Consider the following 57,055-nt stretch of genomic DNA (forward strand, 5'->3'; position numbering starts at 1 on the left):
TCTAAAAATAGTTACCCGCACCTGCCATTTGCTCAACGTTCCGGTGGAACGGGACGGCGGACTGGAAATTGCTCGGCGAGCACGCGGCACTCCACGAATCGCCAACAATCTGGTTAATTTCGTTCGCGACTACGCGGAAGAAAAGGGTAACGGCACCATCACCAAAGCGAGCGCTCAAGCTGCTCTCGAATTACTCGAGATCGACGCCCTCGGCCTAGACGAAATGGACAAGCGGATCCTGCGAGTCATGGCCACCACTTACAAGGGGCGGCCCGTCGGACTAGCGACTTTAGCGGTAGCGGTCGGCGAAGAAAGCCACACGCTGGAAGAGGTTCACGAGCCTTTTCTGATTCAAAGCGGACTGGTCCAACGCACCGCCCAAGGCCGAATCATCACCCCCGACGGCCTCGCCGCCATCGGCCTTGAAGCCGCCACCAGCTGAGACTCTGCCCAGCAAAAAGCCCGTTCCCCTGTCTAGGGAAACGGGCTATAAAATGTAATTTTTAAACCGATACGTTACGCGAGAGCTGCCTTGATGCGCGCCATCGCTTCTTCGATCTTTGCCCGGGAGTTGAAGGCGCTGATACGGATGTGACCTTCACCACAAGTCCCGAAGCCGGCCCCTGGGGTACAAACCACGCCTGCTTCATTCAGAAGTAGGTCAAAGAAATCCCAGCTTGGACGCTTCGCGTTGATCCAAATGTAAGGGGAGTCTTCGCCTCCGACACAGTCGAATCCGAGCTCACGCATCGACTTGAGCACGATCTTAGCATTGTCCAAATAGAAGTCGGTTAGAGCCTTAACTTGAGTCGCGCCCTCTTCCGAGTACACCGCTTCGGCTGCCTTCTGAACAGGATAAGAAACGCCGTTGAACTTGGTGCAATGGCGACGGTTCCAGAGTGCATGCACGCTGTGCTCCTTGCCGGAAGCGTCTTGAGCCTTCAAGGCCTTAGGAACGACTGTGTAAGCGCAACGGGTACCGGTGAATCCTGCGTTCTTTGAGAAGCTGCGGAATTCGATCGCCACGTCGCGAGCTCCTTCGATCTCGTAGATGCTCTGCGGAAGTGATTCGTCGCGGATGAATGCGACGTAAGCCGCATCGTAAAGGATGATTGCTTCGCACTCGCGAGCGTAATCGACCCAAGCCTTCAACTGTTCCCGAGTCGCGGTTGCGCCTGTCGGATTGTTTGGGAAGCAAAGATAGATGAGGTCTACCTTTTCATCAGGGATCGAAGGCACGTATCCATTTTCTGGAGTTGAGTCTAGATAAACAAAACCTTCGTAACGTCCATCGACATTGTTGCCAGTGCGGCCCGCCATGACGTTGGTGTCCACGTAAACAGGGTAGACTGGATCCGGTACCGCAATCTTGATTTCGCTGCCAAAGATTTCCTGGATGTTACCACTGTCGCACTTGGCACCGTCGCTCACGAAAATCTCGCTCGCATCCACATCTGCTCCGCGGGCTTGGTAATCGTTTTTGGCGATCGCTTCCCGCAAGAAAGCATAGCCTTGTTCAGGACCGTAACCGTGGAATGCCTCCCGTGTGCCTTGGTCATCAATGGCTTTGTGGAATGCTTTCTGACAAGCTTCCGGGAGAGGCTCAGTCACGTCGCCAATACCGAGGCGGATGATTGGCTTTTCAGGATTCGCCTCCTGATAGGCAGACACGCGCTTAGCGATGTCGGAGAAGAGATAGGAAGCTTTGAGCTTCAGGTAATTTTCGTTGATGCGGATCATGATTGGAAAAGTAGAGGCGCCATCACAATGAAGCCTCCAAACTAGTCAACAAAGGAGCGTTTCTAGACTTCGCTGGGAGTGGAAGAGCTGCTAGCGACGCTCGATCATTTCTTCGATCGGGAAACGTACTTTCGGCAGCGTGCCATACTTGTCCCCTTCCCCACGGTAACCGAGTGGACAAGCAACCACAGTCGCATAGCCGGTCCCTTCCAAACCGAGAATCTTGTCGTAAGCATCCGGCTGGATTCCTTCCATCGGGCAAGCGTCGACTCCCAAAAGAGCTGCCACCATCATCAATTGCCCCAGGGCGATGTAGACTTGGTTTCTTGCCCAGCCGTCAACGATCTTGGACTCGCTGGCCCGATCAATGAAGCCGCCGGCGATCTGCTCGTACCCGGCAAGACTCTCCACAGTCGATCCGCGAACCTCGGCCGTACGCCTGATAAAGTCTCCCACATCCTCACGGCTGTATCCGACCTTTGCCGTGAAGACAACCAGATGCGAACAATCGCGAACCTGCTCTTGATTCCATGAAGCTGGCGTCAATTGGCTTTTGAGCTCCGGGTCTTCGACCACGAGGAATTTCCAGGGTTGCAAGCCGAAGGAAGAAGGAGTCAGCACGAGGCTTTCCTCGATGGCCTTCATCGTCTCCGCCGGGATCTTGCCGGCCGGGTCGAAGACTTTAGTGGCGTAGCGCCAGTTCAATTGTTCTAGGAGGTCTTTTGCTTCAATCGTTGCCATCTTGGTCTAATGCTAAAGTTGATGCTCTCAATGAACGCTGAGCCATCGCCGCTGACTGCGGAGAGGAAAGCCCAGCGGTATTACTTTTCGTCTTCCAAAGGCATGGAAGGTACATCGATCTCTTCGTCTTCCGTGGCGATGTAGTGACACCCGTGGCTCGTTGGGTTCAGGGTAGCCGCGTGGACCACAAGCTGAGCCGCCTTCACCGCGTTACGAAGCTCGACCAAAGAACGAGTCAGCCGTGCTCCCGCGTAGAAACTGCTAATCTCCTCGTCAAGTTGACCGAGAATCCTGCGAGCTCTCTTCAAGCGACGAGGCGAACGAATGAGGCCGACATAATTCCACATTGTGTCTTTGATGAGATGCATGTCTTGGCGAATGAGTACTTCATCCGCTGCGCGCGACGGGCTGATCCATTCTTTGACATCGGGTAGATGGAAGGATTCCTCACCAATATCCCGAGCATCCGCCTGAGCAGTCAGTTTGGCGGAAACGAGGCATTCGAGCAAGGAGGTGCTGGCGAGGCGGTTGGCCCCATGCAGTCCCGTGCAAGCGGTCTCTCCGATCGCATTGAGATTGAGAACCGAAGAACGACCAGCCATATCGGTGTAAACACCTCCGCAGGTATAATGCGCCGCCGGAGCAACCGGGATGGGCTCTGTCCCAATGTCTACTCCGCAAGCAAGAGCCCTCTCGTAAATCGAAGGAAAGCGATCACGAATAAACTCCGGCTTCTTGCTGGATAGATCGATGTACACACAGTTTTCGCCAGAGGCGATTAGCTCCCGATGAATGGCTCGCGCTACGATGTCACGCGGAGCAAGCGACTTCATAGGATGCTGCGTATCCATAAAAGCACTCCCATTTCCGTCCACGAGAACGCCGCCTTCGCCACGTACCGCTTCCGAAACGAGAAACAGCGGGCAGTTCTTTTTCAGGAAAACCGTAGGGTGAAATTGGACATACTCCAAGTCGATGATACGAGCTCCAACTCTCATGGCCATGGCAACGCCATGCCCCACTACTCCGGGTTGGTTTGTCGTATTGCGGAAAACTTGGCCAAGACCACCTGTCGCGAGAATCGTCTTTTTAGCGATGATTGCTTTCACCTCGCCGCTTAACGTATCCAAAACATAAGCGCCAACACAGGTGATGGGCTTGTATTTATCGATTGGATGCACCGAATTGTGCGAAAGGGTGAGCAAGTCTACCGCGACATGGTTTTCGAGAATATTTAGCTTATCAAGGCCGCGAACATAATCGTGGAAGCTGTTAAGGATTGCCCGGCCGGTGACGTCTTTTGCAAAGATGATACGCTTGTCGCTGTGCCCCCCTTCGCGAGTGAATTGCAATTCCCCCTTCTCTCCTCGGTCGAATGGTACGTGCAACTGATCCAGCAAGAGGTCCTGCACGGCAGCTTGTCCTTCAACGACCAAAGAATGCACCGCTTCCGGGTTCGCCGTGTTGTCAGAGGCGACCATAATGTCCTTCTCCAACTGCTCCGGGTGATAAGAGGTATCAAAAATGATACCGCCTTGCGCCCACTTGCTATTCGCTCCCGTCGACAACTCATCCGCGCAGATCATCGTAACCGACAATCCTTGCGAAACAGCATGGTGCGCGTAAGCGCTTCCGGCGAGCCCAGCGCCGATGACGAGACAATCAGTTCGAATCGTTTCCACTCAGGTACTTACCCAAAAATTAAAGAGGAGCTAGCAACCCTTGCCCGGCGCATGAGCGGTCCCTTCCGCAATCTCAAACATGCGATCAATTGAGCCGAGAGCTTTTAAGCGAAGCTCCTCATCGAGCTCAATGATTTGCTCTGGCCTAGGTTCGAGCAATACGTCGCGTATCTTCTCCAGAGAATTCATCTTCATGTACGGACAAAGCTTACACCCGGAGATAAAGCGTTTCTCAGGGGCTTCGACTTCAATTCGTTCCACCAGTCCGCACTCGGTTAACATCATGAAATACGGAGCTTGCGTGGCCTTCACGTATTGCATCATTCCGCCAGTGCTGCCCACGTAGTCGCTGCGCTCCGTGATGTTCAAAGTACACTCCGGATGCGAAACGACCTTGAGTCCGGGGAATTTGGAACGGGCCTCTGCAATTGTCTCCGGATCAAAATTGTCGTGTACGATGCAAGTGCCATCGGAAGAAACGATCTCCTTTTCGATACCCATCTTCTTCATCTCCACCCGAATATTCTCGGCCATGAGACGATCCGGCACAAATAGGACCTGCTTCTGCGGAAGCGAAGCGACGATCTTATAGACGTTGCTTGAGGTCACGCATACATCGCACTCGGCCTTAACTTCCGCGGTGCTGTTTATGTAGCAAACAACAGCAGCCTCAGGATAAAGTTTTTTCAACTCGCGCAGCTGCTCGCCAGTCAACGAGTCCGCTAAAGAACATCCCGATGCTCGATCGGGTACGACAACCTGAGCTTGAGGCGAGAGGATTTTGGCCGTCTCCGCCATGAAGACCACACCCGAAAATACAATGGTTTCCGCTGCCGCCTCTTTCGCTTTGAGGCTAAGCATATAGGAATCTCCAGAATAGTCAGCCACACCGTAGATGATTTCCGGCTCGACATACGAATGGGCAAGCAGGACCGCGCCCTTCTCTTTTTTGAGCTCGTTGATCTCAAGGGTCAGCGGAGCGATTTCTCGGCAAGCGTCCAAATTCCAAGAACGACTGGCTTCGCACTCCACGTGCATAAGCTTGGCGAGGAGACGCTCTGCCTCCGCTTCGACTTGGTCTTCCGAATAGTTTCTTTTGTCTGCTGAGCTAACCATGATCAAAACTCGGTGGGAGTTAAAACCACTAAACTTGATCGTTTACCCGCAGAAAGGGAAGCATTTGCTGCAAATCGCCCTCTCACTGGATTCGAACGCAAAAAAACGCTCCCGGCTAAGGAAACGTTTTTTTAAAGGAGTGGTACCCAGGGAGGGATTGATTCGCTGCGCTCAGGGCTACGCCCCGAACCTCCGGTTCGCCCATCTCCGCTTCGCTCCGTCGAACCCGAGGGTTCAAGTCCCTCGCTACCGCCGAACGCAAAAAAACGCTCCCCGGTATGGAAACGTTTTTTTTAAAGGAGTGGTACCCAGGGAGGGACTCGAACCCTCACTTCCGAAGAAAGCGGATTTTGAATCCGCCGCGTCTACCAATTCCGCCACCTGGGCATCTTTCGATGAAACTGCCGCCAAAAAACTAGCTGCAAGTGAGATCGGCTGTTGTGCCACGAGCGTGAATCGATGCAAGCCCAATTTGGAGAGACATCGAGGAAGCGCGCTTTTTTGATTCGGTCTCCATGGAATCGACAGGAAGTCACCCGAAACTCGGCGAGTGATTCAAGCTTCAGCCAACCGAAATCCCTTATCCGAAAAAATACTGAGATACTTTTGAACGGCTAACCCAAAACACCGTCTACCCAAGAGGACATATAAGGGTTTGTTCAATTTAGTATCTAGTTTGTAGTTTGATAAGTCGAAAGGGGCCCCGCAGAAGCGGGGCCCCTTTTCGTTGCCCGCCTCCAAGGCAGCAATTCAGGCGATTCCAGAAAAATTAGAAATCGGCCCAATTTCTTTTGAACGTTTCGCCAACCAACGCGCCTATCCCAGGCATAGGTAGTTTTGAATTTTTAGTATCTAGTTTGTAGTTTGATAAGTCGAAAGGGGCTCCGCAGAAGCGGGGCCCCTTTTCGTTGCCCGCCTCCAAGGCAACAATTCAGGCAATTCCGAAAAATTAGAATTCGGCCCAATTTCTTTTGAACGTTTCGCCCACCAACGCGCCTATCCAAAACATAGGTAGTTTTGAATTTTTAGTATCTAGTTTGTAGTTTGATAAGTCGAAAGGGGCTCCGCAGAAGCGGGGCCCCTTTTCGTTGCCGCTTCCAAGGCAGCAATTCAGGCAATTCCGAAAAAATAGAATTCGGCCCAATTTCTTTTGAACGTTTCGCCCACCAGCGCGCCTATCCAAAGCATAGGTAGTTTTAAATTTTAGTATCTAGTTTGTAGTTTGATAAGTCGAAAGGGGCTCCGCAAAGGCGGGGCCCTTTTTCGTTTTCGGTTCAATCCTCAACTAGCTCCCTCATGCGACAAATTTGCTGATAGAGAGCAAAATCTTTTGAACGTTTCACCGACCAACGCGCCTATCCAAAGCATAGGTAGTTTTAAATTTTTAGTATCTGGTTTGTAGTTTGATAAGTTATTAAGGGCTCCGCTAAGGCGGGGCCCTTTTCTGTTTGATATCGCGACTGCCAATCGGCTTTGCTCTCAAACATGTCAGACTTTCGCTGCTACTGCGATAACCTCCCCCTTGCAGAAGGAGATCAAATCGAGCTCAGTCCCGAAGAATCCAACCACCTGATCGCCGCTAACCGAGCCCGCGTGGGAGATCTTGTCAGGGCCTTCGATGGACAAGGGATTGAAGCGGATTGCCGAGTCGAGATAGCCAACAAACGCAGGGCAATCCTAAGCCTTTCCGCGCGTTACCAAATCAAGCGACCTCCCTACGAAATCGCCCTCGCCCAAGCCCTTCTCAAGGGAAAGCTACTCGATAACATCATCCGCAAAGCGACCGAGATCGGAGCTCAAAGAATTTTCCCGGTAGCCACCGAACGCACAGAATCGAAAATCGGCTCCGAGAAGGCAGACTCTAAAAACGCAAAATGGACCAACGCCACCCTGGAAGGAGCCAAACAAAGTGGAAATCCTTTCCTAGCCGAAATTGAATCCGTCCTCCCCTTCAAGGACTTGTTGAAAGCGGCCGAACCCTACGACCTGAAACTCATCGCCTCACTCGAGACGGATGCGATGTCACTTAAAAAACACCTCGAAACATTCCAGCCGAAACGGGATGGCGAGCGACCTCGCTCCGCGATTTGGCTAATCGGTCCCGAGGGCGATTTCTCACCTCAAGAATACGAAGCTGCCAGAAATGCAGGTTTCCTTCCCACCACTCTCGGACCCCATGTGATGCGCAGCGAAACCGCCGCAGCCCACGCTCTCAGCATCACGCTCTACGAACTGAGCTGAGTAAGTGGATAGGGATATTGAGCTCGATGAGGAGCTCGCCTACCAAGTCATTAATCCACCCGCGAAGGTGAATCCTGCTCCCACCGAGCAGAAGATAATCTTGTCGCCATCTTCGAAAATACCTTCTTCCGCTGCCCAGCCTAGGGCCATGGAAACCGATGCGGCCGAAGTATTTCCGTACTTGTTGATGGTGACCACGAACTTCTCGTAGGGAATTCCCACCCGCTTGCTTACGGCACGAAGGATACGAGCATTGGCTTGGTGGGGAACAATCCAAGATACGTCCTCTGGAGTCAGCCCATGCCGCTCCAACGCGCTTTCGATGATGTTCGAAAACGACAGTACGGCCCTCTTGAATACAACTCCGCCATCCATGGTCAGATAGAAAGAATCCAAATCTTCTCCGGGCTTCGGAATCGGGCAGAGAGCCCCGCCTCCCACACGGGAAATAGCATCCGTGAATCGAGCGTCGCCACTTAGTTCCAAACGATGGAGGCGATGACCGCCCTCACCACTCGTCAAAATCGCCGCTCCAGCGCCGTCGCCAAAAAGGAAAGCAGTCTCGTGATCCTTTGGATTGGTGATGCGAGAGAGGATTTCCGCGGTAACGACCAAGATGTTTTTCGCGGTCCCGCCATAAATCAAGCTACGCCCTACTTCCAAAGCGTATAGCCAACCTGAACAGGCAGCATTCAAGTCAAAGGCCAGAGCCTGCTCGATACCCAGCTCCTTGGCCAATATGCTCGCGGCTCCAGGGACCGGCTGGTCGGGCAACAAGGTTGCTACCACTACTGCATCGATATCGGAGACCTCGAGTCCCGCCATCTCCAGAGCTTTGCGGGTCGCGGAACTCGCTAGGCTCGTGGCGGACTCTCCTTCGGAAATTACATAACGCTGCTGGATACCGGTGACCTTGACGATCTCCTCCTCGGTCTTGCCCGGGAATTGCTTCAGAATCTCGGCGTTGGAACGGACGTTTTTCGGTACCGCGTATCCGATTCCCGCAACGCACGCCGTTTGCTTCGATCCCGATCCAGCCGGAGCATCCACCGCTGCCGGAGTCTCAACTACAGCTGGCTGAGCTTCGCTAACCGAATCTACGTAACGTTCCAAATCGTCACCAGTCACTCTTCCCCCGGGACCCGTTCCCAAAATATCGGTGATCGATTCCGGATTTAGACCGCGCTCCACGGCGAGTTTCTTCGCTCTCGGTGTCCAGCGAACTCCATTGGCCTTGGCAACTGCTGGAGCGGTAGCCACGACTGGTTCCATGCCCAGCTCGGGAGCCAAGGGCTCGACCACTTCGACTTCGGGCTTCGGCTTAGCAGCTTGAGGCTCTGCGTCCCCATCCACTTTCAAATGACTTACGGCCGTATCGCTGGTTTCGATCCGGACGAAAGGATGCCCAACTTCCAAGATATCCCCCGCTCTGCAATGGATTTTCTTGATCGTCCCATCACAAGGGGATTCGAAATCGAAGACCGACTTGTCGCTCTCCAATTCCGCTAGCTTCTCGCCTTTGGCGATTTCCTGCCCTGCTTCGACTTCTAGGTCGATCAAGGTCATTTCGTTAACCGTTGCTCCCATAGAAGGGATCGGTACATCGATTTGAAAGCTCATGGCTTAGGGCGAAAAAAATTCAGATTGGGAGTGTTGGGACCTAGCACCGATTAACGGTTCTCAGCCCGATTGATTGCAGCTTCCACGAAAGCTTTGAAAAGCGGGTGCGCCTTATTTGGCTTGGAGAGGAACTCTGGGTGAGATTGTACGGCGAGAAACCAAGGATGTTCCTTAAGTTCCACCATCTCAACTAGATTTCTCTTGGGGTTTACTCCACTGACAACCAGTCCGGCCTCTTCAAGTTGGCCGACGAACTCGTTGTTGACCTCGTAGCGATGGCGATGGCGTTCCCGAACACTTTCCTCCCCGTAGGCATCAAAAGCGTGAGTGCCCTTCTTTACGCGGCATTCGTAAGATCCGAGCCGCATGGACCCGCCCTTATCTACCACCTGCTTCTGCTCTTCCATCAATGTGATGACTGGGCTCGCGGTCTTCGGGTCGAATTCCAAACTGTTCGCATCGCTCAGCCCCAGAACGTTTCGAGCATACTCGATCACCGCAATCTGCAAACCAAGGCAAAGGCCGAAATAAGGAATTCCCTTTTCGCGAGCGTAGCGCACAGCTTCGATTTTCCCTTCCGTACCTCGATCGCCAAATCCGCCTGGAACCAAAATGCCGTGAAGCGATTTTAGAGTCTCGCGACCTTCGCGGGTTTCGAGCGATTCGGCATCGATTCGCTTGATGGTAACCGCTGCATCGTTCGCAATCCCGGCGTGGGTGATCGATTCGTAAACCGATTTGTAAGCGTCTTGCAGCTCGATGTACTTGCCTACGACTCCGATGGTTACCCGCTTGGAAGGAGACTTAATGCGACGAACGATATCAGTCCAAATGCTCTCCTTCGGCTGAGGAGCATCGAGCCGAAGAAAATCGACTACGAGATCGTCCAGATGTTCGCGGCGGAGCATGACGGGCAATTCGTAAATCGAATCGTCTACGTCGATCTCCTCGATAACAGCCTTCACCGGCACGTTACAGAAAAGGCTCATTTTCTCGCGTAGTTCGGCGTCGATCGGATGCTCGGTACGGCAAACTAGGATGTCTGGCTGGATACCGATTTCACGCATCTTCGCCACGCTCTGCTGGGTTGGCTTGGTCTTGAGCTCTCCCGCTGCTGCCAAAAACGGGAGCAAGGTACAATGGATGAAAAGAACATTGTCGCGCCCCGCCTCGAGAGCGAATTGACGCATAGCCTCCAAGAAAGGAAGCCCTTCGATATCGCCCACGGTGCCGCCAATTTCGGTTATCAAGATATCGACATCCTCGCTGGCCGCCTGGATGCGTTGCTTAATCTCGTTGGTCACGTGAGGGATGACCTGCACCGTCTTGCCCAAGTACTCGCCTCGGCGTTCCTTCTGGATGACCGACTCGTAAATCTGGCCAGAGGTGAGGTTGTTGAATTGGCTCAGCTTTCCGGAAGTGAAGCGCTCGTAGTGGCCGAGGTCCAAATCGGTCTCCGCTCCGTCATCCAAGACGTATACTTCGCCGTGTTGGAACGGGTTCATCGTTCCCGGATCGACATTAAGGTAAGGGTCGAATTTCTGAATTCTTACCGTGCAGCCGCGCTCCTCGAGCAGGGCGCCCAGAGATGCGGCCGTCAAGCCCTTGCCCAAGGACGAAACGACTCCGCCCGTCACGAAAATATACTTCTTTGCCTTACTGTTTTCCACGTTGGCTGCCATGAGAATTAGATAAAATTGAGGAGGTCAAACTACAACGCGCTATGGAGATAAAATGATCCAACCCGCGAAGAGCACGATAGCTAGCAGGGCGGCGGTCACCAAAATAGCCATGCTGGCTCGGATAACCTTCCACAAGATCCAGCCCAGTCCGAGACCCACAATAACTAGACAAGTTGTGACTAGCCACTTGGGGTAGACCTCATAGAGGGCTTGGATTTCATCTATTAGCTGCGCCATGGGGGTCGACTCTAGGTTAGCCCTATCTCACGCATCAACTCCCAATTCCACCGCTTTGCATTTTTGCCTAAAAGCTGGCGTTAAATACCGTGCAAGCGCCTTGCGAGTTAAGACGTTGCCAAGCGGCGAGCTTCACTCCACAACCCCACTTCGATGGCAAAAAAATACAATGTGTACGGGATGGGCAACGCGCTCGTCGACATCGTGACCGAAGTCGATGACGGCTTTTTCGCAGCAAACGAAATTGAAAAAGGCTTAATGACCTTGGTCGACGAAACGCGTCAGACCGCCTTACTCACTGCCATCGATCTTGAAAACGCGGATAAGCAATGCGGCGGCTCTGCAGCCAATACAGTTATCGGAGCTGCCCAGTTCGGGGCTCGATCCTTTTATAGCTGCAAAGTGGCCAACGACGAGTTGGGAAGATTTTACCTTACCGATCTAATCGCCAACGGAGCCGATACCAATCTTAAGGAAGACGCCTTGCCCGAAGGAATCACTGGAAAGTGCCTCGTCATGACCACCGCAGATGCCGAGCGTACCATGAATACCTTCCTGGGAGTCACCGCCGACTACTCGGAAAACGAAATCGACGAAGCGGCACTCGCCGATTCGGAATACCTTTACATCGAGGGGTATCTGATCACCTCGACAAACGGGGTCGCAGCCATGAAAGCAGCTAAAGCCTTCGCCGAAGAATCGGGGGTAAAGGTCGCCCTCACATTCTCGGATCCTGCCATGGTCAAATACTTCGGCGAGCCGATGAAAGAAGTTGTTGGCGACGGCGTGGACCTTCTCTTCTGCAACGAAGAGGAAGCGATGCTATTCACCGGCACCGAGAGCATACCCGAAGCGGTTGAAGCCTTGAAAACATCCGCCAAAAACTTCGCCCTCACCCTAGGCCCGAAAGGCGCTCTCGTCTGGGACGGCGCTGCGCTCATCGAAATCGCTCCCGTTCCCACCAAAGCGGTGGATACGAACGGAGCGGGCGATTTGTTTGCGGGAGCCTTCCTGTACGGAATCACCAGTGGCCTCAGCCACCAAGAGGCGGGAGATTTGGCAAGCCGAGCCTCCTCCGCCGTCGTCGGAAAATTCGGACCGCGGTTAAGCATGGAGCAGGCAAAGGCCTTGATCTAGCTCTTGCTATTCAGGACCGCGAAGCCAACTGACTTCCAGTTACATGAAAACCGTCGCCGTCATAGGAGCAGGTGCAGCCGGCTACTTCGCAGCGATCAACGTGGCGGAGGGCGATCCTTCAGCCAAGGTGGACCTCTACGAGTCTACTCGCCGGACCCTGACCAAAGTTTCCATATCAGGCGGCGGGCGCTGCAATGCGACCCATCATTGCTTCGACCCTCGTGAACTCGTTACCTTTTACCCGCGAGGGGGCAAAGAGCTGCGAGGCCCCTTTCATCAATGGCAGCCTCAAGACACCATCTCTTGGTTTGCGTCTAGAGGAGTGGAGCTAAAGACAGAGGCAGACGGTCGCATGTTTCCGGTGACGGACAATTCGCAAACCATCATCGACTGCTTGACGAAATCCGCCGAAACCGCCGGTGTCACCCTTCATCTCAAGTCGGGAGTTACCGACCTGACCGACCTCGACGATGGTGGGTTCGAGCTAACGATCGGAGACGGTCAAAAAGTGCAGGCCGATCACGTCTTGATCGCCACCGGCGGCGGACAGAAAAACGTAGGACACACACTCGCAGCAAACCTAGGCCATACCATCACCGACCTAGCCCCCTCGCTTTTCACCTTCCACATCGAGCATCCCCTCCTCGCAGACCTGCAAGGCCTCTCGCTACCGGCGGTACAAGTCAGTCATAGACCTTCCAAACTCAGCCAGACCGGACCCATCGTTTTTACCCATTGGGGACTTAGCGGACCCGGGATGCTAAAACTCTCCGCCTGGGGAGCCCGCGTATTCAGCAAGCTAGACTACCGTTGCGAGCTTAGCCTGAATTGGACCGGCGGGACGAAACCGGAAGAGATCCGTCAGCTTCTGGAGAATACAAAACGAAGCGAAGCCCGAAAATCGATGATCAGCTTGAATCCTTTCGATTTTCCACGGCGATTCTGGGAACGACTGCTAGAATACGTTGCCATCCCCAGCGATTGCCAGTGGGCCCAGTTATCTAAAAAAGGTCTCCATCAACTGGTGGAAACGATATCGAACACCACTCTGCAGACTCACGGCAAAAGCATGAACAAGGACGAATTCGTTACCTGCGGCGGGATAAAGCTAAAGGAAGTCGATTTCAAAACCATGCAAAGCCGACTCGTCACTAACCTACACTTCGCGGGAGAGGTGCTTGATATCGACGGAGTCACCGGCGGCTTCAATTTCCAAGCAGCCTGGACCACCGCGAAAATCGCCGCAGAGGCAATTTCAAAAAAATAGGAACGTTCTGTGTTTTCACGAGTCCCCCCGCCCAGCTAGTTCCTTCTTTTCAATTGATTTAGCCATTCTTACCCACATTTTAAAAGCTTATGAAAAACCCAACCACGATCCTAACTCTTGCTCTCACAGGAATCCTCGCCCTTTCCGGCTGTTCTAAAAAAGACGAAGTCACTGAGGCAGACGTCCAAGCCGCAGCCGCCGAAGTGAAGGCTTCCGCAGCAGCCGCACAAGCCGAGTCAGAAAAGAAAATGGAGGACAAGCTCGCCGCTGGCCTCGCTTCCATCAAGGAAGAGTCCGATAACAAACTGGCTGCCGCCCAAGAGCAGATGGACAGCAAGCTCGCCGAGGAAAAGGCAGCCATGGAAGAAAAGATGGCTGATGAAAAAGCTGAGATGGAAGCCAAACTCGAAGAAGAGAAAGCCGCCCTTAAAGCTGAAATGGAAGAAAAGCTAGCCGCTGAAACTGAAAGCCTCAAAAAGCAGTTCGCTTCCAATGCTTCCGCTCTGCAAAGCCAGTACGACTCTCTCAAGTCCAAGTACGACAGCATCAAGGATAGCCTTCCAGAAGACGTCGTATCAGCCGTTTCCGCCAAGCTCCCAGAATTGTCCAGCAGCATTGGAAATCTGCAGAGCCTGGCATCGAAGTTCAGCCCCTCGACTCTCGAGCAAATCGAAGAATTCAAGACCAAGTATCAGAGCGAGCTTACCACCGCAAAGAGCCTAGCGGACGAAATCCTCAAGCTAGTTGGTAAAGGTTCCGTAGAGAGCCTGCTTCCTAAGCTCTAAACGATCCAGCTGGTTCAAAGCACTTTATTCGCGAAGGCCGCCTGACTAGGCGGCCTTCTTCTTTTTTGCTGAGACAGATCAAAGACTTATCTCCGCGAGCATTGCCAATTCAGACAGGACTCTTACTATCTTTTAAAACCTAGAATCGAAAAGCCGATTGATTCGTCCACCCACTGCTCAGAGGCTACCGGCTTCTTAAGTGCCCATTCCATCTAAGACACTATCATCCCTCCAAGATTGAAATACAACGACAGCAGCATGACTCCATTTGAAGAACTAACAGAAAAGCAAAAACGTATCCAATCTTTGGAGTCCATATCTAGCCTCCTCGGTTGGGATGAGCAAACGCTGCTACCAGAAGATAGCGCCGACCAGCGGCAGGACCAAAACGCGACCATGGCCTCCATCATCCATGAGGCAAAGACAGACCTGCAAATCGGGGCCATTCTGGATCAAATGGAGAAAGAACCCCGAGACGAGAAGACTTACCCGATCCTCAGAGACGCCCGTATCGAATTCGACCGCGCCACGAAACTTCCAGCGAGCTGGGTAGAAAAGCATGCCCGTCTCTGCTCCGAGGCCTATCATGCCTGGGCCGCTGCCAGAAAGAACAACGACTTCCCATCCTACGCCCCCTACCTGCAGCGTCATCTCGATTTGGCTTTGGAAGCTTCCGACCTACTCGGCTGGAGCGAAAAACCTTACGACCTGCAAATCGACTTCTACGATCCTGGGGTCGATTCAGCCACCATTGACAACCTTTTCTCGGAGCTAAAAACCGAGCTCGTACCTGTTCTCGACCAAATCCTAGGTTCCTCGGTTCAAGCTCGTACAGACATCTTCAAAGGCTTCTCTGTCGACAAGCAAAAGGCTTTCCTAGAGGATGTTACCTCGTCATTAGGTTTCAACTACAAGCGAGGGCGGATCGACATCTCCCTGCATCCATTTTGCAGTGGCAACGGAGCGGACACGCGAATGACCACTCGATTCCACGAAGACAACCCTCTGGATTCCTTGTTTTCATCTATCCACGAAACTGGCCATGGTCTCTACGAGCAAGGACTACCGCTCCACTCTTTGCACAACGCTCTAGGCAAAGCGGCCGGCATGGGAGCCCACGAGTCTCAGAGCCGCCTCTGGGAAAACCAAGTCTCGCGCTCCCGAGCGTTCTGGGAACATTACGAACCCAAGTTCAGAGAAGCCTTCCCAAGCCAGCTCGATGGGATCTCCTCCGATGAGCTTTACCTCGCAATCAATTCCGTATCACGGAATCCAATACGGGTAGACTCCGACGAGGTCACCTACAATCTCCACATCATCATCCGATTCGAAATAGAGAAGCGACTGTTCGCTGGAGAATTGAAAATCGAAGAGCTGCCTGATTTCTGGAACGCCCAATACAAGGAACTCCTAGGAATAGAGCCCCGCAACGATGCGGAAGGCGTGCTACAAGACGTACACTGGTCCGGCGGCTCTTTCGGTTATTTCCCAAGCTACTGCCTAGGAAATATGCTAGCTGCTCAGCTTTGGTACACTGCCTTGGACCAACTGCCGAACTTGCAAGACGACTTCTCTCGAGGGGACTTTTCGCGTCTGCTTACCTGGCTCCGTGAAAACGTGCACAAACACGGGGCTCGGTATCACCTGCTCGAACTAAGCAAGCAAGCGACCGGTCAAGCCCTCTCTCCCAAGTCGCTTATCCGCTACTTGCAAGACCGCTACCTGCCTCTCTACCAAAAGTAGGCCAAAGCAATTCAAGAACTGCCGAAAGTTAGGCGAACTGAACTGCGAGAGCGGTTCAACGCTTAACTTCGCGACCAATGGCGCCGATTGGCAGGGGGTGACCACCAGCAGCCTGACCGCCAAGCAAAATACGCCGTTCTACCGCACTCCCTTCTTCCGAAATCTGCGGCCTTGGATTCCCATCCTTATCGCCTGCTGCTTCCTTTCCGCCTATTCCGCGCGTCAAAAAGGATTCGTCGCTCCAATGATAGAGCTAAGCTTCCGCGACAAGGTTGACCACTTCTGCGTGTATGGACTCCTAGGTCTGTTGGTTCTGCGGGCGCTTCCCGCCCGTATCCAAGGAACCAAACGCTGGCTGTTCGCCTTTCTTCTCGTAAGCTGCTTCGGGCTTTGGGATGAATTCCTACAACACTTTAATCCGTCTCGCACCGGGGACCCGCTAGACTGGCTGGCCGACTCCCTCGGAGCCTTAACGGCCATAGTACTCTACTCTGCGATTCCACCCTTGCGAGCTCTCGCAAATTGGCGGCCTTTTCAGAAATCATCCGAACTGGGTGTTTAAACAGGCGGACTCGCTCGCGTAAGCCGGACACAAAAATACCCGCGGCGCTCAAGACGCCACGGGCTTAAAAAGATTAGGGTAAGCTAATCGAAGGATTAGTGGTTAGGGAGAGCCTTTTCAGCTTCTTCCTTGAGCTTTGCAGCATCCTTCTCAGCAGACTTAGCTGCATCTTCCATTTGGCCAGCAGCATCGTCGAGTGCCTTTTCTTCTTCTGACTTTTGGCTGCAGCCAGAAAGAGTCAGTCCGAAGACAACGGCGAAAATAGATAGGAAGGAAACAAGTAATTTGGAATTTTTCATAAGGTTGCAGGTATGTATCAGAAATTCATCTGTAGCAAGGCCTTAAAAGCGATATCGCCCCCCGGTTGGGTAAAAGCCTCGTGACAAAAGCGTGGGTAGCGCGCAGGGTCACCTTTTCGAATTTCGAAAAAATTCCTATGACAGTAGCAGAAACAGATATTCCGAGCCTAGTACAGGACATCGCCTTCCGAGCCAGAAAATCATCACTGATTTTGGCCAACGTAGATAGCGATCGAAAGAACAAAGCCATCCTTCGGTTGGCAGAGCTCATCGAAGCAAACGTTCCAGCCCTGCAAGAAGAAAACCAGAAAGACCTCGATGCTGGCGAAACAGCCGGCCTCAGCTCTTCCATGCTAAACCGCCTCCAGCTTAACGAGAAGCGGATATCCTCGATGGTAGAAGGAGCCCGTCAGGTGGCGGCTCTCCCTGATCCAGTGGGAGAATCTCTCGACACTTACAATCATCCGCAGGGCTTCACCATCGAAAAAGTCCGCGTGCCCATCGGCGTGATCGGCATCATTTACGAATCCCGCCCAAACGTCACCGTCGACTGCGCTATCCTTTGCCTGAAGTCTGGAAACGCCAGCATCCTTCGTGGAGGCAAGGAAGCCTTCCATACCAATACCGCGTTAGCGAAACTGGTATCGCAAGCCCTCGACGAAACCGGCCTTCCAGCCGATGCGGTGCAGTTCATTCCCACCACGGATCGGGCCGCTCTGAATACCTTGCTCAAACTCAACGAGCAAATCCAGTGCATCATTCCTCGCGGCGGAGAAGGCCTTATTCGATTTGTATCCGAAAACTCCACTATACCGGTGATCAAGCACTACGACGGCATTTGCACTGTGTTCGTAGACAAGGCGGCAGACATAGCCATGGCTGAAAGCATCGTGGTTAATGCAAAGACCCAATACCCTTCCGTGTGCAACGCGGCGGAAAACCTGCTCGTACACCGAGAAGTATTGGAGTTTCACCTACCGCAGATCGCTAGAGGGCTGGCTGCGAAGGGTGTCACGCTGAAAGCCGACCCTGAAGCGGCCGAGGTACTCGAATCCGCAGGAATCGATTGCGAAGTAGCTACCGAGGAAGATTGGTCAACCGAGTACCTCGATCTCACCATTTCCATCAAGGTGGTTGATTCTGTCGAGGAAGCCATGGGGTTCATCAACAAATACGGCAGCTCCCACAGTGAAGCGATCGTCACCGCAGACAAAGATACTGCGGAGGCCTTCCTCAACGGTGTGGACTCTTCCACCGTCTACTGGAATGTCAGCACCCGCTTTACGGACGGTTTCGAGTTCGGTCTTGGCGCGGAAATCGGCATCTCCACCGACCGCCTGCACGCCCGTGGTCCCATGGGGCTACGCGAGCTTTGCAGCTACAAGTACAAGGTAGTCGGCGAAGGACAAATCCGCGGCTAAGTAGTGGCCAAAAAAAATGCGGCCCGCTTAAGCGAAACCGCATGAAGTTTTTCTCGAGGGGACTGATTTATTCAGCCCCCTTTTTTTGCTTGGGAAACTATTCGGATTGTAGCGAAAGCATAGCCGCAGCGAACTGCTCTCCGAGATCCATGAAGCCTTCAGAGTCGTAATGCCATTTGTCGGAATAGCCATAGGTATCAGTCGAGGTGACCAAGGCAGCCATCGGATCGCTCTCGCAGTAGGCCGCTTGCTGGGCGCGGATCACGTTTCCAAATTCCCAAACTCGACCGCTTTCCGACTGTCCGGAGTCGGAAATCCGACCGATCACGACCGGAAGGTCGTCCACTCGCAGGGCGGCACGGAAAAGTGACACGATTTCAGCCAGATTCTCTTCGTAACGATAAGAAGCATCCAAACGATGTCCGTCACTCTCCCCTTGCATCCAGACAATTCCAGCAGGAATGAGTCGGTCCGTCTCTCCGTCGCCGTCGATATCCGCAGCGGAAAACGCGTTGCGAATGGTCTGCAGACAATGGTCGTACTGATTGACGCCCAAATTCGACACGCTCCAGTTTCCGGACTTTTCTCCAAATGAATAGTCGAGCGTCGTGCCACCGCGTGCGTACTTGATAATCGCTACCGGGGTATCCGAGGCCTCTGCCTGTAGTTTCTTGGCGAAACCTAATTCCGGACCAAATCTTTCTCCCAATACGTTTGCCTGTCCATCGGAGGAGAACCCTGTCCCGTGCCCCGCTTCTAGCGGAGCCCAAAGTCCCCGCCCATCTCGAGCTTCGCCATCCTCACCTATATTTCCGTGGAAAATGTAAGCTCCGTTGCCAAAATCCGCGTACTCGGGCGGGAGCTCATTCACATAGCCATAGCCTTCCATATTCGACTGGCCAGCCAGTAGATAGACTTGAAAATCCTTGGATTGAGAGGTCGTAACGGCCGCTAATGCCAATAGAGTTGATACAAGAGAACGTCTCATAACCAAGCGTTTAGGTTAGCCAAGAAATGTAGGCAAACGCGAAAAAGCGGTCACATCGCAACTTATTGAGGAGCACAAAAAAACCGCGGCACACACAGGCATGCTCGCGGTTGGAAAGTTTGGGATGCTCGAAAGAACTAGGCGCGGCCCTGATAGCTCTTGTCTTCAGGGCGGATCTTGATGATTTCGCCTTCTTTGATGAAGATCGGAGTCTTCACTTCGATACCGGTTTCGAGCACGACAGTCTTCTGAACGTTTCCGGAAGTATCGCCACGTACCGCTTCAGGAGCTTCGACGACCTTCATCTCGATAGAGGAAGGAAGCTCAATTCCGAGAGGGTTGCCATCCACATAGAACACTTCGTAAGTCTTGCCCTCGATAAGGAAGTCCTTCGTTTCACCAACGATGTCCGAGTGAATTTCTAGAGTTTCGTAGGTGTCCAAATCCATGAACGCGTAGACGCCTTGGTTCTCGTAGGAGAACTCGAGCTCCTTGATCTCCTTGTGGAGAACTTCGTAGGAGTCGCCCACATTGGTGCGGTTGTGAATCGTCTTACCAGTCTTCAGATTCTTGAGCTGCATCTGGCAAAGAGCAGACATGTTTGGGGGAGCGACAATCTTACACTCGATCACCAAGCAAGGTTGCTTCTCGTATTCGATGACGTTGCCGCGGGAGATTTTATTTACCTTGGTGGCCATAAGAGGAGAAACGAGTAGCGCTGAAACCGAGTTTGTCGAGTCTGTTTGGACTTAGGTCACATCGAGCCCTCGCTCGTCTACCAGACGACCGACCAAAGGGCCTTCAGATAACGGCTCTCGGGACAATTCGACATCACCGGATGATCCGCCCCTGCCCCAGTCCGCTCGATGATCTGCAGCCGTCTGCCCGCCCGATGGGCCGAACGAATCGCCATCGCCTCGAATTCTTCCGCAGACAGTTGTCCAGAACAGGAATAGGTGGCCATTAGCCCACCTGGTTTCACCAGCGTGCAGGCGAGCTGATTCAAATCCTCGTACTTCTTCATTCCTTCCGCCTGCTGTTCCTTGCTGAAAACGAGCTTAGGCGGATCGAGGTTTACCAAATCCCATTGGCGACCATTTCGCTGCATTTGTCGCATGAAGGAAAAGGCATCGCAGTGCGTCCAGTTGACGCGGGCTTGTCCATTCAAATTGGCATTACGTTTAGCTTGGGCGATCGCTTTCTCGTCTAAATCTACCGCAGTCACGTTCGTGGCTCCGCCCCGAACCGCGTTGAGCGCAAAGCCTCCGGTGTAACAGCAAACATCAAGCACGTCTTTGCCATCCGCCAGATCACCGAAACGTTTGCGGTTGTCGCGCTGGTCGCAAAAGAAACCGGTCTTGTGGCCATCCCGGAAATCAGCCTCGTAGCGAATCCCATGCTCTTCAAACTTGGCGAATCGAACGTCATCCGAGAGCTGCGCATCGATTTCGATCCCTTCCAAGTCGGCGATCTTGGGATCAACCTCCACAATCGCCTGCTCTGCCCCGAGCTTTTCCTTCAAGTAAGGAAGCCATTCCGGCAAACGCTGATAAATCCCGTAGCTGTGCACCTGAATACTGAGAACCGTCCCTAAACGATCCACCACTAGACCGCTCAACCCGTCCCCATCGGAGTGGGCAACCCGATAGGCTTCGGAAACAGAGTCGAGTTTCAAGGCATCCCGACGCAGGGAAATGGCCCGATCTAGCAGTGTCAAAAAATCGGCTTCACCAAAGGACTCTTCCCCATGCTGGTACATTCGCAGGGGTACTCGAGCCCGCCCGTTGTAGAGGCCCGATCCGAAAACCTGCCCCTTTCGGTCGTAAACCGTGACAATGTCTCCCGCAACCGCGCTGGGAGAGGTTTTCCCCAGCATCGATTTGTAAATGGTGGGATGAAAAGTGAAGGTTTTGATCTCCACCCAGGGAGATCGCCTCTTAGCAAGTGGAACGCTTTCTCGATCTCTTCTATTCATAGCGAATCAAAATGTAATCGGGACCAAAAATGCGGAGACTAGTCCCCTTTCGTTTCCTGCAGGAACTGTTGGCGAGTAATATCATGGAGCGTCACAACGCCAATAACGCGCCCATTGTCCAAACGGCTTACCACAGGTAGAGCAATCCACTCTGTGTTCACGAATTGCTTCGCCGCGTCCTTGATCTTGGTATCCGGATAAACCTTCGGGAAAGTGTCAGAAATGAAGATATCCTGCACCTGCTTCTTGGGCGATTGCTCGCTTACAATCCTTACTCCCTTGCGGTGCACTAGACCGACGTAGTGCATTTCTCTGTCAACGACTGGATACACCTTGAAGCCTTCATTCCTTATCGTCTCCCAAGCTTCGCCCAAAGGCATTTCTGCGTTAAGGGTATGCACCGTGTTGGTCATGATCGAGCTCACCGGCATGCTCTGCCATCCTTGGCTAGGACGAAGGATCGGGAACTTGCGAAGGTTCACGCCATCTTGCAGGAGCAGGGCTTCATAGATGGGTACTTGGCGCAACTTGCCCGCGATCGCGTAAGCGCTGAGGTTGGCCAGCATAATCGGTAGGATCAGATTATAGTCCCCTGTTAATTCGAAGATAATGAGGATCGAAGTAACTGGAGCGCGAATGACTCCCGCAAAAAGAGCTCCCATCCCTACCAAGGCGAGCATGTGAGGCAGCTCTCCGGTATTACCCACCACCATCTCAGCGAGGGTCCCGATCGTACCGCCCAGCATGGCTCCGATAAAAAGCACCGGAGCGAAAATCCCTCCCGAGCCTCCGCTCGCGTAGGAGAAAATGGTCGCCGCAAACTTGCCAATGAAAAGGGCCAGCAATCCACCCAAAGCGAGACTGCCAGCCAAGGCAGAGGACAAATCGTCATAGCCGATTCCAAATACCCCCATGTGGCCGAGGTTCGTGTAGACGATCGCGCCGGTACAGCCGGTTAGCAATCCACCCACCCCTGGCATCATCCAGTCAAAGGGTCCGCGAACGAGTTTCACACGCTCCCGAGCCCGCAGCATACCTTCCACAAACAAGTGGGAAACGAAGCCAGCAATTACTCCCAAAACAACGCTCATCAACAAGCTGAGCAATGAAAGGTGATCGGAGTGGGCTGGAACGGTGAAAACCGAAGCAGTTCCCAAGATCGAGCGCTCGATGACCGCCGCGATCACCGCCACCATGACGATACCCGCGAAGGCCTTATGCTTCAAGTCACCCATGATCTCCTCGATGGCGAAGACGATGGCCGCCAGCGGGGTGTTGAATGCTGCCGCGATACCTCCCGCGCAACCGAGCGGAATAAGAGCCATGATCTGACGCGGAGCTAAGCCGAACCAACGTCCAACCCATGAGGCAATGGCGGCCGCGATATGCACCGTAGGGCCCTCACGTCCCAAACTCGCTCCCGAGCCAATTGAAGCCGTACCTAGCACAAATTTGCCCATAGCAGCCCTGAACCGAATCCGGCCAAACTTCAGAAAGTAGGAAGCCTTGACTTGAGGTATACCACTCCCCGCCGCCTCGGGGGCCCAATACTTGATCAGAAACCCGACAAACAAACCGCCAAACGTAGGCAACAAGATGAGAGCCGCCACTCCCCACCAGCCGGGGATCTCGCTCATGCGATGTATCCAGTTTAGCTCAGCCCAATGGATCGACTTGTGAAACGCCACAGCGCTACCGCCGCTGGTGAGTCCGATTAAAATAGCCAAAAGATTGAAGCGACTTTTCTGGCTCAACGCCAAACGCCCCATCAAATCGGCGAACCACCTACGGGAAACGCGATAAAAGGATCGATCACTACGTGACATGATCTGCCAAAGGGAAGCAAAGCCCGCCAGCAAAACAACCTAAAACCTTCCCCAATATGGAATTGTTGGCCGGACAGTCCCATATCTTCTGTTGCAATAAAAATGGAAACCCGCTCAAATAATCGCTTTCCTTACAGCGACAGGCGCTGCAAAAGAACCGTAGACATCCAGCGCCAATCCCACACACAACCATGAAGCAAATCACCCGGATCGCACTTGCCTGCCTAGGATTCGTCCTTCTCGCCGCTACGACTCAAGCAGCGCCGAAACGCGAGAAGCTCGTCGAAAACATCGTAAACGGAGAGTACGTGCTCGAAGAAATTATGGCCAATCCTGAGACCGCCATCCCAGCGGATATTCTCAAGGACGCCAAAGGCATTATCTTCACCCTGAACTACCGCGGTGGTTTCATGGTGGGAGGACACGCCGGAAACGGAATTCTCATCGCCAAAAACCCAATCACCGACGAATGGGGAGTGCCTGCCTTCGTCCGCACCGGGGGAGCAAACATAGGGCTCCAACTCGGCGTGAAGGAATTCGACGCTGTTTACGTCATCATGGACCTCGACACCGTCCGCAAGGCATACACAGGCCGCTTCGATTTTGGAGCAGACGCCGCCGCCGTGGCCGGCCCACTGGAGAGTTCTCGCGAAGCCCGCCAAAACGTTGACTTCAAAAACGCCAAGATTCTCGTCTACTCCAACAAGAAGGGTCTGTACGCTGGGGTCTCAGTCAGTGCCGGTTGGGTCGCTCCTAACAACAAGGGGACGAAGTTTTTCTACGATACGGACTACAACATGCCAGAAATCGTAATGAGCGATTGGTTCGAACTTCCCGTGGAAGCTAAGGCCCTACTACAACGCCTGAATTTCTACACCGACGGCGGCCGATAAAAAGCCCCAAACTTTCAATACGCCCATCTTCGGATGGGCTTTTTTGTATCCAGGGATCGAGAGCGAGTCCCTAATCTGCTCTCACCAGTCTCACGGAACCGAGGGCAAGACAAAGAGCCATTCCCGGCCAGATTACAAAAGAGGGATCGTTCAGAAGTAGCTTCTGTCCTTCTCTCAACAATGTCCCGAGCTCGGACCAATTTGGGTCGCCTGCCAAACCGAGATACGTCAAAGCACTGAGCTCCAGTAAGGAAAAGGCGAATACAAGCTTCCAAAGGCCAAGTAGCTGTGGCCAGAGGTTGGGCCAAATCGTAAAGTTGAACCGATGCCAAGCGCCTCCACCGATTGCCTTGCTGGCCTCCACGTAGGCTGTCGATTTCAACTCGCTCCAAAGCACGCGTAGTTGCCGAAAAGCAAAAGGCACTCCGGCTACGCTGATGGCCGTCGTCAAAGCCCATGGCCCACGCTCCATAAAGGTTACGATCAACAAGCCCACGAAGATGGCCGGCATGGCGATTCCGAAGGATACCACAGAACGAACCGCACTCCCGATAACTCTTCCGCCCTTCTCTTCTAAGCCAAGCAAAAGAGCAGAAACGACAATCGATACAAAACTGCCTAAAAAGGCGAAAAGAATAGAGTTGCCCGATCCACGCCAGATGCGGCTTAGATAATCTTGGCCTAAACGATCTACACCGAGCCAATGCTCCCAACTTGGACCACTGGCCCGCAAAGTGAAAAATTCCTGACCGTACGGATCGTAAGGCGTCCAAAATAGACCCGCCAGAAGAACGGCAAAAAGACCGAGCACAAGACGATTTAAGACTTTGCCACTCACGCCTGGCCTCCATTTCGCTTGGGGTCTAAACGCAACACGATCAGGTCGGAAATAAAGGCTACCATGATCACCACCAAGACCAAGAAGGTAAGGAGATTCTGAGCCACAAACACGTCCCGAGCCAAAATAGCATTAACCAAATAGCGACCTATTCCAGGCCATGAAAAAACGGTTTCGGTCAAAAAGGCTCCTCCCAGCAACATGCCAAAAGTTGTGCCGATAACAGTGATAGTCGGCCCCGCTGATACACGCAGCAAATGCTTCCAGAGGATTCTGGCATCACTGTAGCCTCTCGATCGAAGGGCCACTATAAAGGCCTGTAGCTCCGGCTCACCCAATCTCCCTAGAGTAACTGAGGCGACGCTGGCTGCTGGTAAAACGGAGAGGCAGAGGGCAGGCAGTATCAAATGCCACAGAGAGAGTCCAAAGGACCTGAAATCCCCATCCAAAATCGAGTCGAGCAATAGAGACCCCGAAATGCGGGGTGGCTGTAGGCTCGCCATGTCAAATCGTCCTCCCATCGGAAACCAATCCAGCCAAAGAGAGCCAACAACAAGCAGCAATATGCCTACCCAAAAAATGGGTACAACCAATCCGATCGACCCGATACCTTCGGCAACACGAGCAAGCCAAGGCCTGCCCACCGAGGCATACAGAGCAACAAGGAGCCCAAAACCCGATCCTATAGCCATAGCGGCGATGCTAAGCTCAATCGTAGCCGGCATGAACAACGCAAAATCATCCGTAGTGGATCGTCCACTACTCAAACTCTTCCCCCAGTCTCCAGAGAGGAAACGCTTTTGCGAGAGAAGGAAACGTTCGGGCCAAGCGAGATCCAGGCCTAGCCTTTCCCGTTCGATCGCGACCCGTTCCGGGTCGACCGTTTTGCCAAAACGTAGCGCGATTGGATCGCCGGGTATGGCATTGATCGCTGCGAAGATCGCCAAACTGGCAAGCAGGTACAAGCAGATGAAAAACGGGACTCTCCGCAGCAAGATAGCCATAGCAAAGGGGCTGGATCGTCGCCTACCGCCTACTGTTTCAAACTGAGTTCGCTCAGCCTCAAGTCTCCGATTTTCTGTAACTTAAAGCCCTCGTAGTCCGAGCTCAGCACCACGATATTATCACCATGACAAAGCGGCAGCAGTGGGATGTCTCGCATCCAAAGATCCAATACTTCTCCATAAAGCTCTTCCCTTTTTTTAGAATCCACAGTTTTGCGGGCTGTGAGAAGGAGTCGGTCCATTTCGTCGTTTCGATAAAAACTGTAGTTCGTAGCAGTCCCCTTCTCCGCTGCCCAGCTTCCAAAGAATACACTCAAGAAATTGTCGGTATCTCCATTATCCCCGACCCATCCGATCATTCCTATTTCGAACTCTCCGTTTCGCAGGAGATCAAGCTGTGTCTTGAAATCCACCGAAACCACTTTAGTTGGCACTCCTATGGCCTCAAACTGACCTTTGATAAAAGTCGCCGCTGTAACGGGATCCGGAAGATAAGGTCTCGGGGCATTCATGACGAGAATCTCCAATGGCTTGTCTACGAAAAGCTCCTTGAAGGGACCGATCAACTCTCGAGCCCGATCAGGATCATACGGGATTCCGGATCCATTCTCTGGATACCCAAGAAACCCCTCTGGCAAGGGGAATTTTGCAGGCCGACCCGCTCCTTCCAAGGCCACTGCAGCGAAGCTCTCCCGATCGACTGCTAAAGAGAGCGCCTCCCTAACTTCGGGTATGGAGACTCGGGACGAATCTTGATTATAAGCTAAATAGCCCACATTGAGTCCTCCTTCCTCATAAACCGTGAGATTTGGGTCCTCTCGCAAGGAGGCAACCTCAGTTGGCTGCAGTCCATCCATGCCCTGCACTGCGCCGGATTTCAGCTGCAAAAGCCGAGTCGTATTATCAGGGACGACCTTGAGGATCAATCGCTCGAATGCTGGAGCCTCTCCCCAGTAATTCGGATTTCGTTCCATGACGATAGCCTCGTTTGGACGCCATTCCACCAAGCGATATGGACCCGTTCCTACTGGATGGCGCTGCATTTGAGATCCATAGGTTTCAAAAGCCTTGGGGCTAATCAACCAAGCCGGGAATATCGCCAGAGAGCGAAGCATCGACGCGTTTGGCTGCGAAAGCGTGATCCTTAGATCCATCGGTCCAGCGGCTTCAACCGAGGCCACATCCTGGTAGAGATAGTTCCAATAGGAAAAGGCCGCCTCAGGCAAATGGGCGGGGTGGGAACTATCCATCTGACGAAGAAACGAAAAGGCAGCGGCCTCCGCATCCAGAGGAGTGCCATCGTGAAACGTAACGCCTGGTCGAATCTTGAAGTCATAGATCAGACCGTCTTCAGATATCGAATACGATTCAGCCAAAAACGGTTCGACCTCCAAGGTTCCGCTCTTGAACCGAACTAGGCCTTCGAACATCTGAGTCAGCGTGTTCACCGATTCTCCATCGTCGATATCAGCGGGATCCAGCTTTTGGGCATCGCTACCGCGAGCAAAGATGAAGACCTTTGCCGACGACTGGCTAGAATCCGATTTCGATCCGCAACCGACGAACAATAGAGATAGACAGGCAAGGCACAGTGCCAGAAGACTCTTTAACATGGACCGTATCCAATCGACTCCCTACGCGAGCGCAACCTTCTTGCCGTCCAACGGCCCGAAAGGTGCTGCAAAAATTATAGATCATGAAACTGAAACTCTACACCGTCGATGCGTTTGCATCAGTTCCCTTCACCGGCAACCCGGCCGCCATTTGCGTATTGGACCAATGGTTGGACGATTCTCTCATGCAAAGCATAGCTGCCCAGAACAACTTGGCAGAGACCGCCTTCCTCGTAGCAAAAGGGACGGCTAGCTACGATATACGTTGGTTTACACCTCTGACAGAAGTGCCCCTCTGTGGCCACGCGACCCTGGCTAGCGCCTTCGTGCTCAAAAATTGCCTAAATGAACAAGCCGAGGTGATTAATTTCGATTGCGCGAGCGGTCCGCTCAAAGTTGAAGTAAGCGATCAGCTCCTGACTCTTGATTTCCCCAGCAAAGCGGCCTCGGCAACAAAAATACCCGACTGGGTCTCAAATGGCTTAGGGGCAATCCCAATCGAATTCTATCAGTCCCACTATTCGATGGCCGTTTTTCCGAGCGAGGAAATCGTCGCCGCGATCGAACCCGATTTCGCCTACCTCTCCAAGATTTCCGACTCCACGATCATCATCACGGCTCCGGGAAAAGGCCACGACTTCGTCTCACGATTCTTTGCCCCAGCTTTTGGCGTTGATGAAGATCCAGTCACTGGCTCAGCCCATTGCATTCTAATACCTTTTTGGGCTAAACGGTTGAAAAAAAGCGAGTTACACGCGAAGCAAATCAGTCTAAGAGGGGGGGAGCTCTATTGCAAAGACCAAGGCGACCGAGTGAAAATCGGTGGTACCGCCCGCCTTTACTCCGAAGCGACCATTCACGTTTAGCTAGGCGTTCGGCAGGTCTAGAAAAACTAAAACGCCAGGCCCCGAAAGACCTGGCGTCGTTATATTCTGTTTAAAAGCTAATTAGTCGAATTCTCAGCTGAGACCCTTGCGTCGGTGCTTCGCAGCCGAGGAGCCGACTAGTACGGCGATTCCACAGCAGGCATAGGCGGTCACCAGAGCGATCGACGGGTTGCTGTTGAGCCAGAGCACTATTTCATTCATTGGATTTGTAGGTTGAAGGAATTACTAACTTCAACCCACTTAAAGCATATCCAATGCCAGCGAACCTAGCGCTCTGGAAGAAACAAACAGCCTACTTGTGCAAGCTTGGGTCAGCCCCAATGCAACCAACAAGATGTTCGCGGTATTCGGGAGAACGGAATGTTTCCAAACGTCTCTCGATAGCAGCTTTCATCTTATCAGCTTGAATACGTTGCGCCATTCCGACGTTGCGTTCGTGTGAGAGGAATTTGTCAAGGTAAGCAGCGTGGCGTTCCCAAAGGCCGATATCCACTTTTTGCTTAGCATCGAGACGTGCCTTGTACCAGTCACTTTCGATCATAGCTTCGTAAGTGAAGAGCTTTCTGAACGCTTCGTCCTGGTAGCCCATTCCTTCGTATTCGCCGTAAGCCATCACATGCAGCAAGGCCTTGAGCGGAGGACACGCCGCATCGATAGAACCGTCCGCGAAGTAGTTGAGAGCAACACTACGCTGAGTCTCTACGATGTTCTTAATGCCATCCACATAGGCTTCCATCGATTGCTGTTCCGGACGAAGCACCGCTTCTGGAAATACCGAACCAGGGTTTGAGAAAACGCGACCGCCGATCGACTGAACGAATTCTTTGGTGATGCGATATCCGAGACGGCTGGCTTCGATCTTTTCCCCTTCGAATTCGAAATCCTCACATGCTTCCAGGAAGCCCTTCTTCTTGAGGTAGCTGGACTTCCGTTCTTCTGGACGCATACGGCTCCAGAGCTCAGGAACCAACAAGCTGATGTCGTGATCTACTCGGAAGTTTGGACCCACACAGCCTGCGGAGGAGATGAAACACTCGTAGCCCGTCACGATGAACGAAACGAGAGCGTTATTCATATCCACGATTGGCAGAAGCGCATTGAATGGGCCCTTGGTGAGAGCTCCTTCCGAACCTGCGCCTGTCGTCGATGGAGACTTACCGGTCAAACTCGCAATGAAGTCCATGAACGCCTCTGGTAGTTCTTGGAAGTGAACAGGGCCAAAGGGAGCCAAGGCGCGAACGCCATCGCTTGGAGGGTTGTTGCGGCGACCTGGGAGTACGCAATTCACTGGGAAGTGAACCGTATCCTCTTTCTCAAGACGACGATACAAACGAGCTCCAACTTCGGCTACATATACGCTTTGTTCATCTTCCAGATCCAAGCGGTTTTGCAGGTAGCGTGGGTTCTTCGTAAATTTACCATCGACCAAACGTGGGTGCGACGAATCGATTGCGTAGTCGGGCTTTGTCTCACCATTAAACTCGGTTAAAACGCGCTGCATCGGCTCTGTGAATTGACCAAAACGAATAGCGTCCTTGGCTAGCTCGCGAGTCGTTTCACGGTCAAGCGGCTCGTAGTTCGAGAAGAACATGTTATCCCGTGAGAAGTCGCTCTCCGTGGTCTTGTCGTAGCCCCGGTGGATCGCTTCGTCCGGACGTTGGAACAAACGGTATTCGCAGTTTACGATAAACTTCAACGAAGAGTATCCCACTGCGCCCTTATCCAAGCCCTTCAGCAAGTTCGCTGGAACAACCACAGTGGAAGAGATATCATCTTCCGTCTGGATTTTAGACGCAGGATAGAAGTCCTTACGCAAACTGAATACACGCCAAGAACCATCTTCCTCGAAGCCAACACGCAAGTACTGGGATATCAGCTTTTGATCACGATACTTCAACTCGTTACCAGGAGCGCCATTCACGATATCGACAGTGAAACGGTCACGCCAATTCTGCGCCCAGTTTTCCTTGTAGAAACGTTTAACAACCAGAACGATATCGATCACGTAACCAGGAATGCTCTGCAGCCAAGCATTGTACTCGTCTGTGTATCGCTTCGATGGCGACAAGAGCTGGATGACCGACCCCAGCGAACGCTTCATGCTCAAGAGCGGGCGGTCGTCGGTGTCCTCAGGATTTTTGAAGCGAGTGCTGTAGTCCTTGCCAACGATTTCTTCAACTTGGTCGAAGTCCTTCTTCACATCGGCAGTGAATACTGGACCCGCCACAATCGCGTCGGTCAGAAGCTTGGAAATTTCCGATTTACCACCACCTGATACAGTACAAGGCTTATGGCAGTAGGTGCCCACCGCTGCGGTACCCAGCAAGCGCCAACGACGTCCCGCCATCGGCTGTTTCATTTCCACCTTATATCCGCCTGGAAGGATGTAGGTGCAACCTGGTTGAAGCTGAAGCTGACGCTCCTCACCACTCGCCTTCCAAATGATTCGCTGGTCCACGAGACGGAAAATCGAGCGCTCTGGAACGTAGAAGATATTTGGATACTTTTTGTCAATTGCGTATCCCTCAGGCTTCACATCGATGGAGTCACCCAAACGGGCAACAACTTCGTCGAAAACGTGCTCTTCGTAGTTCTTGGACTTCTGAAGCTGAAACTCCTCGCCCAAATCGTAACTGGCAAACGCGAGAGCTCCACCAGCGTGCTCTTCCTCAACGTTACCCAGCAGGTTAGACGCATAAGAAATTTGGGTCTTAACCTCCTTCTTGCAGTAACCGAAGTAGTTGTCCGCAATGAGCGTTACCACAACGCCTCTGCTGTCGCGAGAAGTTAGCTTGAAGGCTCCGCCATCGTTGTAGAGCTCATCCTCAGATTCCCAGCACATGCCGTCTCGCTTTTGACGCTCGGTTGCTTCCGAAATGTGAGGCAGGCCAAGATCCTTCTTTTTCGCCTTGGTCATGTGTGGAGCTAAGATCACGCAACCAGTGTGGCCGGACCAGTGCTTCACATCTAGGCCTGAATCGTTCTCAGCCAGGAATGGATCGCCGGCGTTTCCAAAAATCGACTCTACAAAGTCGAGGTTGCTTGTCATGTTACCTGGAGCGAAGAAGCGAACTTCCATGCGCTTTTCTTCGGTCACACCGGGAACCTCTGGCTGGACGATCGGACGCAACAAGAGAGAAACAAAGGTACGCGCCTTTTCTTCCTGATTCGCTGTAAACGCGAGCTCAAGCAAGCTTTCAGGTGGGTTCAATGCCACCTCGAGAAGCTTGGCGAAAGTCTTCAGAGGCACTTGCTTTTTGTCAAATGGGACTGGCAGACCACCTTCGGCCACATGGAATACACCCTGTGTAGTTCTACGGTCACTACGTGGATTGTGACAAACGCCCTGCTTAACTCTGAAGCTGCTGATAATATCAGACTCGAAGCGGTCCGAATCTGGCGGCATGGACAAAGCGCGAGCCATACCGTGGCGCTCAAGCACTAGGTTGTTCGATGGCAACCAAACACGATCTTCTACATCCAATTCGCTAAAGAGAGACTCCAAGTAGTCTTGGATACGCTGATCGGCAGGACAGAGATAATCCTTCAAGAGCCTGTTCTTTTCCTCTACGCTTCGCAGCAGGGAATCACCGAGTTCCAAAATTGGAAAGTCCTTTGCGTCTCCGCAAATGGGCAACCCGCGAGAACGCAACTTTAAGTTCAAGTACTCGACTTGATTCTTGGCGTCGAAAACGTTTTCGCCGGTGGTCGGATCGAATCCGATTTGTGTTTTGAGATCAATACTATGCGTATCCATTTTATTTTTCTTTTCGGGTTAGCCAGCAAATTTTAGACGGCTGGCAGATTCGTTTAGACAAAATTCTAAGCTAGAAGGCTCGGCATTTTAGGCACCGCATCTAGCAATTTCCGGGTGTATTCAGTTTTTGGTTCGTTGTAGATTTCTTCCGCAGTTCCCTTCTCCACAATCTGGCCAGCTTGCATAACCACGACCTCGTGGCTCATATGCTCGACCACTGCCAAGTCATGGGCAATGAAGAGGTAGGTGATTCCGTACTCGTCCTGTAAGTCTTGCAGCAGATTCGCAATCTGCGCCTGTACACTTACATCGAGAGCACTTACACACTCATCACAAATAATGAATTCCGGACGCGAACTGAGAGCTCGGGCTATACAGATTCGTTGCCTTTGCCCACCACTAAACTGGTGCGGGTAGCGGGACATTGCATCCGCGGGCAAACCAACCTTAACCAACAGAGAAGCCACCTTTTCCTCTCGCTCTGAGCGACTCAACTCGGGCTCGTGTACAATTAACGGCTCGGCTACGATGGCTCCGACATTCAATCGTGGGTTCAGCGAAGCGTATGGATCTTGGAAGATGGTTTGGATCCGCTTCCGGAATGGCAAAAAGCTCTTTTCGCTGAGGCTGGAAATTTCGGTGCCATCGTAAATAATCCTACCCGATTCCGAGGGTGTCAGTTTGAGGATCGCCTTTCCGATCGTACTCTTGCCACTTCCACTCTCTCCGACCAGACCGACTGTTTGGCCGCGCTTGACGGAAAACGAAGCTCCTTTCACGGCTTGGAAGGAACTCGGTTTAGTGAAGATCCCACCCGTGCTAGTAGGATAGCTAACGCAAAGGTCAGCTACATCCAAAAGGGCTTGCTCCGAACTAGGCATCCGCTGCGATCTCCTTTTTTCCGATTTCCGAGTAATCAACCACAGGTAAACGTCGCTGCTTTACCCCAAGCTGGGGAATGCACCGAATCAGAGCGCTCGTGTATTCGTGCTTCGGCGATGCGAGAACCTGCTTGGTCTCTCCCTGCTCGACGATTTCCCCTCGGTACATAACCGCGACCTTGTCGGCAAAACCGTCTACGATTCCAAAATTGTGGGTGATCAAAATGATCGCCATGTTCTCCTTTTCTCGAAGTTCACGGAGCAGCTCTATTATCTGCGCTTCGATCGTCACATCCAAGGCGGTCGTTGGCTCGTCTGCCACCAGTATGTCAGGCTGACAGGCCAGAGCCATCGCGATCACAACCCTTTGCTTCATACCTCCACTCATCTGGTGAGGGTAGTCGCCATAGCGTTTCGAGGAATCTCTGATTCCCACTTTCTCCAGCAAGCTGATAGTTTCAGCCTTGAAGTCAGTAACATCGTCGCGATGAAAGCGGAGCGCTTCCTCGATTTGGGCCCCTACCGTGAAATAAGGATTCAAAGAGGTCGAAGGCTCCTGAAACACATAGGCGATCCGCTTCCCGCGAACCTTGCGCATCTGTTTCTCCGTATAATCGAGCAGGTTCTCTCCATCGAGTAAGGCCGCCCCCTCAACAACGCATTTGGGAGCCGGTGGCAGCAGTCTCGACAAAGACATGGAGGTAACACTTTTTCCACTGCCGCTTTCCCCTACGATCGCAAGCGTTTCCCCTTGGTCGAGAGAAAACGAGATGCCCTTAACCGCATCGACTTTCGAGTGGCGGCCATTGAAGCGAATTTTCAAATCTCGTACCTCAAGCAGCATAAGCAACGCTCATCCTGCAAAGCTCTATTGAGACAACAAGATGAAAAGAAGGAATATAACTTACAAATGTGTATTTTTTTCTAATAGGGCCTGAATTAGGGGGTTCTGAGCCATTCGAACACCTTATTCTGACAAAAAATCCGCTCTTTCAAACGGGCAATTGTCAGATTAGCCGCCATCGAGGATCGAAATGGGCTGATCACACTTTGCGTAAAACTTTCTAGATAGCCGAATACGATCAATTTCCCACCAGAAACGATCATCTCGGCATAACGGTAGCTAATTCTGTTTTTGCGCAACATGGAGAGCGAGCAGCAAGCAAACATGGGGGCTTGGGCAACGGGGAAATCCAAGAAGCAGTCTGTTTGCCAAAACTCACCCTCTCCAGTCAAGAGATCAAACTTTTCCTCAAGGCGCCCCTACCCAGTCTGTCTTCGAAAATCAAATACACTGTCGAAACTAAGAAGCACTGAACGAAAAACTCATGTCTCGGCCGATAGCTTTGCCTGAGTCCGGGGTAACTTTGCCAAAAACGCCTCCGCTCATAATCAACATCGTCGGGCGGAGCCTAGGGAGCCTACTCAAGACCTACTACCTACCATCGACTCAATTTGGTGCCCAGGGAGGGACTCGAACCCTCACGTCCTTGCGGACAGCGGATTTTAAGTCCGCTGCGTCTACCGATTCCGCCACCAGGGCATACAGATGTGTTGCCGAAATGCAGCAGACTTGTTCCTTGAAAACAAGCTTTGGCTTCGGAAATTTGCCGGCTCCTCCTCTGCCAACTAGAGCTTGCTTGGAAAAGTTAGCGAGATAGGCTGCTTTTCAAGTTCACTGATGGAATCCCTGCCCCAAGCCAACATCCTGAGCATAGTCAGGTTTCGCCGCGCCCTGAATTGGATAATTGCCAATCCCGCGTGGCTAGAGGCTTTTTCTGGCGAACTGGCAGACCTTGGACTCAAAGGACAGCGACAAGGGATTTCGCTAGAACGGGCACTGAGGACTTTAGCGCTGGAAAACAAGTACCAGTTGGCGAAGCGTTGCCTACACAAGGGCCTTGAGCGGATCAGGTCTGAGGAAGCGCAAAGGCTAGCCAACCTTCTAGGTGTAACGAAACTCCGTCCCCAAAGGTACTCGGACTCCCTACCGGAAAAGAAATGGAAAGAGATTCAAAGCCTATGCCTCACGCGACTGAACCAAGGCTACCAGAAATATAAAGATGCTCAAACAGAGCTCTTCTTAGAGTACTCTGAGCTACCGAAAACCTGGACTGATAGACTTAGAATAAGAGCATCAAAAAAGGAGGACGCCCTTCAGGTTGCCCGCTTGGCTCTTTTGGAGGCGATTGACCGGATCGAGCCTGAACAAAATTTCGCCAGCTACGCAGGAAGCTGGATTAAACGCAGACTACGGAATCACATTTTGGAAGAGCTGAGCCCCGTAAAGACTCCAGTGAACTTGATTTCGGAAGCTCTTCGTTCTTCCGACAAACGACACGAGGCCCTCGCGGATGCCATTCGCGCTGGAACAATTTCACTAGACGCCTCACCCATAGAGCTGAGCAAAACTCAAGAGCACGGCGAATTGAGCAGCGAGGAGAATCCCGCTTACCAGCATGTCGCTGTCGTGGAGACTACCAAACTGGTTAGGGATGCCCTTTCAGGACTCAGCCAGAAGCAACGAGAGGTGATCGAGATGCGATTCGGACTTGGAGACGATATGGAGTGTTTATCCCTCGCCCAAGTCGGAAACAAAACTGGCATCTCCCGGCAGCAAGTCGCCCAACGCGAGAAACGGGCATTCCAAAAACTGAGGAGCACCTTAACGGAAGCGAGCCGAGAGCTATTTCAATACAGCCAAGCAGCAACCTGTTGACAGGACTGGAATTAGCACGAAAGGCTTCGAGAAGTGAGCAATAGAATAGGAATCATGGGAGGCAGCTTCGATCCGATCCACTCGGGGCACCTAATAATAGCTCTCGACGCCGTGGAGCAGTTCGAATTGGAAAAAGTTCTCTTCGTGCCAGCCTATCAGGCTCCCCTTAAATCGAAATCACCATCTGCCTCAGCCGAGGCTCGCATGAAAATGGTGGAGCTTGCAACCAGCGACGAAGACCGCTTTCAAGCTTCGGATGTAGACTATCAGTGCAAGGACACGAGCTACTCCGTGCGAACCGCTAGGAATTTGAAAAAGGAATTCCCGGAAGCAGAGCTTTTCTGGATCCTGGGAGCAGATCAAATCGCTCAACTTCACCTCTGGAGGGATATCGAGGAACTCGCCCGAGTGGTAAGCTTCATCGCATTCGATCGCCCCGGATCAAAGAACCAAACCAGTGGCAAGATGCCAGAGCACACCCGACTACTGCTCGGAGAGCCCAGACCCCTTCAGATCAGCTCTACTGAAATCCGCGATCGCCTGAAAAGCCACCGGGGGGCCAAGTACTTCTTGCCAGCTAAAGTGTTTGATTACATCAAGGCCGAAAATCTCTATATTTAGAGGCGAAACACTATGAGTACCGAACCGAACGTAGAACTAAATGGCGAAGAGCTGCTGGCGCTTTGCTGCAAAACCTTGGACGATGCCAAGGCGGAAGACATCGTAGCGCTCGACGTCAGGGAAACCTCTTCTATTACAAACTACTTGGTGCTCGCTTCTGGACTCGCGGAAGCGCATCTGCGCGCCTTGCGGAGAGATTTGGACAAAGCCTTGAAAAACCATAAGGTTAAGATTCTCGGAGTAGATGAAGGAGAGTTTAGCGGCTGGGCCGTGGTAGACGCCTTCGACATCATGATCCACTTATTCTCCCAAGAAACTCGTGACACCTATAAGTTAGAGTCACTCTGGAAAGACGCCGTACCAGTAGACGTAGAAAAGCTCTTGGCCCGCTAGCGAGCCGCTTCATTTAGAAGGAGTAACCCAGCGAACTGATGATACGCCTGTCCTCCTTGAGATCATCCTCTAGAGAATTGTCGAAGCCGAACTGGAAACGGATCGAGAAATTGATCGATTTCGTAACCGCGCTTGATAGCGAAGCAGCAAAATTTACCTCGTAATCTTCCGACTGCTCCAAAGGCATCGCAACAGTGAAATCCTGCTTTAAGGCGACTTTTTCTGTCACTTTGTAATCCCAATCCTGCGAAAGATTGAGCAAGTAAGCCACCTCGTCTTCTTGATCGTCAGCGAAGTTACGCCAACGTCCGCTGGCGCCTAAACCTGCAGACAAAGAACTGCGCGTGTTGTCTATGAAGCGAGTTCCCAATCCAAATTTCTGCTCAATGTTGGAATCGATAAGCTTGATAGAATCCGATGAGTAATCGGATTGCGATTCGTAGTAAATTCCCGGGCCGATGTCTTTTCGCCAGCGAAAGCGGGTCGCCAGCTTGTCAAGAGTAGTAGTGTTGTCCGCCTCACCATAGTCGTAGGCCGCATTGAAATTCAGTTGGTTCTTCTCGATCTTGCGCGACATCTGTAAACTGTAGTTCAAAGAAGACTGCTCCTGGCGACCCGAGAGCGAATTAAACCCAAACTGTAGCTGCTTCGTCCACGCCGGCAAAGGGTTGAAGCCCTCCTCTAGCTCAGACAAAGTCGCCAGAACGCCCACGATGATTCGCTTAGGAGGATCCAACACTTGGCCGCCTCCTCGGATCATGTCCGAGCCGTCCGAATTGACCGCTTCCTCGCTTGTTTCTTCAGAATCAGCGAGCTGCTTTTCCGGACGCTCACCCATCGGCTCCTTTTGTTGTGAAGAAGGCGGCGGGCCCTGCCCCTCCTTAGGCTCTCCGACTCTATCCTCACTCCCCCTCTCAGCTAAGGTTTCCACTGAAGGGCTAATGATGAGATCGACGATTCTATCCCGCGGCAAAACCACCTTTCCAAGGTAGTCCACTTGCAGATCCACCTCCTTCTCGTTCTGACTGAGAAGAATACCGCTCAACCGATCCCCATTGTCCAAAACGGCTTGAGCTAGCTCGGTTTCTGCAGCCCCCAAATGCGTCCACCCAAGAGCTAGCTTGAGGATAAAAAGGCATAGGAGTATTCGGCTCATTGGCATTAGGTTAGGTTCTCTATTCGGAGCGTGAGTTTCGCAAAAACACAACGGTCTTATTGGAAAAAAAAAGTAAACAGGCTCTGCTCGATCCAAATAGCCCCATTTGGGGAGCAAAGCGTTTAAGGGCTCTCTGAGACCAGCCGTTGAGAAAGATGTTCGTATCCAAATTCATCATAAGAACATCAAACTTAGGAATATAACATAATGCGTAAGAACACATCTAAAAAGGGTTTTACTCTCGTTGAAATCATGATCGTCGTGGTCATCATCGGCCTCTTGGCTGCTATGGCTATCCCAGCGTTCCAGAAGGTACGCCTCGACTCCCGCGAAAGCGCCGTGACCAATGACGCTCGTCAGCTCGCATCCGCAGCTCAGCAGTACATGCTCGAAAACAACACCACCACTGTAACTGTTGGCTACACCAGCACCGATGGTACCGTTGGATCCGATCTTGAGGACTACGTTCGTCGTGTAGGAACTGGCTACACAATGGCTACTACTCTCGGTATCGACAGCGATTTCACCATCTCTCACCCACAGCTCATCACCGATACAAACACTACCGGTACGCTTACCTTCACTGCTGAAGGTCAGCTCAAGTAAGCTAAGGTTCAACGAGACGAGAAGCTGATCGCCTAAAAACGATCACTCGCTCAACTTTCCACTAGGCCGTGTCGATACAATCGACACGGCCTTTTCTTTTTCCGGATCCGAACCAAAAGGTCGATGAAACAGCAGAGAACGACCCACAGTTAATCCCATCCATCAATGTCCCTCGAATCGGCTCCCACAGCGAAACTAGGCGAAAAACTGATACTACCCGCTTTTCTAGCGGCGGGATGCATCGCGTTCTATCTCGCATTCATCGGCCCGGACGTCGTGCAAGCCGAAACAGCCTTCATCGATTTCGGCTACCTAAACATGTGCCTGCTTTTCGGCACTTTTGTCTGGTGCTGTATCCCCTTGCTTCAAGAGAAACAAGGCTTCTGGAAAAATAGGGATTTTCTGGTCTTAGCTTCCTGCGCCTTGCTAGGGGCGTTTTTCCTCTACACCCGAGAGGGAGGTGGCTTTAAGGTTTCCTTCGACGAGGAGGTACTTTCCAACGTAGCTCAAAACCTCGCCAACGAACACATTCCAGTGATGCGGGAATCATCGCTGCAAGGGCTGGCAAGCTTTGAGATGATCGACAAACGCCCGCTCCTCTTCCCTTTTCTCGTTTCGATTCTGCACTCAGTTTTTGGCTTTCGCATCGAGAACGCGTTCTATCTAAATTTCGCTCTCACCTTCGTCTACCTTTACCTGCTGGCATCGATCACCAAAAAGGTGCACTCCACCAGTGCCTCCTACTTCACCCTCTTTCTCGCCTGCATGATGCCAATTCTCGGGCAGAACGCCAGTAGCGGCGGGTTTGACATACTGAACATGACCATCGCTCTGGGCGTGGCTTGGTTTGCGATCGACTATAAGCAAAATCCTAACGCGGCGACCATGGCTAGGCTCCTTTTCGGGACTGCACTCGTCGCCCATATTCGTTACGAGTCTAGCATCCTCGGGGTGCCTGTCATCATATTGATTGCGAGTGAATGGATTCGATCGAAACGTATCACGCTTTCACCTAGCATCCTTCTAATCCCCTTCACCTACATGCCGGTGATCTGGCAGTTACGTGCCATCAGCGCGAACCCAGAAAACTTCCAATACAAGACCGACGGGGCTGGCACTTTCAGCATAGCCTATGTGGCTGAGAATCTGCAAAGGGCTTACAAATTCTTTTTCATCCCCAGCGATTCATACGCAGGGTCTCCCTTCGTAGCATTCATCGGCTTTGCAGGACTACTGGCTTTAATCGGTAAACTCGCCTCTAGCAAAACGCCGTTGATTAGAACCAGCGATACAAGAAAAGCGATACTGATAATGAGCCTGTATCCGCTTCTTCACTTCGCTATGATAATGTCCTTCTACTACGGACAGTTTGACGACCCTATCGTTACGCGATTAAGCATACCCATTGTCACGTTGCTGGTTGCCTGCGGGGGCGGACTGCTAGCGAGCCTTTTCAGACGAAATGGCAAATTACGCGTAGCAGTCTCCATCGCTCTCGTTTGCTGTGGCGTCTATGGAACTAGAGTGTATTCCTCTCACGAATACAGCTCCACGAGCGAGATCGCGAAACGTTCCGAATGGGCACTGGAGTTCGCCGATTCACTCCCTGTCGGCAATTATCTCTTTGTTACAACCATGCCGCGAATTTTTGAGCTCCACGGTCTCAATAATTTGAGCACGGTAAAGGCGCGAGGTGTTCTGAAAAAGATCAAGAACCACCTGGATCTGAAAACCTACAATGCGGTTTTCATCCTCCAAAATCTCAAGCTAGAAAGAAAAGACGGAGAGTTGATCGAAACCGCTCTTCCTTACAATGATCTCGGCCCCGCCGTAACACTCGAAACCATAAAGGAAATATCATTCACGCCACACAATTTTTGCCGCATTAGCCGCATAGCCGCCATCGACATTTCCGCGGACGTCCCCGCCGCCAAGCAAGTAACCACAGCAGAGGAAACTGCTCAAATAAGACGAGTCTCGCCCGAAGAGATTCGCAAATGGCAAAAGTCTCTCCCCTAGCCCAAACTCGTTTGTCAAACTTCGGCGAGGTAGATGATAGAATCGCTATCCGCTTCGGGTGGCTCGAACCCGAAATCGCCATAAACCGACACGTCGGAAAAACCTGCTTCACCCAATAGTCGCATCATGTCATGCGGCATGTGCCAGCGGATCCACATTTCCTTTTCCTCCACTTCGAGCACATCACCATCGGCGGCAAGACGCTCGTAGCGGTTTTTCAATAGCAACCTCTGAGAAATCGAGTCGATCTTCCATCCCTGCCAAGCCACGAGGCTTCCTTCATTGTTGGGCAGGATTTTAGCGCAACGTTCCTCCATCGGAATTTCCACCCGGCCATCCCAGATCATTTCCCAGGGCATGTGTGTCGTTACCAAGAGCTGACCTCCTTCTCGCAGATGCTCGCGGCAATTGCGAAAACAGGCTAGCATATCGTCGTCAGTTTCCAGCATTTGGATGCTGAAGCCGGGTATGATAACCATTCCGAATCGCGATTCGCCGATATCGAAACTCCTCATATCGCCCACCACAAGTTTGGCGTCCCCAGCAACCTCCCGCAGACGCTCCCGGCAAATATCGAGCATCGCTTGCGAATTATCCAAGCCGCACACTTCGAAACCTTTTTCGACCAAGGGCAATAGCACGCGACCAGTACCGCAACCGACATCCAAAACAGGACCGGGCGACGCCGAAGCGAACCATTCATAGAAATGCAGATCATCGAACTCACTCAATTCGTCGAGCTCGTCATAAAGCTCTGCTTCTAGGCCGCCATACTGATATCCTCTACTCGGCATGCTTCCATGGCATGCGCAAACCCGAGCCGCGAACAAACACAATCCCTTGGGTAAGCTTCGCTATGCTAAACTGAGCACCATCATACAGGAGTGAGATTACCCCAGTTAGTTTAGCAGAGAATCCTTAAGCTCGTACCAAGTTTTCCGATTTATCAGAGGACTCGACCCAAGGGCTAATGCCCGCCTCAGATCTTACCTTTCTTAGAAAAAGCGACGGAACCAACTCCTATCCATGACCACTCGGATTCTAATAATCGATCCTTGCGAGGACACCCTTAAATACTACCGCGAGGTATTAGAGCCAAAATCCAGCCAGTGGACACTCGATTGCACGGGAGACTCCACCGAAGGCATTGAACTAGCCAAAAGGAACACTCCCGATGTCGTCATAGTTGCCCTTTCCATTGACGACGACCACGGGCCCGACCTGCTAAGAAGCTTGGACAAGATAGCCCCAGACGCACAGCCGTTCATTTCTGCTACCGAAACAGAGAAAACGAAACTCGAGTCTACGCTCGGATCCAAATTCCATTTTCTTCCCAATCCCTGTCACGCGGACAAGCTCATCACGGAAATCAACCGCTGCATCGCGATCGAAACCTGGCTGGGTAATCCTCGGATCAAAGAGCTCATCTCTAAGATGGGCGAGTTCCCGAGCCTTCCCTCCATTTACCTGAAGGTCGTCAGTGCTCTCAACAGCAAGAACGCGTCCGCCGAACTCATAGCCGATTGCATCTCGGGAGACTTGGCGATTTCCGCTAAGGTTCTACAAACCGTCAATTCTTCGTATTACGGGTTTGACCAGAAGGTTTCCAACATATCGGAAGCCGTCAGTATCCTCGGCTTGGAAAGCGTCAAAAACCTCGTTCTCGGGATCGAAGTATTCAACAAACTCGGGCGCTCGAGACACCATAAGGCAATAACCGATCAGCTGTGGCACCACAGCATGTCGGTAGCTACGGCAGCTCGCCGCATCAGCCAGTTCGAGACAAACGACAGCGACATGGCGGAGGAGGCCTACACCGCAGGCTTGATGCACGACATTGGTAAACTGGTGCACTTGAATGCAGAACCAGAGAAATTTCAGGACGCCATCAAGATGGCCAACGAGGAGTCCATTCCCCTTCACGAGGCGGAAGAAGAGCTGCTCGGCTGCACGCACGCAGAAACAGGAGCTTACATCTTGGCTCGCTGGAGCATGCCTACCAATTTGACAGAGGCAGTCGCTCTCCATCACCAACCAGTCAACTCGTTCGGTAAGAGCTTTTCTGCCCTCGCCGCCGTTCACGTGGCAAACGCAATTGTTCACCACCGACAAAACGCCGAACATCCTAGCTCCACGCCCAACGAAGAATTTATCATCGAAATCGGAAAATCCGATAGCTGGCAGGACTGGGTAGATACCAGCACTGGAAAGACTTCTAAGAAACCTCAAGTAAAGGAAGCAAAAGAGGTTGAAGCAAAAGAGCCGACGCAAGAGCCAGCCTCGCCAAAACTAGCGGTTAAAAAGAGCGAGCCAACTTCCGAGCCGTCTCCAGCCCCAGCTGCTTCGACGCAGAGCGAGCCCAAAGTGGAGGAGAAGCAGAACAAAAAGAGTTTAATGCCTCTGGTCGCTCTTGCTGCCTGTATCGCCCTTGCCGCAACAGGTATTACTCTCATGAATACGGTTCCGACAGAGGAACCAAGTGAGAGTTTGAGCCTGGCAGAGGAAGCGCCAACCAGCTCGCTCGCCTCTGCAATCGAACAGGCTAAGGAGATGTCAGGAATCACTGAGACCGAGGAAGCGTTACAGGAGATTTTCGACGACCAAGAATTGGCGGCGACACCGGAACCAGCCGAAGAAGAATTACTTGTCCATGAAGAAGCAGACGCTTCCGACCTCGTCGCCGAGAAGGAGGAAAACGAGCTTCCCAAGCCAAAACTACCAGAGCCCGAGCCGGAACAAGTTTTTCCCGAAGTGGTTCTGGGCGGCATTTTCTACAGCGAGAAACGTCCCCTCGCGAGCGTGAATGGCAAGATCGTCAAAACAGGCGACACTATCAGTGGAGTTAAAATCGTTCGCATCGAAAAGGCCCGCGTGACAGTTCAATACGAGAGCGAGCAACGCTCCTACAAGCTGAACTAGTTACAACCCAGACCACTTTCGAAAAAGCCCGCCCTTCACTGAGAAGGGCGGGCTTTTCCGCTTAAGCTAGAGAGACGTCTTCGAATTCAGAAGGCGCTGCTGTCGACGCTTTCGATCCATTGCACGTAGCTGGAAGCATCGCCATCGTCGATGAATTCAGTGGTACCTTCCACCGTTCCTTCCTCCGAATAGAATACGAGAAAGGGAATTCCGGTTATGCCAAATCGCTCTCTGATTCCTTCCACATCCTCAGTTTTGCGGGGAATCAAAATTTTCGCGCCCAGAATGCCTTCCGTCTCCAAGTAGTCGTCAAGCGCTGAACTCTCTTTCAACAACGCGTCTAAGGCATTGCACCAGCGGCACCAGTCACCGTTACCTTTGAAAATCATCAAGAGCCGCTTCCCTTCCGCAGCCCGTTTCGCCAACGCTTCTTCAATATCAGAGATCCAGTTCATACCGGCGTCATCCAAAGCAAGGTCACTCAACAATCAATCCCCGATTGCCACATCACCCATTTCATAGGTCGGGGGCCCATAGATTTTCACAATTTTCTAAAGACGCCAACGAGCCAGAAATACTGCCGCCGCGACGGCTGCATTCAACGACTCCCCTTCTCCGAATTTCGGCGCAAACAACTTGCCGTCCGCCTTTTTGGATACGATCTCCGAAACACCTCGCGCTTCGTTCCCAATCACTAAGGCACAGCGATCGGGGAAACTGAAATCCGACAGCGAGACCGCCCGCTCATCCAACTCCGTAGTGAATATCTGAACTCCAAGTTGCTTCAATCGATCCAAAGCGGAATCTAGATCAACTCCCACCGCGATGGGTAGATGAAAAAGCCCCCCCATCGTGGAGCGAGCCGTTTTGCCGTTTTCCAACTCCGCGCAACCAGTACCGAGCACAACACCGTTCAAACCAAACCAGTCGCAGGCTCGCACAATCGACCCACAATTTCCCGGATCCCCAAGCTCATCGAGTAACATCAGACGCACAGACCCTTCGCTCGGCAACCGGTCCAGAAGCGTATCGAAAGAGCAGCCGACCTTTGCAGCAAGGGCCAAAACGCCCTGAGATGCCTTCGTGTCGGATAGCCGTTCGAGCTGGCTTGCGTCCGCCTCATAGGCCTCATCGCAGGCCTCTAGAGCGAGCTTCAAGACCTCGTTTTCGCTGTCATCCCGCTTGGCTGTTGGATCGTAGATTAGCGTCCGCAGTGGGTGGGAGGCTTTGAGAGCTTCCTCTATTAAGTGCCAACCTTCGATGATGAAAAGCCCCTCCTCTTCTCTCACTTTCTTTTGCTGGAACTTTCGAAAATAGGAAAGTTTCGTCTTCGATAACGGCGTCAACATACTCAGTGTTAAAACAACACACCGCCGCCAACTCACAACACCAAAGCCTATCGCCAAGCAGAGACAGATCATTCACATCGATATGGACTGCTTCTACGCAGCCATCGAGGTGCGAGACCACCCTCAGCTCCGCAATGAACCGGTGGCAGTGGGCGGGCGGAGCAGCCGAAGAGGCGTTTTAACCACTTGCAACTACAAGGCTCGGGAATTTGGCATTCGCTCCGCCATGCCAACCTTTCAGGCGATGCAGCGCTGTCCGCACCTTATCGTTATGCCCGTCAGGTCCGAGGTCTACCAAAAGGAAAGCCGACGCATTCGAGCCATATTCGCAGACTACACCGACCTCATCGAGCCGCTCTCCCTGGATGAGGCGTACTTGGACGTGAGCCATATCGACCGCCCTGCGGCCGAAATTGCGAAAGAGATCCGAGCTCGTATAAAAAAGACAACAGGGCTCAATGCCTCAGCCGGAATCGCAGCCAACAAGATGCTGGCAAAGATCGCAAGCGATTGGAAAAAGCCCAACGGTCAATACGAAGTTAGAGACGACCAAGTATCCGAATTCATGGAGGATCTTCCCGTATCCAAAATATGGGGCGTTGGAAAAAAGGCGACAAAACGTCTGTACTCGATGGGCATCGAAACCTGCGGACAGCTACAACTTCGCGATCGCCCAGAGCTTCAGAGACACTTCGGAAAATTCGGCTTGGAACTCTATAATCTGGCCCGCGGCCTCGATGACAGAGAAGTAGTCTCCCACCGAATCCGCAAATCCATGAGTTGCGAGCGCACCTACGCTCAAGACCTCGATTCGCTCGACGAGCGTCAACAGCATGCTGCGGAGATCTTTCAAGAACTTAGCTCCGACCTAGCTCGTTTCAAAAGCGATCGACCCATCGTAAAGATTTTCGTGAAGTGCAAATACTCGGACTTTACTCGAAGCTCCATCGAGCGAAGCGGACTCCCTTTCGAACTTTCGAGCTTTCAGGACCTACTAGCCGAATCCTATCAAAGGCGAGCCGAGCCGATTCGCCTCCTTGGGCTAGGCGTTCGTTTCGCAGATCCCCAAAGACAGGCGAGCACCGCCGAGCAGTTGCAATTCGACTGGGGCTAAAGCTCCAAAAACATCTCACCCCTAGTGATTTTACGGCCATTGGAAATGGCAGTTCGAAGCGAGCTCAAATTGCGTCTGTCAATGGTGCCCCAGGCAAGCATTCCGGCCCCAAGCTCTTCTTCGAGAAACCGTTGCTGCATCACAGCGCCTAAGCCTCTGCCGCGGCAGCTGGCTTCCAAAGCGATTTCAATGAAGTAGAGGGCGTCGTGACCGAGGTAGGGTTCCCGTATGGCCGCGATCAAACCGATTCGTCTCCCATCCAAAAAACCTTCCCGCAACAAACCGAGGGAAAAAGACTCTTCCATCTCTTCGCGAGGATTACACTGCACCCAATCCCTCATGGCCGGATTCTCTGCAAAGAATTCGTCGTAGATTTTTCGATACCAATCGTAGTCCAACGATGCAGGTGATCGTAACTCCAAGGGAGGCTCAATTTCCGACTTCTTGTTTTGTGCAAATAATAAAGCTCCACAGACCAGTTCAAGAGAGCCTCCGGCATTCCCTCCTCCACTCGGAGTCATCACCTGAATCCATTTCGGGGAAAACATCGCAAAACGATCCGCGAGCAAGCATTGATAAGTACTCAGAATTTGCTCTGTTGATTCCCAAGCGAAATTCGCGGTCAACTTAACGAAAGGCCTGGCCAAATTCATGCCCAAAAAGCGAATCCCGCAAATCACCTTTCGCCCTTCTCCCAAATCGACCAATTGCTCCGCAAAATCGACAGGCTTTGTACCGGCAAGATTACAGGAGCCATGGCGAGACTCGCAGACTGATTCCTCCCGGAGTTCCTCAAAATCTCTCTTAATCCCAGAACGGAGATCACTCAGAACCAAGCTCTCGTCCATCCCCAGCCCTTCAAGCTGGTAGCTTGCTCTCTCTGTTCGAACGAATTCTTCTAAGGTTTGCTCATCTAGATCCACTTTCTGAAGGCTATCCGACTATCCTCAAACTTTGCACCTCCAATCTCGCCTTGTCGTGACAGGCAAATGACATCAAGCTGCCCGATCGATATGTCCTCTCTCTCTGGAAAAAGAATAACCCTCATCGTTACCGGCAGCATCGCTGCCTACAAAGCCCTCGAGCTCATAAGGCTTTTGACCAAGGCCGGCGCCAGCGTGGAGGGTGTTTTGACGGAAGGGGGCGAGGCCTTTATCACTCCTCTTTCGGTTGAAGCACTGACCGGGCGGCGGGCTCATACAAAAATGTGGGACGAACACTCTTTCGAGATGAACCACATCGAGCTTTCGCGCCGGGCGGACCTGATCGTCATTGCTCCGGCGACCGCGGGAATCGTGGCCAAAATGGCAAACGGCCTCGGCGACGATCTTGCCTCTTCTGTGCTCTTGGCTCGCAACAAACCCGTCCTGATCGCTCCCAGCATGAACACGGCGATGTGGGAGAACGCTGCTTTTAGACGTAATCTCTCACAAGTCGAAGCCGATGGAGCGATCATAGTGCCTCCCCAAACCGATACGCTAGCCTGCGGTGAAGTGGGCGAAGGGAAAATGGCCGAGCCAAGCACCGTTCTGCAGGCTATCGCCAACCACTTCGATTCTGCCGAAACGCTGAAGGGCAAAACGGCGATTGTAACCGCGGGAGGGACTATCGAGCGCATCGATTCTGTACGCTACATCAGCAATTTCTCTTCAGGAAAACAGGGCAATGCTATCGCGATCTCCTTGGCCAAAGCCGGAGCGGATGTCACCCTAGTAGCGGGCAACATAAAGGATCCCGCCCCTCAGCACCCTAAGCTAAGAGTCGTGTCAGTTGAATCCGCCCTCGAAATGAAAGCGGCCGTGCACAATTCGTTGCCCGCCGACATCTATGTCGGCTGCGCCGCCGTTTGTGACTTCCGTGTATCCAATTCCTCGGACAGCAAAATCAAAAAAGAGAGCGGTTTGGATCTAACTTTCGAAGAAAACCCAGACATCGCCAAAAGCGTAGGCACCTTGCCTGAGGGGCAAAGACCAAGCGTGGTGATCGGCTTCGCTGCGGAAACCGACAATCTGATCGAATACGCCCAGAAGAAGCTAGCTAGCAAAAATTGCGACCTGATCGTCGCTAACAACGTCAGCAATGGCTCCGTTTTCGGAAAGGACTCAAATACAGTCCATTTTGTAGAGAAGGATTCGATACAATCCTTGCAAGAGCTTCCCAAGAGCGAAGTAGCGACCCAGCTTGTAGACTGGATCGCTAAGCAATTTCAGGGATCCGACTAAGCTCAGTCGCTTGTGGATACCGGCGTCGTTAAGCCGTGCGGCAGGGCTTTCCCTTCGCTGTCTAGATTTACGAATACAATCCGGTTGATAGCGATAATTGTCTGCTTACTCGCCTTGTTGCGAACCTCGGCCTTCATCGTAATCGAGGTCCGGCCAAACGACACAAACTCAACTCCAATTTCAATGACTTCGCCCTGCCGAGCCGAGCTGACAAAATCGATTTCCGACATGAATTTCGTCACCAAATGCCGGTTGTTCCCCAACTGGCACATGGCATAAATCGCCGCCTCTTCATCGATCCAGGCAAGCAAGCGCCCGCCAAAGAGAGTCCCGTTCGAATTCAGGTCCTCGGGCCTGATCCATTTCCGCGAAAAAAACTTCATAAGCCCAACTGCCTTCCACGTTCGAGTCGCGAAGGCAAGGGAAGCGCTATTCTAAGCCTCCGTTCTAGCCAATCAGCAGAATCTCGAATCTAAGGAAGACGCAAAATCACCTTATCTTTTCCAATCTGGAGGGAGCGAAATAAGGGGCCAGCCCAAATACCAAGGTATTTCAGCGGCTAAAGGAACTTGCTGATATCCGGCAATTCAAGGGCTCGATGTCCGCCCGAGATACACTTCAGAAAACGGTCTTTCGTGATATCCCCGGCTATCTCTTCGTCCAGGTAATCCTCTTCCTCGTCGTCATCAAAGACCTCGGGCACATCGAAAATTCTGGTGATGCGGCGGGCCTGAATATCGAGAACCAGAGAGGGATTGTTCACGCGGCCTTTCTTAACGTAAACCCAGAGGCAGGGATAACACTCCTCCTCGTAATGATCGAGGAAGGCTTTCATCGATTTGTTGGCGACGTTCTCACGCTTCGCCAACAGGACCACATCCGAAAAGTGGATACAGCATTCAAACCAAGCGAAAGCTACCTTTCGCTCCACCGCGAGATCGCAATTGAGTACAGTCAGAACTCGAGCCAGCTCACAACCACTCTCGGGCAACCAAGCGTGGAAAGCTTCCACTACGTCCGAAGGATTGGCCAGACCATCAGCTACGATAAAGACGAGGTCCGGTTCTCCCTCGACGGTTAGGTCCAAGCTCCGGCCTGAAAATTGATAAACGCCCGTAGCGGCCTGGCGGTGTTTAACGCCGAAATCTGAAGAAAAGTCATCCTCGTCATGCGATGAATAATAAACCGCTGCGCTTTCTTCCGCTGAGGTTCCGAACTCGATCAGGTCCGACACGACCTTGAATTGTTCGGACCCCTTGCAACCAAGAACCAAGTAGACGAGCGGCTTTCCCATGACTTGAACTAGGCTTCGAAAGTGAAAAGGCTATTTTGAGCGTGCTGGCGCATCAAGTGGTCCAATACCACCATGTTGGCCATCGCCTCTACGATTGGAATTGCACGTGGAACAACGCAAGGATCGTGTCTTCCCCGCCCCATCAAAGTGGTCTCTTCGCCAGACAAATCTACCGTAGCTTGCTCTTGTAGAATGGTTGCGGTCGGCTTGAAAGCGACGCGAAATACGACGTCTTCGCCATTGGTGATCCCACCTTGCACGCCTCCAGACAAGTTTGTCTTCGTGCGCACTCGGCCATCCCGATTCTCGAACAAATCGTTGTGCTCAGAGCCTTTGAGGAGCGTTCCCTCAAAGCCACTGCCGACCTCGAATCCCTTGGTTGCCGGCAAGGAGAGCATTGCCTTACCTAGGTCCGCTTCGAAGCGATCGAAAACTGGTTCGCCCAATCCCACTGGCAAATTTCGTATCCGGCATTCCACCACGCCGCCAACTGAATCTCCTTTGGAACGGGCCTCCTTGATACGCTCGATCATCGCTTCCGCTGTGCCTTCATGCGGACAACGGACGATGTTGGCCTCGATAGCCGATTCGCTGATTTCCGCGTCCGCAGGCATCGAAATATCGTGAATGCGCGTTACGTACGCCAAAGTCTCGATTTCCGACGTTAGCTTGAGAATCTTTTTGGCGACTGCGCCAGCCGCAACACGACCTATGGTCTCGCGAGCGGAGGATCGCCCTCCCCCTTCGGGATTTCGGTGGCCGTACTTGGTCTGGTAAGTATAGTCGGCGTGCGAAGGGCGAAACTTCTCTTTCATTTCGGAGTAAGCGCCGGGACGAGCGTCTTTGTTGAAAACGAGCATCGAAATCGGAGTACCAGTGGTCTTCCCTTCGTAGACACCTGAGAGGATCTGGACTTGGTCCGCCTCTTTGCGCGGGGTAGTGATCTCGCTCTGTCCGGGGCGGCGACGATCGAGTTCGGGTTGAATATCAGCTTCGCTGAGGGGTAGGTTCGGGGGGCATCCATCGATGACCACGCCGACTCCGCCACCGTGGCTTTCTCCCCAGGTGCTGATAGTGAATAGCTTGCCGAAAACGTTAGGCATGGCGGGCACAGTACGGAGGAGGCGACATGAATCAAGCCGCGATATAATTCTCTAGATTTCTTATTCCTCGAGGGGAAAATGCTCCCAAAGAGGTCCTTCCACGAAATAGCGATGCGGTTCGAACACGCCTCTCAGTTAGGAAATCATGCAGAAACATGCAGAATGCCAAATGCAACCTCGGGCGGATTGCTAAACGCACGAAAAGAAGCGCTTCGGGCTCGTCTCGGTATCTACCTAATCCTTTGCATACTCGACCAACGGCAAAAATGAAGCGAAAGATTCAGACTTGGCATGCAACTAGCGTTGGAGGAGGCCTATGAAAAAATTCAAGTTAACTCACCTTCTATCACTATTTACCGTTGTCGCAGCTCTTGGACTTACCGCTTGTAGCGATAGCGAAGTTGGCGACGACATGGAAAAGGCTGCCGACGAAGCTGGAGATGCCGCTGAAAAGATGGCAGACGAAGCTAAGGACGCAGCCGATGAAGCCGCTGACGGCATCAAAGACCTTACCAACTAAACCTGGTAGTCCAGCGGAGCTGGCGAATCAGCGCCCCCGTCTTCGATTTGTTGATTCATTCCGAGGGCTGGGGCGCTTTCTATGCAGGTACCAACCGACTTTGCTGGAACCCCAACAACTGTGCAATGCGGATCCACGGAACGTAACACCACGCTTCCAGCTCCAATCTTGGCACCGTTTCCAATCTTTATATTGCCGAGCACCTTCGCTCCGGCCGCGATCAAGACCCCATCGCCCACCTTCGGGTGGCGATCTCCACGCTGCTTGCCAGTACCACCAAGCGTAACATTGTGCAGCAGCGAAACATTATCCCCGACCACAGCCGTTTCTCCGATCACCACACCCGTTGCATGGTCAATTAAAATCCCCTTCCCGATCGTGGCAGCGGGATGAATATCTACCCCGAAAGTTTTCGAAATCAGCGACTGAAGGTAGAGAGCGAGCGGTCTCCGGTTGTCCTTCCACAAATGGTTAGCGAAGCGGAAGGAAGACAGGGCGCTGAAGCCCTTGAAAAACAAAAATGGCGAGAGGTAGCCATTCGCAGCAGGATCCCTATCTCGAACCGCCTGCAAATCGATTCGGATCGCCTCCCGCAAAACCTCGTCCTCTTCAAAAATCTCCAGAAAGAGATCTCTTAGCGTAATGCTAGGCAGAATCTCGTCCTTGAGCTTGGAAGCCAAAGTATAGCTAAGCGCTGCTTCCAGGGACTTTTGGCCCAAGATAGTTTCCTGCAAATAGGCGACGAGCAAACGCTCCGAGTCAGCCGCCGCAGCAGCCTCATCGCGCAAAGATTTCCAGATCGCTTCTAATTCTTCAGTCATTTCGCTCCTTGGTGGAAGGAACGGCCACTCTGGGTGTCAGACTGCAGAGCGACAATCGTAATCTAAGCGAGTCGAGCATCAACCTCGCCAAAATAGCCTCAGCTCCAAATATGAACAGGAGCTGAACATGTTATATTTTTTTCATAAACTGCTGATCCAAAGTTAAATGTATATCTGGACAAACGCTTCTTTTGGGATCTTTTAGAGACAGTAGTTTAACCAAAACCCAGTTAACAAAAACAATGAAACTGACAAAAGCTATAAGCTTAACCGCGTTGGCGTTTCTCGTAAGCGCCGCATCCGCTGATGTGATTTACACAGTGGGCGGATCGACAATCAACGGCAAGGTATTGGGTATCGACGGTGGAAAGATCACGATATCCACCGATTTCGCCGGAAAGATCCAAATAGAACAGGATAAAGTCGCCTCCATGAGCACCGACGATCCCTTGTACCTCTCTCTCGAAGATGGCTCCACTTACCTCGGTCCAGTCACTGGCAGCGAGGAGGGGCTCGTGGTAGACTCCGAAGCGGGCGAAATGAACACTACGGTCGCTAAGATTTCGGAAAGCTGGCAGCCCGGCGAAAAGAGCCCCTCAGCTCTCCGCCAAGAAGCGAAGTACAGCAATTTCGAACGCAAGTGGGCCTACGAGGCAGCTTTTGACCTGACAGGCAAAAGCGGTAATTCGGATTCCAACGGCATGGCCGCCTCTTTCCGAGCTACTCTTGACGGTGAAGCCGACACGCTCGCCTTCTACGCCAAGGCCAACTTCGAAGATGCGGATGGCGTCAAGAGTGCCGACGACGCGAATGGCGGGGTCGATTACTCCAACAAGTTCACCGAGAACTATAACTGGTACGTCCGTAGCGAATTTGGCTATGACGCGATCAAGGAAATCGAACAGTACTTCACCGTGGCGGCCGGTTTCGGTCGTATCCTATCGGATACGGAAACTCGCAAGATGAGCCTCCGCGGCGGTCTCGGTTACATCTTCGAATCCTATGACGACCTCCCAGTCTTGAACGACGCGGGCGAGATCACTGGCTACACGCCGCGCTCCTCCACTAGTTCCGCGAGTTTGGACCTTGGATTCACCCACAAGGAAACCCTCAAGTGGGGCACTTGGGTCAATCGCACGACCTTCACGCCTACCATCGATGACTTCTCAAACTTCCGTGCCGTTCACGACACGAGTTTGGACCTCCCTCTAAAGGCGGAGGGTTGGAGTCTTCGTACGGGCGTCAACTTCAAGTACGATAGCGAAGCGGATGTGAGCAACCTCGAAGAGCTCGACACCACTTACTACATCCGAATGGTACTCAAGTGGCTCTAAGCCTCGACTAACTTTTAATTCAAGCCGTATCCAAACAAAGGATGCGGCTTTTTCATTTCTTAAAGCAAAACCCACATTCGCTAGGGCTTGCAGTGGGCATTTGATGGCCTGGTAATTTCCGGCCCGCTAATCGCAACGCTTTCTTCAATTCGCCTGCACGACGCTCCATTCGTTCATCGCAGATCCCAAATCTGGATACTCGGGGAACGAACCTGCCACCACGCGGCGGCGGAACGTGGCTGTATCCATTCTCTCGACGCGGTTCATGCGAGCAGCGTTCTCGCATTCCAGTCTTCCGTCAAGTGGCTAGAAAGCTCCCATTAGAAAGACGTCAGAGAAGACTCCCTATCTGGTAGACCAAGGTCGCCATGATCCAAGCAAGCGTTGTCATAAAAACGAACGAGAACACGCCATACTTCCAACTCGTCTCTTGGGAGATAACTGCCACCGTGGCTCCGCACTGTTGGCATAGAGCAAAGAAAACCATGATCGCGCTCACCACTGGGATCGTATAGATCGGTTCGCCCATTCGCGGTCCGTCCTGCCATTTCTGCGCAGCCATTGTCTGACGCAAGTCGCTGCTTTCCTCATCCGTGTCTCCACCCAAGCTGTAGATGATTCCAAGGGTAGAAATAATGACCTCGCGAGCTGGGAAGCTGGCAATTACCCCCACGGTGATTTTCCAGTCAAATCCTGCCAAAGCGAATACAGGCTGTACGGTTTTGCCAATACGCCCCATGTAGCTCTGCTCCACATAGGCGGACATAACCTTACGTTCCAAGGCTGCCGCCATTTCCTCGTCGCTTTCTATCTGCTCCAATATGTCATTCGACTCAAGGCCGAGTTCAGAAGCCTGCGTTTGAACAAACTCGGCCGTAACCGACTCCGCCACCTCTTCGCTACGAGGAAAATACAGCAAGGCCCAGATTACAATGGTAATAGCAAAGATCACGGTGCCGGCATTTCTCACGAATTCCTTGCCTTGGTTATACATCCGTAAAGACACATCCCGAACTTTTGGTACCTGGTAGGATGGCATCTCCAAAACGAATGCTTGGGGAGGTATTTTGAGGACGTACTTGTTCGCTACATACACAAAAGGCATGGCAACAAGTAGGCCAACGAAGTGCATGGCAAAGAGCGAAGCCCCCGCGATAGTCGCCCCGTAGGTTGGCTCGATAAAAGCTCCAATCAAGAGCACGTAGACCGGCAATCTTGCCGAACAACTCATAAAGGGGGATAAAAGAACGGTAATGATTCTGGCCTTGGGATCCTGAATCGTACGAGCCGCCATTACTCCGGGAATTGCGCAAGCATAACTGGATAGCAAAGGAACGAAGCTCTTCCCGGAGAGCCCGCACCAGCTGAATAGCTTATCCATGAGGAAGGCCGCTCTCGCCATGTATCCAGTATCTTCTAACAAGGTGATGAAGAAGAAAAGGATAAGGATTTGCGGCAAAAAGATAAAGACCGCTCCAACGCCTTCCACGATGCCATCGGTCGCCAGACTCTGTAGCATAGGCCACGACGTTAACCAGCCGCCCACCAGATCTTGTACAACGCCTTTACCGGCATCGATAAGATCCATGAAGGGTCCTGCCCAGCTATAGACCGATTGGAAAACCACGTACATCAAACCGAGAAATGCAACCAAGCCCCAAATCCGATGGGTTAGAATTGCGTCAATCGATTCGCTCCCGCTGGTTGAACGGGAATGGGCGACATCCACACAGGGCGATATCTTTTCTTTGATGTGGCGATAAAGAAGAACCGTCTCAGCGTTTCCGGCGTTTAGACCGCTCTTGAAAATGCCTTTACGCCCTTTTTCGATCGCGGAAAGAGCTTCCGCTTCACTCGCCCCTTCCCGGATGAAAAAGCTTTTATCTTCGTCAAAAACACTGCGGAAAAGAACTGCACGCGAAAGCGAGGAATGCACTTTTTCAGGAAGTTCGCTTTTGGCCTCTTCCATAGCAGCTTGCACCTCTTTTGGCCAAACGGGTTCAGCCAACATAGGCTTGCTTTCCATGGCATCGAGCAGGCTCTTCTTGAGCTGAGGAATCCCTTCCGCTCTCGCGGCCGAAATCGGCACCACCGGCAAACCGAGCTCTTGGCTCAATCGCTCAACGTCGATCACGATATTTCTTTTACGAGCCGAATCCCAATGGTTCAGCGCCAAGACCATCGGTATACCCAATTGAGCTGCCTGGAAGGCGAGAAAGAGGTTTCGCTGCAAATTCGTGGCATCTACAATGAAAAGCACCAAATCAGGGCGAGCAATTGTCTCCAATTCCCCCAGCAAGGCATCCACTACTACACGCTCGTCGGGTGAATCCGCCGCAAGGCTGTAGGTGCCCGGCAAGTCGATGATCTCAGCTACCTTCGTTCCGAAAAGCATCCGGCCCGTCTTACGCTGTACGGTAACCCCCGGATAATTTCCGACCTTTTGCCGCAAACCAGTTAGGCAATTAAAAAGAGTGCTCTTGCCGGTATTCGGATTACCTAGCAAAGCGATGCGTACTAGCCCGTTCACTGACGGGACCATATCAGTAGCCACTTTATCTTAAAATCGCTAAACTCGCCTCAAACGGACTGCACGTTAATCTGCGCAGCGTCCACCCTGCGAAGACTCAGATGACGCCCATCTACCTCCAGCGCGATCGGATCGCCGAGCGGGGCCGCCTTAACGAAGCGAACCAAAGTTCCCGGCATGAGCCCGAGCTCCATCAATCGGCGAGCTGCTGTGAAACGTGGCAGATAACAGCTGATTCGAGCAGTTTGTCCCTTGGTAAGATCGTTGAGCGTTTTCAAGTTCGTGTCCCTCTCGTAAGTTCGTGCTTGTTGAGATCGAGTTTCAGTATACTTAAAGGAAAGTCAACTTGGATTTTGCCCAAATGAACATTACCGCAGAAGGAGCAGTAGTCGCTCTAATAGTAATTTTAGCCGCTTCTTATCTGGTACGCCGTCGCTTGCAGGAAAGGAAAAGGAAGGCGGACAATTCCGCATGCGGAGGCAATTGCCGCTGTTCACAGAGCAAGCCTGCCTTTTTGAAGAAACCCTGAATGAGAAGGGCCGCCATTGGCACAAAGCGCTTGCAGGCCAAGCGGAAATCACTTTTTGTTTCGCCCTTCCCAAAACCTATGCTCAGGTGGTGAAATTGGTAGACACGCTGTCTTCAGGCGGCAGTGCTTAACGGCATGGGGGTTCGAGTCCCCCCCTGAGCACCAAATATGGCCGCGATACGCGGTCTTTTTTTTTGGCCAAATCGAGGCTGACACCAACTGGATTTTCCAAAACTCGCATGGGGTCCTCTGTCCCTGTACTCTTGGAGCATGGAATACCGCACTGAAAAAGACACCATGGGGTCAGTCAAAGTGCTAGTCATCGAACCTAACCTTTCCAGAATCAAAGAGCACCTGGAGAATTCACTGATGCTCGTTACGAGCTCTGAATCCGCACATTGGATACTACAACGCATCAAAGATAGCAAAAAAGGCGCACCAAGAAGGTACGACTTTGAAAGAGGCCGCCATTGAGCTGAAACTGCTGAGCGAAAAGGAATTTTCGGAATGGGTCGTACCGGAGAAAATGACCGGACGCTCGTCCGACTAATTCCAGTCAGAGAACTCTAGCTCGCGACTGAGTGAGGAGTCTGCTCCAGCCTTCTTTGAAGACTCCGAGCCAGACGATCCTGAGCTTTTCACTGCAGCCGGCTTCCGCTTCCGCAGCGATTGCAAGAGTGAGCCTTGGCCGTGCAGCAAGGTCTCGAGCTGATCTACCGTCATTTCCAGATCCCGAGCTTGCATCTCTAAAGACTTGGCCGAATCCAACGCATCTTGAGAGCTCGCCGCCGTTTGCTGGGTCACATTGTCAATTCGCGTCACCGAATCGCTGATTTGATGAATTCCTTGGCTTTGATAATGTGTCGCTTCG

The 57,055-nt window shown here is 52.3% G+C and carries 53 protein-coding genes, 3 tRNA genes and 1 pseudogene (2 of these 57 cut by a window edge); 23 read left to right on the plus strand and 34 right to left on the minus strand.

Annotation, left to right across the window (positions count from 1 at the left end):
* Positions 1-442 carry the 3' end of a Holliday junction branch migration DNA helicase RuvB gene (gene ruvB / locus H5P27_RS10315; RefSeq protein WP_185660310.1) on the plus strand. Its footprint begins 581 nt before the window's first position, so 442 of the gene's 1,023 nt are visible here — the last part of the coding sequence; its start codon lies beyond the left edge, outside the window; its stop codon occupies positions 440-442.
* A gap of 74 nt (positions 443-516) precedes the next feature.
* Here ruvB and H5P27_RS10320 read toward each other — a convergent pair whose 3' ends face one another.
* The 5 genes from H5P27_RS10320 to H5P27_RS10340 all read right to left on the minus strand — a co-directional run bounded on the left by H5P27_RS10320 (position 517) and on the right by H5P27_RS10340 (position 5,666).
* Entirely contained in the window at positions 517-1,740 is a 1,224-nt protein-coding gene (locus tag H5P27_RS10320; protein ID WP_185660311.1) for an LL-diaminopimelate aminotransferase, read from the minus strand.
* Between the two features lie 90 nt (positions 1,741-1,830).
* Entirely contained in the window at positions 1,831-2,481 is a 651-nt protein-coding gene (locus H5P27_RS10325) for an NAD(P)H-dependent oxidoreductase (protein ID WP_185660312.1), read from the minus strand.
* Positions 2,482-2,561: 80 nt separating this feature from the next.
* Complete coding sequence (locus tag H5P27_RS10330) at positions 2,562-4,163, minus strand: FAD-dependent oxidoreductase (RefSeq protein ID WP_185660313.1); 1,602 nt, start codon at positions 4,161-4,163, stop codon at positions 2,562-2,564.
* A gap of 30 nt (positions 4,164-4,193) precedes the next feature.
* Positions 4,194-5,279 (minus strand): quinolinate synthase NadA, encoded by a 1,086-nt coding sequence (gene nadA, locus H5P27_RS10335; RefSeq protein WP_185660314.1) that lies wholly within the window; start codon positions 5,277-5,279, stop codon positions 4,194-4,196.
* A 302-nt stretch (positions 5,280-5,581) separates the two neighbouring features.
* Positions 5,582-5,666, minus strand: a tRNA-Leu gene (locus tag H5P27_RS10340).
* A 1,098-nt stretch (positions 5,667-6,764) separates the two neighbouring features.
* On the opposite strand from H5P27_RS10340, the gene H5P27_RS10345 reads away from it, so the two are divergent.
* Complete coding sequence (locus H5P27_RS10345; RefSeq protein WP_185660315.1) at positions 6,765-7,520, plus strand: RsmE family RNA methyltransferase; 756 nt, start codon at positions 6,765-6,767, stop codon at positions 7,518-7,520.
* Between the two features lie 39 nt (positions 7,521-7,559).
* Here the strand turns inward: H5P27_RS10345 and H5P27_RS10350 are convergent, their stop codons facing one another.
* The 3 genes from H5P27_RS10350 to H5P27_RS10360 are packed head-to-tail and all read right to left on the minus strand — an operon-like array spanning position 7,560 to position 11,059.
* A complete protein-coding gene (locus tag H5P27_RS10350) occupies positions 7,560-9,140 on the minus strand; it encodes a beta-ketoacyl-ACP synthase 3 (protein ID WP_185660316.1) in 1,581 nt (526 codons plus the stop codon).
* A gap of 50 nt (positions 9,141-9,190) precedes the next feature.
* A complete protein-coding gene (gene pyrG / locus H5P27_RS10355; protein ID WP_185660317.1) occupies positions 9,191-10,822 on the minus strand; it encodes a CTP synthase in 1,632 nt (543 codons plus the stop codon).
* Between the two features lie 39 nt (positions 10,823-10,861).
* Positions 10,862-11,059 (minus strand): hypothetical protein, encoded by a 198-nt coding sequence (locus H5P27_RS10360; protein ID WP_185660318.1) that lies wholly within the window; start codon positions 11,057-11,059, stop codon positions 10,862-10,864.
* A 153-nt stretch (positions 11,060-11,212) separates the two neighbouring features.
* Here H5P27_RS10360 and H5P27_RS10365 point away from each other — a divergent pair, with 153 nt between their 5' ends.
* From H5P27_RS10365 to H5P27_RS10385, 5 genes are all read left to right on the plus strand, one after another.
* Complete coding sequence (locus tag H5P27_RS10365) at positions 11,213-12,196, plus strand: adenosine kinase (RefSeq protein WP_185660319.1); 984 nt, start codon at positions 11,213-11,215, stop codon at positions 12,194-12,196.
* A 43-nt stretch (positions 12,197-12,239) separates the two neighbouring features.
* Positions 12,240-13,463: a BaiN/RdsA family NAD(P)/FAD-dependent oxidoreductase gene (locus H5P27_RS10370; RefSeq protein WP_185660320.1), complete on the plus strand. Its 1,224-nt coding sequence runs from the start codon at positions 12,240-12,242 to the stop codon at positions 13,461-13,463.
* 89 nt (positions 13,464-13,552) lie between these two features.
* Positions 13,553-14,248 (plus strand): hypothetical protein, encoded by a 696-nt coding sequence (locus H5P27_RS10375; RefSeq protein ID WP_185660321.1) that lies wholly within the window; start codon positions 13,553-13,555, stop codon positions 14,246-14,248.
* 237 nt (positions 14,249-14,485) lie between these two features.
* Entirely contained in the window at positions 14,486-15,991 is a 1,506-nt protein-coding gene (locus H5P27_RS10380) for a carboxypeptidase M32 (protein ID WP_221774677.1), read from the plus strand.
* Positions 15,992-16,088: 97 nt separating this feature from the next.
* Positions 16,089-16,553: a VanZ family protein gene (locus H5P27_RS10385; RefSeq protein ID WP_185660322.1), complete on the plus strand. Its 465-nt coding sequence runs from the start codon at positions 16,089-16,091 to the stop codon at positions 16,551-16,553.
* 95 nt (positions 16,554-16,648) lie between these two features.
* Here the strand turns inward: H5P27_RS10385 and H5P27_RS10390 are convergent, their stop codons facing one another.
* On the minus strand, positions 16,649-16,852 hold the full coding sequence (locus H5P27_RS10390) for a hypothetical protein (RefSeq protein ID WP_185660323.1): 204 nt from the start codon (positions 16,850-16,852) through the stop codon (positions 16,649-16,651).
* 137 nt (positions 16,853-16,989) lie between these two features.
* Between H5P27_RS10390 and H5P27_RS10395 the strand changes: the two genes are divergently transcribed.
* Positions 16,990-18,273: a glutamate-5-semialdehyde dehydrogenase gene (locus tag H5P27_RS10395; protein WP_185660324.1), complete on the plus strand. Its 1,284-nt coding sequence runs from the start codon at positions 16,990-16,992 to the stop codon at positions 18,271-18,273.
* Positions 18,274-18,370: 97 nt separating this feature from the next.
* On the opposite strand, the gene H5P27_RS10400 is transcribed toward H5P27_RS10395, so the two are convergent.
* The 4 genes from H5P27_RS10400 to H5P27_RS10415 form a co-directional block, all read right to left on the minus strand.
* Entirely contained in the window at positions 18,371-19,261 is an 891-nt protein-coding gene (locus tag H5P27_RS10400) for a sialate O-acetylesterase (RefSeq protein WP_185660325.1), read from the minus strand.
* 137 nt (positions 19,262-19,398) lie between these two features.
* Complete coding sequence (locus H5P27_RS10405; RefSeq protein WP_185660326.1) at positions 19,399-19,959, minus strand: elongation factor P; 561 nt, start codon at positions 19,957-19,959, stop codon at positions 19,399-19,401.
* A gap of 77 nt (positions 19,960-20,036) precedes the next feature.
* Complete coding sequence (locus H5P27_RS10410) at positions 20,037-21,236, minus strand: class I SAM-dependent rRNA methyltransferase (protein ID WP_185660327.1); 1,200 nt, start codon at positions 21,234-21,236, stop codon at positions 20,037-20,039.
* 38 nt (positions 21,237-21,274) lie between these two features.
* A complete protein-coding gene (locus H5P27_RS10415) occupies positions 21,275-23,062 on the minus strand; it encodes a chloride channel protein (RefSeq protein WP_185660328.1) in 1,788 nt (595 codons plus the stop codon).
* Positions 23,063-23,253: 191 nt separating this feature from the next.
* Here H5P27_RS10415 and H5P27_RS10420 point away from each other — a divergent pair, with 191 nt between their 5' ends.
* Positions 23,254-23,955 carry a lipid-binding SYLF domain-containing protein gene (locus H5P27_RS10420; RefSeq protein ID WP_185660329.1) on the plus strand — a complete coding sequence of 234 codons (702 nt, stop codon included), beginning with the start codon at positions 23,254-23,256 and terminating at the stop codon, positions 23,953-23,955.
* Positions 23,956-24,025: 70 nt separating this feature from the next.
* Here H5P27_RS10420 and H5P27_RS10425 read toward each other — a convergent pair whose 3' ends face one another.
* From H5P27_RS10425 to H5P27_RS10435, 3 genes are read right to left on the minus strand one after another with little or no spacing between them, the layout of a single operon-like run.
* Complete coding sequence (locus tag H5P27_RS10425; protein ID WP_185660330.1) at positions 24,026-24,793, minus strand: ABC transporter permease subunit; 768 nt, start codon at positions 24,791-24,793, stop codon at positions 24,026-24,028.
* On the minus strand, positions 24,790-25,797 hold the full coding sequence (locus tag H5P27_RS10430; RefSeq protein WP_185660331.1) for an ABC transporter permease: 1,008 nt from the start codon (positions 25,795-25,797) through the stop codon (positions 24,790-24,792). Before H5P27_RS10430 ends, H5P27_RS10425 begins: the two co-directional genes overlap by 4 nt.
* A gap of 29 nt (positions 25,798-25,826) precedes the next feature.
* Positions 25,827-27,410, minus strand: a complete 1,584-nt coding sequence (locus H5P27_RS10435; RefSeq protein ID WP_185660332.1) for an ABC transporter substrate-binding protein — start codon at positions 27,408-27,410, stop codon at positions 25,827-25,829.
* An 83-nt stretch (positions 27,411-27,493) separates the two neighbouring features.
* On the opposite strand from H5P27_RS10435, the gene H5P27_RS10440 reads away from it, so the two are divergent.
* Positions 27,494-28,276: a PhzF family phenazine biosynthesis protein gene (locus H5P27_RS10440; protein WP_185660333.1), complete on the plus strand. Its 783-nt coding sequence runs from the start codon at positions 27,494-27,496 to the stop codon at positions 28,274-28,276.
* Positions 28,277-28,369: 93 nt separating this feature from the next.
* Here the strand turns inward: H5P27_RS10440 and H5P27_RS19935 are convergent, their stop codons facing one another.
* The 5 genes from H5P27_RS19935 to H5P27_RS10460 form a co-directional block, all read right to left on the minus strand.
* Positions 28,370-28,498, minus strand: a complete 129-nt coding sequence (locus H5P27_RS19935; protein ID WP_281384304.1) for a hypothetical protein — start codon at positions 28,496-28,498, stop codon at positions 28,370-28,372.
* 91 nt (positions 28,499-28,589) lie between these two features.
* The gene (locus tag H5P27_RS10445; protein WP_185660334.1) at positions 28,590-32,054 is read right to left on the minus strand and encodes a PPi-type phosphoenolpyruvate carboxykinase family protein; all 3,465 of its coding nucleotides are present in this window, start codon (positions 32,052-32,054) and stop codon (positions 28,590-28,592) included.
* 65 nt (positions 32,055-32,119) lie between these two features.
* Positions 32,120-32,935 carry an ATP-binding cassette domain-containing protein gene (locus tag H5P27_RS10450; protein ID WP_185660335.1) on the minus strand — a complete coding sequence of 272 codons (816 nt, stop codon included), beginning with the start codon at positions 32,933-32,935 and terminating at the stop codon, positions 32,120-32,122.
* A complete protein-coding gene (locus tag H5P27_RS10455) occupies positions 32,928-33,779 on the minus strand; it encodes an ABC transporter ATP-binding protein (protein ID WP_185660336.1) in 852 nt (283 codons plus the stop codon). The genes H5P27_RS10450 and H5P27_RS10455 overlap by 8 nt, the downstream gene beginning before the upstream one ends.
* A gap of 612 nt (positions 33,780-34,391) precedes the next feature.
* Positions 34,392-34,478 (minus strand) — tRNA-Leu (locus tag H5P27_RS10460).
* Positions 34,479-34,616: 138 nt separating this feature from the next.
* Between H5P27_RS10460 and H5P27_RS10465 the strand changes: the two genes are divergently transcribed.
* Genes H5P27_RS10465 through rsfS form a run of 3 tightly spaced genes read left to right on the plus strand, consistent with a single transcriptional unit; the run spans position 34,617 to position 36,668 of the window.
* Positions 34,617-35,654 (plus strand): sigma-70 family RNA polymerase sigma factor, encoded by a 1,038-nt coding sequence (locus tag H5P27_RS10465; RefSeq protein WP_185660337.1) that lies wholly within the window; start codon positions 34,617-34,619, stop codon positions 35,652-35,654.
* A gap of 33 nt (positions 35,655-35,687) precedes the next feature.
* On the plus strand, positions 35,688-36,275 hold the full coding sequence (nadD, locus tag H5P27_RS10470) for a nicotinate-nucleotide adenylyltransferase (protein WP_185660338.1): 588 nt from the start codon (positions 35,688-35,690) through the stop codon (positions 36,273-36,275).
* 12 nt (positions 36,276-36,287) lie between these two features.
* Positions 36,288-36,668 carry a ribosome silencing factor gene (gene rsfS / locus H5P27_RS10475; protein WP_185660339.1) on the plus strand — a complete coding sequence of 127 codons (381 nt, stop codon included), beginning with the start codon at positions 36,288-36,290 and terminating at the stop codon, positions 36,666-36,668.
* A gap of 13 nt (positions 36,669-36,681) precedes the next feature.
* On the opposite strand, the gene H5P27_RS10480 is transcribed toward rsfS, so the two are convergent.
* Positions 36,682-37,824 (minus strand): DUF481 domain-containing protein, encoded by a 1,143-nt coding sequence (locus tag H5P27_RS10480; protein ID WP_185660340.1) that lies wholly within the window; start codon positions 37,822-37,824, stop codon positions 36,682-36,684.
* 207 nt (positions 37,825-38,031) lie between these two features.
* Here H5P27_RS10480 and H5P27_RS19940 point away from each other — a divergent pair, with 207 nt between their 5' ends.
* Positions 38,032-38,430, plus strand: a complete 399-nt coding sequence (locus tag H5P27_RS19940; protein WP_185660341.1) for a type IV pilin protein — start codon at positions 38,032-38,034, stop codon at positions 38,428-38,430.
* 165 nt (positions 38,431-38,595) lie between these two features.
* Complete coding sequence (locus H5P27_RS10490) at positions 38,596-40,449, plus strand: glycosyltransferase family 39 protein (RefSeq protein WP_185660342.1); 1,854 nt, start codon at positions 38,596-38,598, stop codon at positions 40,447-40,449.
* Positions 40,450-40,463: 14 nt separating this feature from the next.
* On the opposite strand, the gene H5P27_RS10495 is transcribed toward H5P27_RS10490, so the two are convergent.
* Positions 40,464-41,243 (minus strand): class I SAM-dependent methyltransferase, encoded by a 780-nt coding sequence (locus H5P27_RS10495; RefSeq protein WP_185660343.1) that lies wholly within the window; start codon positions 41,241-41,243, stop codon positions 40,464-40,466.
* 232 nt (positions 41,244-41,475) lie between these two features.
* Between H5P27_RS10495 and H5P27_RS10500 the strand changes: the two genes are divergently transcribed.
* On the plus strand, positions 41,476-43,368 hold the full coding sequence (locus H5P27_RS10500) for an HDOD domain-containing protein (protein ID WP_185660344.1): 1,893 nt from the start codon (positions 41,476-41,478) through the stop codon (positions 43,366-43,368).
* Positions 43,369-43,454: 86 nt separating this feature from the next.
* Here H5P27_RS10500 and H5P27_RS10505 read toward each other — a convergent pair whose 3' ends face one another.
* Entirely contained in the window at positions 43,455-43,823 is a 369-nt protein-coding gene (locus H5P27_RS10505) for a thioredoxin domain-containing protein (protein ID WP_185660345.1), read from the minus strand.
* A 96-nt stretch (positions 43,824-43,919) separates the two neighbouring features.
* Positions 43,920-44,789 carry a TrmH family RNA methyltransferase gene (locus H5P27_RS10510; protein WP_425511341.1) on the minus strand — a complete coding sequence of 290 codons (870 nt, stop codon included), beginning with the start codon at positions 44,787-44,789 and terminating at the stop codon, positions 43,920-43,922.
* On the opposite strand from H5P27_RS10510, the gene dinB reads away from it, so the two are divergent.
* Complete coding sequence (gene dinB / locus H5P27_RS10515) at positions 44,785-45,831, plus strand: DNA polymerase IV (protein WP_339382595.1); 1,047 nt, start codon at positions 44,785-44,787, stop codon at positions 45,829-45,831. The genes H5P27_RS10510 and dinB overlap by 5 nt on opposite strands.
* Here the strand turns inward: dinB and H5P27_RS10520 are convergent.
* Positions 45,828-46,754, minus strand: a complete 927-nt coding sequence (locus tag H5P27_RS10520) for a hypothetical protein (RefSeq protein WP_185660347.1) — start codon at positions 46,752-46,754, stop codon at positions 45,828-45,830. The genes dinB and H5P27_RS10520 overlap by 4 nt on opposite strands.
* A gap of 66 nt (positions 46,755-46,820) precedes the next feature.
* On the opposite strand from H5P27_RS10520, the gene coaBC reads away from it, so the two are divergent.
* Positions 46,821-48,053: a bifunctional phosphopantothenoylcysteine decarboxylase/phosphopantothenate--cysteine ligase CoaBC gene (gene coaBC, locus H5P27_RS10525; RefSeq protein WP_221774679.1), complete on the plus strand. Its 1,233-nt coding sequence runs from the start codon at positions 46,821-46,823 to the stop codon at positions 48,051-48,053.
* Between the two features lie 2 nt (positions 48,054-48,055).
* Here coaBC and H5P27_RS10530 read toward each other — a convergent pair whose 3' ends face one another.
* From H5P27_RS10530 to aroC, 3 genes are all read right to left on the minus strand, one after another.
* Positions 48,056-48,436 carry an acyl-CoA thioesterase gene (locus H5P27_RS10530; protein WP_185660348.1) on the minus strand — a complete coding sequence of 127 codons (381 nt, stop codon included), beginning with the start codon at positions 48,434-48,436 and terminating at the stop codon, positions 48,056-48,058.
* A 176-nt stretch (positions 48,437-48,612) separates the two neighbouring features.
* A complete protein-coding gene (locus H5P27_RS10535; RefSeq protein ID WP_185660349.1) occupies positions 48,613-49,347 on the minus strand; it encodes a GTP-binding protein in 735 nt (244 codons plus the stop codon).
* Between the two features lie 8 nt (positions 49,348-49,355).
* Positions 49,356-50,450, minus strand: coding sequence for a chorismate synthase (gene aroC, locus H5P27_RS10540; RefSeq protein ID WP_185660350.1), 1,095 nt, complete (start codon positions 50,448-50,450; stop codon positions 49,356-49,358).
* 316 nt (positions 50,451-50,766) lie between these two features.
* On the opposite strand from aroC, the gene H5P27_RS10545 reads away from it, so the two are divergent.
* Positions 50,767-50,970 carry a hypothetical protein gene (locus H5P27_RS10545; protein WP_185660351.1) on the plus strand — a complete coding sequence of 68 codons (204 nt, stop codon included), beginning with the start codon at positions 50,767-50,769 and terminating at the stop codon, positions 50,968-50,970.
* Here H5P27_RS10545 and cysE read toward each other — a convergent pair.
* Complete coding sequence (gene cysE / locus H5P27_RS10550; protein WP_185660352.1) at positions 50,967-51,791, minus strand: serine O-acetyltransferase; 825 nt, start codon at positions 51,789-51,791, stop codon at positions 50,967-50,969. The two genes, H5P27_RS10545 and cysE, sit on opposite strands and share 4 nt — an antisense overlap.
* Before the next feature lie 242 nt (positions 51,792-52,033).
* On the opposite strand from cysE, the gene H5P27_RS10555 reads away from it, so the two are divergent.
* Positions 52,034-53,125: a DUF481 domain-containing protein gene (locus H5P27_RS10555; protein ID WP_185660353.1), complete on the plus strand. Its 1,092-nt coding sequence runs from the start codon at positions 52,034-52,036 to the stop codon at positions 53,123-53,125.
* A 144-nt stretch (positions 53,126-53,269) separates the two neighbouring features.
* Here the strand turns inward: H5P27_RS10555 and H5P27_RS19945 are convergent, their stop codons facing one another.
* The 3 genes from H5P27_RS19945 to H5P27_RS10565 form a co-directional block, all read right to left on the minus strand.
* Positions 53,270-53,392 carry a hypothetical protein gene (locus H5P27_RS19945; RefSeq protein ID WP_281384306.1) on the minus strand — a complete coding sequence of 41 codons (123 nt, stop codon included), beginning with the start codon at positions 53,390-53,392 and terminating at the stop codon, positions 53,270-53,272.
* A 64-nt stretch (positions 53,393-53,456) separates the two neighbouring features.
* A complete protein-coding gene (feoB, locus tag H5P27_RS10560; protein ID WP_185660354.1) occupies positions 53,457-55,679 on the minus strand; it encodes a ferrous iron transport protein B in 2,223 nt (740 codons plus the stop codon).
* A gap of 26 nt (positions 55,680-55,705) precedes the next feature.
* The gene (locus H5P27_RS10565) at positions 55,706-55,933 is read right to left on the minus strand and encodes a FeoA family protein (protein WP_185660355.1); all 228 of its coding nucleotides are present in this window, start codon (positions 55,931-55,933) and stop codon (positions 55,706-55,708) included.
* An 83-nt stretch (positions 55,934-56,016) separates the two neighbouring features.
* On the opposite strand from H5P27_RS10565, the gene H5P27_RS20220 reads away from it, so the two are divergent.
* The 3 genes and pseudogenes from H5P27_RS20220 to fumC form a co-directional block, all read left to right on the plus strand.
* Positions 56,017-56,184 carry a FeoB-associated Cys-rich membrane protein gene (locus tag H5P27_RS20220; protein ID WP_185660356.1) on the plus strand — a complete coding sequence of 56 codons (168 nt, stop codon included), beginning with the start codon at positions 56,017-56,019 and terminating at the stop codon, positions 56,182-56,184.
* An 80-nt stretch (positions 56,185-56,264) separates the two neighbouring features.
* A tRNA-Leu gene (locus H5P27_RS10575) sits at positions 56,265-56,349 on the plus strand.
* A 156-nt stretch (positions 56,350-56,505) separates the two neighbouring features.
* Positions 56,506-56,734, plus strand: a pseudogene (fumC, locus tag H5P27_RS20075) (class II fumarate hydratase); the annotation flags it as partial.
* On the opposite strand, the gene H5P27_RS10585 reads toward fumC, so the two are convergent.
* Positions 56,731-57,055 carry the end of a methyl-accepting chemotaxis protein gene (locus tag H5P27_RS10585; RefSeq protein ID WP_185660357.1) on the minus strand. Its footprint extends 1,613 nt past the window's final position, so only the last 325 of its 1,938 coding nucleotides appear in the window; its start codon lies beyond the right edge, outside the window; its stop codon occupies positions 56,731-56,733. The pseudogene fumC and the gene H5P27_RS10585 sit on opposite strands and share 4 nt — an antisense overlap.

The sequence above is a fragment of the Pelagicoccus albus genome, from assembly GCF_014230145.1.
Taxonomy (GTDB): Bacteria; Verrucomicrobiota; Verrucomicrobiia; order Opitutales; family Opitutaceae; genus Pelagicoccus; species Pelagicoccus albus.

What these genes read in the sequence shown, in the direction of transcription:
- H5P27_RS10415 (WP_185660328.1), bottom strand. Translation starts at nt 23,062, where the DNA reads ATGTCACGTAGTGATCGATCCTTTTATCGCGTTTCCCGTAGGTGGTTC.
- H5P27_RS10500 (WP_185660344.1), top strand. Translation starts at nt 41,476, where the DNA reads ATGACCACTCGGATTCTAATAATCGATCCTTGCGAGGACACCCTTAAA.
- H5P27_RS10535 (WP_185660349.1), bottom strand. Translation starts at nt 49,347, where the DNA reads ATGGGAAAGCCGCTCGTCTACTTGGTTCTTGGTTGCAAGGGGTCCGAA.
- H5P27_RS10400 (WP_185660325.1), bottom strand. Translation starts at nt 19,261, where the DNA reads ATGAGACGTTCTCTTGTATCAACTCTATTGGCATTAGCGGCCGTTACG.
- H5P27_RS10510 (WP_425511341.1), bottom strand. Translation starts at nt 44,789, where the DNA reads ATGATCTGTCTCTGCTTGGCGATAGGCTTTGGTGTTGTGAGTTGGCGG.
- H5P27_RS10490 (WP_185660342.1), top strand. Translation starts at nt 38,596, where the DNA reads ATGTCCCTCGAATCGGCTCCCACAGCGAAACTAGGCGAAAAACTGATA.
- H5P27_RS10405 (WP_185660326.1), bottom strand. Translation starts at nt 19,959, where the DNA reads ATGGCCACCAAGGTAAATAAAATCTCCCGCGGCAACGTCATCGAATAC.
- H5P27_RS10410 (WP_185660327.1), bottom strand. Translation starts at nt 21,236, where the DNA reads ATGAATAGAAGAGATCGAGAAAGCGTTCCACTTGCTAAGAGGCGATCT.
- H5P27_RS10545 (WP_185660351.1), top strand. Translation starts at nt 50,767, where the DNA reads ATGAAAAAATTCAAGTTAACTCACCTTCTATCACTATTTACCGTTGTC.
- H5P27_RS10350 (WP_185660316.1), bottom strand. Translation starts at nt 9,140, where the DNA reads ATGAGCTTTCAAATCGATGTACCGATCCCTTCTATGGGAGCAACGGTT.
- nadA (WP_185660314.1), bottom strand. Translation starts at nt 5,279, where the DNA reads ATGGTTAGCTCAGCAGACAAAAGAAACTATTCGGAAGACCAAGTCGAA.
- H5P27_RS10440 (WP_185660333.1), top strand. Translation starts at nt 27,494, where the DNA reads ATGAAACTGAAACTCTACACCGTCGATGCGTTTGCATCAGTTCCCTTC.
- H5P27_RS20220 (WP_185660356.1), top strand. Translation starts at nt 56,017, where the DNA reads ATGAACATTACCGCAGAAGGAGCAGTAGTCGCTCTAATAGTAATTTTA.
- H5P27_RS10345 (WP_185660315.1), top strand. Translation starts at nt 6,765, where the DNA reads ATGTCAGACTTTCGCTGCTACTGCGATAACCTCCCCCTTGCAGAAGGA.
- rsfS (WP_185660339.1), top strand. Translation starts at nt 36,288, where the DNA reads ATGAGTACCGAACCGAACGTAGAACTAAATGGCGAAGAGCTGCTGGCG.
- H5P27_RS10395 (WP_185660324.1), top strand. Translation starts at nt 16,990, where the DNA reads ATGACAGTAGCAGAAACAGATATTCCGAGCCTAGTACAGGACATCGCC.
- coaBC (WP_221774679.1), top strand. Translation starts at nt 46,821, where the DNA reads ATGACATCAAGCTGCCCGATCGATATGTCCTCTCTCTCTGGAAAAAGA.
- H5P27_RS10530 (WP_185660348.1), bottom strand. Translation starts at nt 48,436, where the DNA reads ATGAAGTTTTTTTCGCGGAAATGGATCAGGCCCGAGGACCTGAATTCG.
- H5P27_RS10375 (WP_185660321.1), top strand. Translation starts at nt 13,553, where the DNA reads ATGAAAAACCCAACCACGATCCTAACTCTTGCTCTCACAGGAATCCTC.
- H5P27_RS10450 (WP_185660335.1), bottom strand. Translation starts at nt 32,935, where the DNA reads ATGCCTAGTTCGGAGCAAGCCCTTTTGGATGTAGCTGACCTTTGCGTT.
- aroC (WP_185660350.1), bottom strand. Translation starts at nt 50,450, where the DNA reads ATGCCTAACGTTTTCGGCAAGCTATTCACTATCAGCACCTGGGGAGAA.
- H5P27_RS10495 (WP_185660343.1), bottom strand. Translation starts at nt 41,243, where the DNA reads ATGCCGAGTAGAGGATATCAGTATGGCGGCCTAGAAGCAGAGCTTTAT.
- H5P27_RS10445 (WP_185660334.1), bottom strand. Translation starts at nt 32,054, where the DNA reads ATGGATACGCATAGTATTGATCTCAAAACACAAATCGGATTCGATCCG.
- H5P27_RS10465 (WP_185660337.1), top strand. Translation starts at nt 34,617, where the DNA reads ATGGAATCCCTGCCCCAAGCCAACATCCTGAGCATAGTCAGGTTTCGC.
- H5P27_RS10390 (WP_185660323.1), bottom strand. Translation starts at nt 16,852, where the DNA reads ATGAAAAATTCCAAATTACTTGTTTCCTTCCTATCTATTTTCGCCGTT.
- H5P27_RS10455 (WP_185660336.1), bottom strand. Translation starts at nt 33,779, where the DNA reads ATGCTGCTTGAGGTACGAGATTTGAAAATTCGCTTCAATGGCCGCCAC.
- H5P27_RS10325 (WP_185660312.1), bottom strand. Translation starts at nt 2,481, where the DNA reads ATGGCAACGATTGAAGCAAAAGACCTCCTAGAACAATTGAACTGGCGC.
- H5P27_RS19945 (WP_281384306.1), bottom strand. Translation starts at nt 53,392, where the DNA reads ATGAACCGCGTCGAGAGAATGGATACAGCCACGTTCCGCCGCCGCGTG.
- H5P27_RS10365 (WP_185660319.1), top strand. Translation starts at nt 11,213, where the DNA reads ATGGCAAAAAAATACAATGTGTACGGGATGGGCAACGCGCTCGTCGAC.
- H5P27_RS10430 (WP_185660331.1), bottom strand. Translation starts at nt 25,797, where the DNA reads ATGGCTATCTTGCTGCGGAGAGTCCCGTTTTTCATCTGCTTGTACCTG.
- cysE (WP_185660352.1), bottom strand. Translation starts at nt 51,791, where the DNA reads ATGACTGAAGAATTAGAAGCGATCTGGAAATCTTTGCGCGATGAGGCT.
- H5P27_RS10360 (WP_185660318.1), bottom strand. Translation starts at nt 11,059, where the DNA reads ATGGCGCAGCTAATAGATGAAATCCAAGCCCTCTATGAGGTCTACCCC.
- H5P27_RS19940 (WP_185660341.1), top strand. Translation starts at nt 38,032, where the DNA reads ATGCGTAAGAACACATCTAAAAAGGGTTTTACTCTCGTTGAAATCATG.
- pyrG (WP_185660317.1), bottom strand. Translation starts at nt 10,822, where the DNA reads ATGGCAGCCAACGTGGAAAACAGTAAGGCAAAGAAGTATATTTTCGTG.
- H5P27_RS10420 (WP_185660329.1), top strand. Translation starts at nt 23,254, where the DNA reads ATGAAGCAAATCACCCGGATCGCACTTGCCTGCCTAGGATTCGTCCTT.
- H5P27_RS10370 (WP_185660320.1), top strand. Translation starts at nt 12,240, where the DNA reads ATGAAAACCGTCGCCGTCATAGGAGCAGGTGCAGCCGGCTACTTCGCA.
- H5P27_RS10505 (WP_185660345.1), bottom strand. Translation starts at nt 43,823, where the DNA reads ATGAACTGGATCTCTGATATTGAAGAAGCGTTGGCGAAACGGGCTGCG.
- H5P27_RS10480 (WP_185660340.1), bottom strand. Translation starts at nt 37,824, where the DNA reads ATGAGCCGAATACTCCTATGCCTTTTTATCCTCAAGCTAGCTCTTGGG.
- H5P27_RS10555 (WP_185660353.1), top strand. Translation starts at nt 52,034, where the DNA reads ATGAAACTGACAAAAGCTATAAGCTTAACCGCGTTGGCGTTTCTCGTA.
- H5P27_RS10320 (WP_185660311.1), bottom strand. Translation starts at nt 1,740, where the DNA reads ATGATCCGCATCAACGAAAATTACCTGAAGCTCAAAGCTTCCTATCTC.
- H5P27_RS10435 (WP_185660332.1), bottom strand. Translation starts at nt 27,410, where the DNA reads ATGTTAAAGAGTCTTCTGGCACTGTGCCTTGCCTGTCTATCTCTATTG.
- H5P27_RS19935 (WP_281384304.1), bottom strand. Translation starts at nt 28,498, where the DNA reads ATGAATGAAATAGTGCTCTGGCTCAACAGCAACCCGTCGATCGCTCTG.